Origin of the sequence: Streptomyces sp. NPDC088116 (genome assembly GCF_044741745.1) — a bacterium.
Lineage (GTDB): Bacteria > Actinomycetota > Actinomycetes > Streptomycetales > Streptomycetaceae > Streptomyces.
The window spans coordinates 460466-502527 of sequence record NZ_JBIUTF010000004.1 but is presented as its reverse complement, the minus strand read 5'-3'; the positions used below and the strand labels follow the sequence as shown (position 1 = coordinate 502527).

At 69.6% G+C, this 42062-nt stretch carries 35 protein-coding genes (1 of these 35 cut by a window edge); 18 read left to right on the top strand and 17 right to left on the bottom strand.

Going from position 1 to position 42062, the window contains the following annotated elements; genetic code table 11:
- Positions 1–152: 152 nt before the first annotated feature.
- Together ACIOJD_RS19130 and ACIOJD_RS19125 are read right to left on the bottom strand one after the other, a co-directional pair.
- Positions 153–1073 carry a S1 family peptidase gene (locus ACIOJD_RS19130; protein WP_401914843.1) on the bottom strand — a complete coding sequence of 307 codons (921 nt, stop codon included), beginning with the start codon at positions 1071–1073 and terminating at the stop codon, positions 153–155.
- A 620-nt stretch (positions 1074–1693) separates the two neighbouring features.
- On the bottom strand, positions 1694–2896 hold the full coding sequence (locus ACIOJD_RS19125) for a serine hydrolase domain-containing protein (protein ID WP_401914841.1): 1203 nt from the start codon (positions 2894–2896) through the stop codon (positions 1694–1696).
- A 224-nt stretch (positions 2897–3120) separates the two neighbouring features.
- On the opposite strand from ACIOJD_RS19125, the gene wrbA reads away from it, so the two are divergent.
- The 3 genes from wrbA to ACIOJD_RS19110 all read left to right on the top strand — a co-directional run bounded on the left by wrbA (position 3121) and on the right by ACIOJD_RS19110 (position 6216).
- Positions 3121–3738 (top strand): NAD(P)H:quinone oxidoreductase, encoded by a 618-nt coding sequence (gene wrbA / locus ACIOJD_RS19120; RefSeq protein WP_401914839.1) that lies wholly within the window; start codon positions 3121–3123, stop codon positions 3736–3738.
- Positions 3739–3951: 213 nt separating this feature from the next.
- The gene (locus ACIOJD_RS19115; RefSeq protein WP_401914837.1) at positions 3952–4269 is read left to right on the top strand and encodes a YkvA family protein; all 318 of its coding nucleotides are present in this window, start codon (positions 3952–3954) and stop codon (positions 4267–4269) included.
- Between the two features lie 180 nt (positions 4270–4449).
- Complete coding sequence (locus tag ACIOJD_RS19110; protein ID WP_401914835.1) at positions 4450–6216, top strand: glycoside hydrolase family 13 protein; 1767 nt, start codon at positions 4450–4452, stop codon at positions 6214–6216.
- Positions 6217–6323: 107 nt separating this feature from the next.
- Here the strand turns inward: ACIOJD_RS19110 and ACIOJD_RS19105 are convergent, their stop codons facing one another.
- The 5 genes from ACIOJD_RS19105 to ACIOJD_RS19085 form a co-directional block, all read right to left on the bottom strand.
- Positions 6324–6683, bottom strand: coding sequence for a DUF805 domain-containing protein (locus ACIOJD_RS19105; RefSeq protein WP_401914832.1), 360 nt, complete (start codon positions 6681–6683; stop codon positions 6324–6326).
- Between the two features lie 111 nt (positions 6684–6794).
- A complete protein-coding gene (locus tag ACIOJD_RS19100) occupies positions 6795–7325 on the bottom strand; it encodes a hypothetical protein (protein WP_401914829.1) in 531 nt (176 codons plus the stop codon).
- 47 nt (positions 7326–7372) lie between these two features.
- Positions 7373–8539: a helix-turn-helix domain-containing protein gene (locus tag ACIOJD_RS19095; RefSeq protein ID WP_401914826.1), complete on the bottom strand. Its 1167-nt coding sequence runs from the start codon at positions 8537–8539 to the stop codon at positions 7373–7375.
- Between the two features lie 821 nt (positions 8540–9360).
- Positions 9361–10845, bottom strand: coding sequence for an RICIN domain-containing protein (locus ACIOJD_RS19090; RefSeq protein WP_401914823.1), 1485 nt, complete (start codon positions 10843–10845; stop codon positions 9361–9363).
- A 1-nt stretch (position 10846) separates the two neighbouring features.
- Positions 10847–12697, bottom strand: coding sequence for a family 43 glycosylhydrolase (locus ACIOJD_RS19085; RefSeq protein WP_401914820.1), 1851 nt, complete (start codon positions 12695–12697; stop codon positions 10847–10849).
- A gap of 443 nt (positions 12698–13140) precedes the next feature.
- Here ACIOJD_RS19085 and ACIOJD_RS19080 point away from each other — a divergent pair, with 443 nt between their 5' ends.
- The 5 genes from ACIOJD_RS19080 (at position 13141) to ACIOJD_RS19060 (ending at position 18692) form a co-directional block, all read left to right on the top strand.
- On the top strand, positions 13141–14385 hold the full coding sequence (locus tag ACIOJD_RS19080) for a Clp protease N-terminal domain-containing protein (RefSeq protein ID WP_401914817.1): 1245 nt from the start codon (positions 13141–13143) through the stop codon (positions 14383–14385).
- Between the two features lie 128 nt (positions 14386–14513).
- Positions 14514–15983 carry a sensor histidine kinase gene (locus tag ACIOJD_RS19075; protein WP_401914814.1) on the top strand — a complete coding sequence of 490 codons (1470 nt, stop codon included), beginning with the start codon at positions 14514–14516 and terminating at the stop codon, positions 15981–15983.
- Positions 15984–16137: 154 nt separating this feature from the next.
- Complete coding sequence (locus ACIOJD_RS19070) at positions 16138–16788, top strand: response regulator (RefSeq protein WP_401914812.1); 651 nt, start codon at positions 16138–16140, stop codon at positions 16786–16788.
- A gap of 134 nt (positions 16789–16922) precedes the next feature.
- A complete protein-coding gene (locus ACIOJD_RS19065) occupies positions 16923–17450 on the top strand; it encodes a GNAT family N-acetyltransferase (RefSeq protein ID WP_401914810.1) in 528 nt (175 codons plus the stop codon).
- 69 nt (positions 17451–17519) lie between these two features.
- A complete protein-coding gene (locus ACIOJD_RS19060; protein ID WP_401914808.1) occupies positions 17520–18692 on the top strand; it encodes a damage-control phosphatase ARMT1 family protein in 1173 nt (390 codons plus the stop codon).
- Between the two features lie 300 nt (positions 18693–18992).
- On the opposite strand, the gene ACIOJD_RS19055 is transcribed toward ACIOJD_RS19060, so the two are convergent.
- From ACIOJD_RS19055 to ACIOJD_RS19040, 4 genes are all read right to left on the bottom strand, one after another.
- The gene (locus ACIOJD_RS19055; RefSeq protein ID WP_401914805.1) at positions 18993–20258 is read right to left on the bottom strand and encodes an MFS transporter; all 1266 of its coding nucleotides are present in this window, start codon (positions 20256–20258) and stop codon (positions 18993–18995) included.
- Positions 20255–21400 carry a PLP-dependent cysteine synthase family protein gene (locus ACIOJD_RS19050; protein ID WP_401914802.1) on the bottom strand — a complete coding sequence of 382 codons (1146 nt, stop codon included), beginning with the start codon at positions 21398–21400 and terminating at the stop codon, positions 20255–20257. The genes ACIOJD_RS19055 and ACIOJD_RS19050 overlap by 4 nt, the downstream gene beginning before the upstream one ends.
- A 626-nt stretch (positions 21401–22026) precedes the next feature.
- A complete protein-coding gene (locus ACIOJD_RS19045) occupies positions 22027–22170 on the bottom strand; it encodes a hypothetical protein (protein WP_401914801.1) in 144 nt (47 codons plus the stop codon).
- A gap of 43 nt (positions 22171–22213) precedes the next feature.
- A complete protein-coding gene (locus ACIOJD_RS19040; RefSeq protein WP_401914799.1) occupies positions 22214–23155 on the bottom strand; it encodes a helix-turn-helix domain-containing protein in 942 nt (313 codons plus the stop codon).
- Between the two features lie 175 nt (positions 23156–23330).
- On the opposite strand from ACIOJD_RS19040, the gene ACIOJD_RS19035 reads away from it, so the two are divergent.
- The 4 genes from ACIOJD_RS19035 to ACIOJD_RS19020 all read left to right on the top strand — a co-directional run bounded on the left by ACIOJD_RS19035 (position 23331) and on the right by ACIOJD_RS19020 (position 27610).
- Positions 23331–24371, top strand: coding sequence for an NAD(P)-dependent alcohol dehydrogenase (locus ACIOJD_RS19035; protein ID WP_401914797.1), 1041 nt, complete (start codon positions 23331–23333; stop codon positions 24369–24371).
- A 94-nt stretch (positions 24372–24465) separates the two neighbouring features.
- The gene (locus ACIOJD_RS19030) at positions 24466–24591 is read left to right on the top strand and encodes a hypothetical protein (protein ID WP_401914794.1); all 126 of its coding nucleotides are present in this window, start codon (positions 24466–24468) and stop codon (positions 24589–24591) included.
- 55 nt (positions 24592–24646) lie between these two features.
- Positions 24647–25540 carry a 3-hydroxybutyrate dehydrogenase gene (locus ACIOJD_RS19025; protein WP_401914792.1) on the top strand — a complete coding sequence of 298 codons (894 nt, stop codon included), beginning with the start codon at positions 24647–24649 and terminating at the stop codon, positions 25538–25540.
- Positions 25541–25678: 138 nt separating this feature from the next.
- On the top strand, positions 25679–27610 hold the full coding sequence (locus ACIOJD_RS19020; protein ID WP_401914790.1) for a helix-turn-helix domain-containing protein: 1932 nt from the start codon (positions 25679–25681) through the stop codon (positions 27608–27610).
- Positions 27611–27652: 42 nt separating this feature from the next.
- On the opposite strand, the gene ACIOJD_RS19015 is transcribed toward ACIOJD_RS19020, so the two are convergent.
- The 4 genes from ACIOJD_RS19015 to ACIOJD_RS19000 all read right to left on the bottom strand — a co-directional run bounded on the left by ACIOJD_RS19015 (position 27653) and on the right by ACIOJD_RS19000 (position 32333).
- On the bottom strand, positions 27653–29056 hold the full coding sequence (locus ACIOJD_RS19015; protein ID WP_401914787.1) for an MFS transporter: 1404 nt from the start codon (positions 29054–29056) through the stop codon (positions 27653–27655).
- A gap of 64 nt (positions 29057–29120) precedes the next feature.
- Positions 29121–29591: a transposase gene (locus ACIOJD_RS19010; protein ID WP_401914784.1), complete on the bottom strand. Its 471-nt coding sequence runs from the start codon at positions 29589–29591 to the stop codon at positions 29121–29123.
- A 398-nt stretch (positions 29592–29989) separates the two neighbouring features.
- Positions 29990–31639 carry a trypsin-like serine protease gene (locus ACIOJD_RS19005; protein ID WP_401914782.1) on the bottom strand — a complete coding sequence of 550 codons (1650 nt, stop codon included), beginning with the start codon at positions 31637–31639 and terminating at the stop codon, positions 29990–29992.
- A 223-nt stretch (positions 31640–31862) separates the two neighbouring features.
- Positions 31863–32333: a hypothetical protein gene (locus tag ACIOJD_RS19000; RefSeq protein ID WP_401914779.1), complete on the bottom strand. Its 471-nt coding sequence runs from the start codon at positions 32331–32333 to the stop codon at positions 31863–31865.
- A 456-nt stretch (positions 32334–32789) separates the two neighbouring features.
- Here ACIOJD_RS19000 and ACIOJD_RS18995 point away from each other — a divergent pair, with 456 nt between their 5' ends.
- The 6 genes from ACIOJD_RS18995 (at position 32790) to ACIOJD_RS18970 (ending at position 41273) form a co-directional block, all read left to right on the top strand.
- Positions 32790–36368, top strand: coding sequence for an ALF repeat-containing protein (locus ACIOJD_RS18995; protein WP_401914776.1), 3579 nt, complete (start codon positions 32790–32792; stop codon positions 36366–36368).
- 8 nt (positions 36369–36376) lie between these two features.
- Positions 36377–36700, top strand: coding sequence for a hypothetical protein (locus ACIOJD_RS18990; protein WP_401914774.1), 324 nt, complete (start codon positions 36377–36379; stop codon positions 36698–36700).
- Positions 36701–37058: 358 nt separating this feature from the next.
- On the top strand, positions 37059–37610 hold the full coding sequence (locus tag ACIOJD_RS18985) for a hypothetical protein (RefSeq protein WP_401914772.1): 552 nt from the start codon (positions 37059–37061) through the stop codon (positions 37608–37610).
- A gap of 286 nt (positions 37611–37896) precedes the next feature.
- Positions 37897–38151 (top strand): hypothetical protein, encoded by a 255-nt coding sequence (locus ACIOJD_RS18980; protein WP_401914769.1) that lies wholly within the window; start codon positions 37897–37899, stop codon positions 38149–38151.
- A 309-nt stretch (positions 38152–38460) separates the two neighbouring features.
- Positions 38461–39540, top strand: a complete 1080-nt coding sequence (rsgA, locus tag ACIOJD_RS18975; RefSeq protein ID WP_401914767.1) for a ribosome small subunit-dependent GTPase A — start codon at positions 38461–38463, stop codon at positions 39538–39540.
- A 155-nt stretch (positions 39541–39695) separates the two neighbouring features.
- Complete coding sequence (locus ACIOJD_RS18970; protein WP_401915540.1) at positions 39696–41273, top strand: DNA-3-methyladenine glycosylase 2 family protein; 1578 nt, start codon at positions 39696–39698, stop codon at positions 41271–41273.
- Positions 41274–41278: 5 nt separating this feature from the next.
- On the opposite strand, the gene ACIOJD_RS18965 is transcribed toward ACIOJD_RS18970, so the two are convergent.
- On the bottom strand, positions 41279–41644 hold the full coding sequence (locus tag ACIOJD_RS18965; protein WP_401914765.1) for a PPOX class F420-dependent oxidoreductase: 366 nt from the start codon (positions 41642–41644) through the stop codon (positions 41279–41281).
- Positions 41645–41720: 76 nt separating this feature from the next.
- Positions 41721–42062, bottom strand: partial view of a DUF456 domain-containing protein gene (locus ACIOJD_RS18960; protein ID WP_401914762.1) — the 3' portion only. Its footprint extends 141 nt past the window's final position; only the last 342 of its 483 coding nucleotides appear in the window; the start codon falls outside the window, past its right edge; it ends in the stop codon at positions 41721–41723.

Sequence of the window (42062 nt, the reverse complement as noted above, 5' to 3'; positions counted from 1 at the left end):
TGGTCCCTCCACACGCTCCCCCGCCCCGCCCCCGGCGGTTTGGGGGGGGGGGCCCCCCCGCCCCGCGGGGGCCCCCCCCCCCCCCCCCCCCCCCCCCCCCGACAAGTACCGCGAGAGTTTCGGAAGACGTGGAAGCAGTCGTGGAAGCAGTCCTAGAAGACGCTGACGCCATAGGCGTTGAGGGCCTCGACGACCGGCTGGAAGAACGTGGTGCCGCCGGAGGAGCAGTTGCCGCTGCCGCCCGAGGTGAGGCCGAGCGCGGTGCTGCCGGCGAAGAGCGCGCCGCCGCTGTCGCCGGGCTCGGCGCAGACGTTGGTCTGGATCAGGCCGGAGACGACGTCGCCGCCGCCGTAGTTGACGGTCGCGTTCAGGCCGGTGACCGTACCGCTGTGGAGACCGGTGGTCGAGCCGCTGCGCCGTACGCTCTGGCCGACCGTCGGGTTGGCCGCGGACGTGATGTCCTGGTAGGAGCCGTTGTAGAGGGAGACCCGGCCGTCGGCCGCGGCCGAGTTGGAGTGGCGGATCAGCCCGTAGTCGTTGCCCGGGAAGCTCGAACCGGCCGTGGAGCCGAGCACGGTGCTGTTCGAGGAGTTGGTGTACCAGGTGCTGCCGATGTTGGTGCAGTGCCCGGCCGTCACCGCGTAGTACGTGCTGCCGCTGCGGACGTTGAAGCCGAGGGAGCAGCGGCCGCCGCCGGTGTAGATGGCCTCGCCGCCCGCGATGAGCTTGTTGAACGTGCCTTCGGTGTGCTTGATCGTGATGCCCGCGGCGGTGTCGGCCACGGAGTTCTTGATCGTGGCGATCTCCGCGTCGGAGACCGTGCTGTCGACCGTGACGACGACCTTGCCGGAGGTCTTGTCCGCGTACCAGGCCGTGCCGGCGATGTCGGCGCCGCGGAGGGCGTCACCGGCCTCGGCCAGCTGGGCCGCCGAGACGGCGGGGGCGACCGGCGCCGGCTGGGCGACGGCGGCAGGGGCCGCAAGCGCGACGGCGGTCACCAGACCGGACGAGACGGCGAGAAGCCGCGCGTGTCTGGACACCGCGCCGAGGGGGGAAAAGCGCTTGAAGGTCACAACATCCTCCGTAGGTGGGGGAACAACACGGCCCGTTGGGTGAGCGGGCCGCTCGGATACGACGGTCCACGGCCATGTGGTGCTGGTCGTGGACCTGTCAATTCCTCGCCCTGAGATCGTCAACTCCGGTTGGTGCCGGTGCAAGGCCCACTTCTGGACCTGTGGCGCGGGTCGGCCGTCGAGGTCCGCGGTTCCGCTCGGCGACCGCCCCCCGCGGGGCGGTCGCCGAGTCCGCTGCCGGACCGACTGCGAATTGCTGCAAATCCCACGCGCGGGTAAAAGCGGCTGGTGAGCGTCCGTCAGTACCCGCATATAGCACCAGATGTGAACCTGGACGTCATCCGGCCACGCGAATGGCCGTCACAAACACACATGGTTCACCGTGGGTGGTGGGCGTATGACCGAGTGAATCCACGAGGGGTGGATATGGCGGCCGCGGAGGTGGTTTCGCGGGGTGACGGGCGTCCGTTTGGTGTCGTACCACCGAATTGCCCTCGTGATGATCATGGCTGAATTTAATCGGTCGTGGGTGTCGAGAGAGGCGGGAAGGGCGTGGATCGGTGTCATGCGGGCGCTCGGAACCGGTCGGTGGTGCGCTCTTTCGTGGGACAACCCGGCCGCTACAGCGCGCCGTAGAGGGCGTCGATCAGCGTCATCTTCCGTGGATCGTCGGCGATGTACGGCCCCATCCGGTTCATCACGTATCCCATGCTGACCCCGGCCTCCGGGTCGGCGAGCCCGAAGGAACCACCGAAGCCGTCGTGCCCGAGGGCCCTCGGATTGGGGCCGTACGAGCCGTTCGGCCCGCTCAGCCAGAGCCCCAGGGCGTTCTCCGTCTCGTGGGTGAAGCCCGGCCCCAGTACCAGATCCCGGCAGCTGCCCTGTCCCTCGCGGACCCGCTCGAACGTCTCCGGGGACAGGACGCGGTGGCCGTCGAGCCGTCCCCGGCCGGCGAGGATCCCGTACAGCGCGGCGACCGCGCGGGCCGTGCCGTAGCCGTTCGCGGCGGGGATCTCGGCGGACCGCCAGGCCGCCGAATTGGCGTCGGCCGCACTCACCGGGGGATTGCCCAGCGCGGCCACGACGACCGGACTCGACACGTCGAAGCCGGCGGCCCGTTCGCTGTCCGTCCCGACGGGGAGGTACACCAGCTCGGCGGCGCGCGCGGCCTCCTCCTCCGGCAGTCCGATGCTGAAATCGATCCCGAGCGGTCCCGTCACCTCCTGGCGCAGGAACGCCCCGGGGCGCAGGCCCGTGAGGCGCCTGACCACCTCGCCGACGAGGAAGCCGTGGGCCGTCGCGTGATAGCCGGACCGGGTGCCCGGCTGCCACCACGGCTCCGTCGCCGCCAGCCGGGAGACGGTCAACTCCCAGTCGTAGAGCTGTTCCAGGGTGTGCGGCTCACGTAATCCGGCGAGTCCGGAGCGGTGGGAGAGCAGGTGCCGTACGAGGACGGACTCCTTGCCGGCCGCGGCGAACTCCGGCCAGTACGTGGCGACCGGCGCGTCCGGGTCGAGCAGCCCGCGGTCGATCAGGATGTGCGCGCACAGCGAGGTCGGCCCCTTGGTCGTCGACCACACATTGACCAGGGTCTCCCGCTCCCACGGCCGCACGCGCGCGCCGTCGGCCCAGCCGCCCCACAGGTCGACGACGGGCTTCCCGTCGACCAGGACGGTGACGGCGGCGCCCAGTTCGCCGCGCTCGTGGAAGTTGTTCTCGAAGGCGGTGCGCACCGCGCCGAACCGTTCGTCGCAGGAGCCATGGATCAGCGGTGTGCGCCGCGACGCATTCTCCGGTGAACGCTCCCGTACATGCTCTGACATGGAGCCAGCCTCTCCGTAGCCCCGGCGGACCGGGTGGCGTGTGGCGATCTTCCTGTCAGGAAACGTACCGATTGGCTGGAATGACGGGAAGATCGCGTGCGAACGGGCATGGTTTACGGTTCAATCAAATTGGTTTACGGTTGAACAAGAAAGGGCGCGTCACCGATGGGCACGAGTGACTCGTGCGTGTCCGGCGCGCAAGCGATCCAAGGAGGACCCCCGCCATGACTGACCCCGTAAAGCTCGCCGTTGTGTACTACTCCTCCACCGGTACCAACACGGAGGTCGCCAGGACGCTGGCCGAGTCGGCCGAGAAGGCAGGTGCCGAGGTGCGGCTGCGGCGCGTGGCCGAGCTGGCCCCCGACGCGGCCATCGAGTCGAACCCCGCGTGGGCGGCGAACCACCGGGCCACCGCGGAGCTCGCGGTGGCGACGCCGGAGGACATCGAGTGGGCCGACGCCGTGATCTTCGGCAGCCCCACCCGGTTCGGCAATGTCGCCTCGCAGCTCAAGCAGTTCATCGACACCCTCGGCGGCCTGTGGGCGCAGGGCAAGCTGGCGGACAAGGTGTACAGCGGCTTCGCGTCCAGCGCGACCCGGCACGGCGGCCAGGAGTCCACGCTGCTCGCGCTGTACAACTCCTTCCACCACTTCGGCGGCATCGTGGTCGCCCCCGGTTACACGGACCCGGCGAAGTTCGCCGACGGCAACCCGTACGGCACCTCGCACGTCGACGCGCAGGGCGCCAACCCGGTGGGCGACGAGACCCGTACCGCCGCGCGTGTCCAGGCCGAGCGGGTGGTCGGTATCGCCAGGAAGCTCAAGGCCGGCGCGGCGCTCTGACGGCCTGCTCCGTGTGCGTGGCGCCGGCGGCGCTCCACCTGGCGTGGTAGCCGCCTCTCCTCCGTCCGGCCCGGATTCCGCCCTGGGATCCGGGCCGGACGGGGGACATCTCTGGTGCCGGGCCGGGTGTCTGGGGTAGTCGGGTAGCAGAAGCCCGCAGGCCCCGCTCGTCCAGGGCCCGGAGGCCGGAGAACCGGAGACCAGGAGAGCGCCGTGAGCAGCGAAGTGCAGATTCTCATCGCCGTAGCCGTCGTGGTGGGGGCACTCACCCTGAGTGTCGCGATCACCCTGGCCGTCCGGCTGGTACGGGCCCGGCGCGCCCTGAGCCGGGCGGGCGTACCGGTCCAGAACCGCTGGGTGTTCTGGGCGGCCATGGTCTATCTGGTACTCCCCACGGATCTGATGCCCGATCCGGTGTACCTCGACGACATCGGGGTTCTGCTGCTGGCCATCCGCTCGCTGCGCTCGGCCGAGGCGAAGGTGCCGTACGCGTCGGCCCGGCCCGGCCGCGCCAAGCGCGCTCTGCGCTGAGCACCGCCGGGGTGCTCGCGGCGTCCTGGTACGCGCTTCCGCCTGCAACGCCCGACCCCACCGCCCGGTCCGGACCTGGTACCTCTCACCTCCGGTGGGGTCAAGGGATGATCGCATCGCACAATGCCTGTGGCGTTCCCTCTACTTGGACTCCTTTTCATCCCGGCACGAGAGGTACCAGTGACACAGCACGCGTTCCCGGAAGGCAACGACGGCAGCGGAGGCGGCAGCGGTAGCGGTCCGAGCGGCTTCGGCGGCTCGGGCGGTCCCGACGGTGGTGGCGGCGACGATGGCGGTGGCCGCGACTGGTGGCGCGAATCCGTCGTCTACCAGATCTACGTCCCCAGCTTCGCCGACGCCGACGGCGACGGAATGGGCGACCTCCGGGGGATCACCGACCGGCTCGGCCATGTCGCGGCACTCGGCGCGGACGCCGTCTGGCTGACCCCGTTCTACCGCTCCCCGCTGGCCGACGGCGGCTACGACGTCTCCGACTACCGGGACGTCGACCCGCGCCACGGCACCCTGGACGACTTCCGCGCGCTGCTCGGCCGGGCCAGGGAGCTCGGTCTTCGTACCATCGTCGACATCGTGCCCAACCACTGCTCCGACCGGCATCCGTGGTTCACGCAGGCGCTGGCGTCGGCGCCCGGTTCGGCCGCGCGCGACCGGTTCATCTTCCGGGACGGCAGCGGCCCCGACGGCGCTGAGCCGCCCGCGGACTGGCAGTCCAAGTTCGGTGGCGCGGCCTGGACCCGGGTCCCCGACGGCCAGTGGTACATGCACATCTTCGCCGCCGAACAGCCCGACCTGAACTGGGAGAACTCCGACGTCGTCGCCGACTTCGAGCGCACCCTGCGCTTCTGGCTGGACCTGGGCGTCGACGGCTTCCGTATCGATGTGGCCCACGGACTGCGCAAGGACCTCACCCGGCCGCTGCGCGACACCCGGGGCGGCGACACCGCGCCTCTCAACTCCCCGCCCAGCGGCGAGAATCACCCCTTCTGGGACCGTGACGAGGTCCATGAGATCTACCGCACCTGGCGCAAGATCACCGACTCCTACGCGCCGCCCCGGATCATGGTCGCCGAGGCCGGTGTGAGCGCGGCCCGGCTGCCGCTCTACACCCGGCCCGACGAACTCCACCAGGCCTTCAACTTCTTCCATCTGCGCTGCCCGTGGGACGCGGCTTCCTTCCGGCAGGTCATCGACACCTCGCTGGCCGGCGCGGCGCCCACCGGCACCCTGCCGACCTGGGTGCTCTCCAACCACGATGTGGTGCGCCACCGCACGCGCTACGCGCTGCCCGACGGCACCGCCCTCCCCGCCTGGCTGCTGACCGACGGCCGCGAACCGGCGGCCGACGAGGAACGGGGGCGCCGCCGGGCCAGGGCCGCGGCACTGCTGACGCTCGCGCTGCCCGGTACGACGTACCTCTACCAGGGCGAGGAACTGGGCCTGCCCGAGGTCGCCGACCTGCCCGCGGACGCCCTGCGCGACCCGATGTGGGAGCGCACCGGACACGCCCAGAAGGGCCGCGACGGGTGCCGGGTGCCGCTGCCGTGGACCAGGACCGGTTCCTCGTACGGCTTCGGCCCCGGCGGCAGTTGGCTGCCCCAGCCCGAGGGCTGGGGCGAACGGTCGGTCGAGGCCCAGACGGGCCGGCCGGGGTCCTTCCTGGAGCTGTACCGTACGGCGCTGAGCCTGCGCCGGGGCTTCCTCGGCGACGAGAGCTTCACCTGGCTGCCGTCGGCCGAGGGCGAACTGGCCTTCCGCAAGGGCGCGGGCCTGGTGTGCCGGGTCAACCTTTCCGGCGCGCCGCTGCCGCTGACACTGCCCGAGGGGGCGGAACTGCTGCTGGCCGGCGACGAGTTGACGGGTGACGGGGCCGGCGGCTTTTCGCTGCCGCCGGACACGGCCGTCTGGCTGGACACCCGGCGCGTCTGAGCGCGAGCCTCGAAGCAACGTCCTGTCGGGCGTGGGGCATCGGGTGCGAGACGACGCGTGCCCGTCAGCGGTGTGCTGACGGGCACGCGAGGGAGAAGACCTAGGCGTTACGGGTACGCCTGCACGTGCTTGGGGTTCGGGCCGTGCGCGTTCGGGTTGTGCTCGCCCTCGGAGGCGAAGAAGACCAGCAGAATGATGCTGCCGACGAGGGGGACCAGCGCGATGAGCATCCACCAGCCGGACCTGCCGGTGTCGTGCAGCCGGCGCACGCCCACGGCGATGGAGGGAATCAGCACGGCGAGCGTGTAGAGGCCGCTGATGATGCCGCCCGCGCCCGCCAGGGCGTCGACGACCGCCAGGACCATCGCGATGATGAAGTTGAACAGGACGAACATCCAGTATTCCTTGCGGCGCGCCCGACCGCTGAACACCGCGTACTTCTTCAGGACGTCCGTGTACCAGTGCACTGTGTTTCCCCCAGAGATGGTGAAGCGAAGCTGACCTGTCCATGACGGTCCAGGTCAGAACGCAGAACATAAGGGGCTTGAACTGTGCAGGTCAAATCGGTTCCAAGGACATCATCTGGGAACGGTTTTCGAAAGGTCCGCGCCGATTCTCGACGAGCCACATCTGCCCGGCGGGGACCACGTGCGCAGCAGATACCGGACCCGGCAGGGTTCCAGCCCCGTGGTGTCCGCGACGGCGTTGACGGAACAGCCCGCCAGGTGGTGGAGGACGACCACCTGGTACTGGACGTACGAAGTGGTGCCGGCGGTCAGGGCCGGGGCGCGCCTCCCCACCCGGCGGACCAGCTTCTCCCAGGCCTCCGCGGTGGGGTTGGGGCGGCGCAGGACATGGGACCAGTGGGTGGCCAGTTCGCCGAACGCCTCGCGCAGGGCGGCCGCGGCGGCCGTGCTGCTCATATGGGCCCGCGCGTAGGCCAGATAGCGGTCGTGGTGCAGTGTGTAGAAGGCCTCGAAGGTCGCGGGGAGCGCCAGGTCCATGGCGCCGACGGCGCGGGCGGTGCCGGTGGGGACCGTAGTGGTGTGGAGGGTCATGGTGCCGGTGGTCGTGGTGGTGATCGTGGTGCCGGACGGTGCGACGGGCATGGCACCTCTTCCCCTCGGTGTGAGCGGCTGAGTGGTGGCGGACCTGGTCATCCGAAGGCGGCGGCCGGCAGGCTCGGTGGCGTACGCGAAGCTCCGGACACCGCCGGGGCGTCGGACACCGATGGGACTCCGGGAACCGCTGGGGCGTCGGAAACGGCCTCCTGCGCGGCGGACTTGGCGGCCTCCCACAGGGGCCGGATCGCCTCGGGCTGGCCGTGCAGGGCGCCCACGAGATGGTCGACCCTGTTCCAGTCCGGGAGGCGGGAGCCGTTGAGCATGCCCGTGATGTCCTCCACGGACAGACTGTCGTGGGCCCGTGCGCGGATCAGGTCCGGTTCGGGGAGGGCGGCGGCCAGGTGCAGTCCGCGAAGTGCCGCGTGCAGACTGGTGGGTTGGATGATGCGGTAGCCACGGGCCGCGTTCCACAAGGGGTGCAGTTCGTCGGGGTCGCCGTCGCAGGCCAGTACGAGATTCCGGGTCACCTTCCAGGACGGCAGGCGCTCGCCGCTCAGTACGCGGGACACGTACGAGGGGTCCACCGCGGCCGCCTCGCTGAGGGCCCGCAGTGTCTTGTTGCTGAGGCGGTGCAGATGCGACAGGGCGCGGGCCAGGCTGGCCGCCGGCCCCAGGGCGGGAGGCCCGTTGTCCCGGTCGGGGAATCCGCCCGCCGGACGGGACGGGGGAGCGGGGGCGGGCAGCGGATGGTGCTGGTGCGGGGCTCCCTTGCCGGCCGGAGTGGCCGGTAAGGGAGTGGTGGACGTCGTGGCGGCGGGCCGCGGCGCGCGGTGTTTTCGGCGGGTGGCTATATGGTCGGCGCTGATCGCACGGCTCACCGTGTCCTGGCTGATGTGCAGCGCGGCGGCGATATCGGCCCCTTTCATCTTGCGGTCCCGGGCGAGCTGGACCGTCGCGGCACGTACGTCCTTCCAGTCCTGTTCGCACTGCACCAGCAGATGGAGCGCCGCTTCCGGACGGCCTTCGTGAATCAACTGGGCCAGTTGGAGGGCATGCTGGGCGTAATCGTCCGCGACCAGGGCGGCGTAGGCGTCGTTGTCGACGGCCTTGTGCCGGCTGCCGCGGTGCTTACGGTATTTCGCGCCGCAGTTGTCACAGCAGTACAGGCGGGGCCGGCCCGATCCGGGCTTCTGCTGAACGGAGTTGGAGCAGCCGGGGCCCTTGCACTCATCAAGGCCGTCGTGGCCCTTCTGGGTCATGCGATCTGGTCCTTTTCGGGGATTGCTTCTGGGAATCCGGCACGGAAATGGCAAATTTCCGGCCTGCGGAACGGATTTCGCGGCCCCGACGTAGGCGGGGGCGAGATTCCGGTTCGCGTCGGGCCGGGCCACGGCGGACCGCGGCCCGGCCTCTGTCGGAGCGTCAGCGCAGGCGAAGCCGCCGGTGGCGCAGATACGAGCGGCGCATACCGAGGACCGCGGCACCTGTCACCGCGAGGGCGGCCTCGGCGGCTTCCGGGCGGAACACCAGGACAATGCCGAGAAAAGGTATGGCTATGAAGGGCGAGAGCTGGACGTTGACCTGATTGTCATGCAGCTCCCGGGTTTTAGCAGCCCTCGTGCGAGGGATGCTACGTTCTGAACGCCCCGGACTGGCGCCCTCGGGTGGCGGTTCGGATATGTGGTCAGGAGGCACTGAGCCCTCCTCGATCGTCGGTTCGTATGGACGAGCCGGCTCCGGATAATGGTTGGCCGCCGTACAGGAGCTGGCTCGTGCCGCGACGCTACCCGCTCACTCATGCGGAACTCCATCGCTACTGTCCGTTAATGGGACCATTGCGGTTGTCGAGCGTTCCCGAAAGATAATCCTGTTCCTTTCGTTTCGCACCGCGAGCGATAGTGGAAGTAAGCGAAGTCAATCGGTCAAATTCGTTCAACGCGCCCTGACTCGCCCTCCTCTCTGCGCCGGTGGCAAGCAGCGGGCGCATGACACGGCGCCCCGTCCGAGCCGTACTCGACCGGGGCGCCGCCCAGGTGTCGGCACTCATGCCACGCGGACCATGGCCCATGGCCCACAGGGGTCAGGCGGCGCGCTGCCACTGCTGATTGGTGGCGCCCGAGCAGGCGTAGGTGATGAGCCTCGCCGAGTCGGCCGTGGACGCGGCCGAGACGTCGAGGCATTCGCCGCTCGCGCGCGCGGTCAGTGTGACGTACCCGCCGCTGCTCGCCGTCACCTTCCACTGCTGCGCGGACGCCCCGCCGCACGCCTGCTGCTGGACATCGGCGGCGGTCTCGGTGAGGCAGAGCGAGCTCTGCCGGCCCATCAGCCACACGTAACCGTCGCCGGTGTTCTTGAACCAGAACCGCTGGTTGCCGCCGCCGTTGCAGATGTACTGAGAGAGCGCGGCGCCTTCGAGGATCGACTGACCCGGCACGTCCGCGCACTTGCCGCTGTGCCGCGCGGTCAGCGTCTCGTAGGGACCGCCCGACCCGGCGACCGTGCCCGTAGTGGTGTCGACGGTGACCTCCGGGTACCAGTTCATGGTCATGGAGGTGGAGGTCGGGAAGGCCAGCGGCAGCCACACGTAGCGCGAGTCGTTGACCGTCCTGCCGAAGGAGTTGCCCCACCGGTCGCCCATGTAGAGGTACGAGGTGCCCGACGTGCCCTGCACCGGCAGGACATAGGTGGTCTGGGAGTTGTACGTCGTCGAGTCGCCCACGTTGCGCATCGCGCTCCACGGCCCGGCGACCGAGGTGGCGGTGGCGTACTGCTGCTGGTTGGCGTTCCAGCCCGTGGCGCCGGAGGTCAGCATGAAGTACACGCCGTTCCGCTTGAAGAGCGCCGGAGCCTCGCGGTGGCCGCCCGGCCAGGGGTTGGCGACCAGGCCGGCGATGCCGGTGTAGTCGGCCGTGAGCCGGTAGATCTGAAGGTCGTAGTTCTCACGGGCCGCCGACACCATGTAGCCGGTGCCGTCCGTGTCCGTGAAGAGGGTGATGTCCCGGGACATATGGACGTCGAGCGGCCGGAAGCTGCCCTTCCAGGTGTAGTCGCCGTCGACCGTGGCGGACGTGGCCACGGCGGCGCGCGCCTGGCTGTAGTCCGTGGCGCTCTCCTTGTGCATCCACATCACGAACTGACGGGTCGTGGCGTTGTAGACGACCTTCGGCCGCTCGATATTGGCGTCGGCCAGCTCGGGGGCGGTGGCCTGGGTCAGGACGTGCTTGCGGAACTCCCAGTTCTTGAGGTCCGAGGAACGGTACGCGGAGACATACCGGAAGGAGTTGTCGGCGTTGCGGTTCTCGCCGAACCAGTAGTACCAGGCACCGACCTTGAGCACCCCGCCACCATGGGCGTGCACCAACCCGCCTGTGGTGTCGGTGAACTGGGTGCCGCTGGTGATGGTCACCGGGCCCGCGAGGAGGCGGCCGGGGACCTGCGTGGTGCCCCGGTCGGTCGCCTGCGCGGTGCTCGCGCTCGCCGGGAGCGGGAGCCAGGTGAGACCGAGCCCGACAGCCAGTGCGAGAGCGACGCCGAGGGCGAGCAGCAGTGTGCGTACACGTCTCATCTCAGACCTGCTCTCTCAGCACGGTGAAGTGGCGGGCGAATCCCGACAGCTGGGGCAGCTGCCTGATCGGTGTCCAGGTGCGCAGCCCGTCCAGGCTGTCGCTGTAGTAGTACTTCTTCTCCGCGTAGCCGTCGAAGTAGATCCGCCAGCCGCCGTTGTCCAGCCGTACGAGCGCCGGGCCCTCGCGCCAGCTGCCCCAGCCCGCCCAGTTGCCCGTACCGGTGAAGGTGTAGGGGCCCGCGAGGCGGTCGGCGACGGCGTGTTCCAGGTACTTGGTCGTCTCCTGCTTGGTGATCGCGTGGTACTTGCCGCCGTCCCGGACGACGAAGGTGTCGATGTAGTTGGCCCGGTCGAGACCCGCCACCGGCTGCGGGGCCGTCCACGCGGTCAGGGAGGCGTTGGCCGCGGTGAGCAGATGCGGGCGGAAGACCGAGGTGTTGGTCGTGTCGAGCGACACGACCACATGGACGCTGCCGTCCGCGTCCACGAACCACTCGGGCGCCCAGGTCCGGGCGAGCCCGCTCACCGGCAGGGTGTGCTGGGCGAAGAACTGCCAGCTCGTACGGTCCCTGCTGCGGGCGAACCCGATCGTGTTCCCGGTCCAGTTGGTCGTGTGGACGATGTAGTAGTAGCCGTCGGTGTGTTTGAACAGGCTCGGATCGCGGATCAGCCCGGAGGGCGGGGTGTACGCGGGCCCCTTCAGCAGGGTGTACGTCAGCGCGTCCGCCGACTGGTACACGTACATGTTGGATTCGCTGCTGTTGGTGAACGCCGTCATCGTGTACCGCGTCGTCGCCCGGACGTCGCGTACCGGTGAGTCGGCCACGGGGACCCCGAAGTCCGGGGTGCCGTCCTGCTTCCAGCCCAGTTTCTGGATACGGGTATGGCGGTTGGGGTCGTTCAGCGGGTCGCCGGTGATCTCCTTGTACTGCCGGGCGTGGTAGACGAGGACGTCGGTGTGCCCGTCCTCGGCGACGGTGAAGGAGTTGTGGCCGGGACCGTACTGCCCCGTCGCCTCATTGCTGCTGAAGACGGGCTCGGGGGACTTCGTCCAGGTCGCGGGGTCGAGCAGGTCGTCCCGGGCGTCGGCGGTCAGCAGACCCACGCAGTAGTGGTGGTCCGTGGCGCTCGCCGAGTATGACATGAAGATGCGGCCACCGCGCTTGATGACGGCCGGGCCCTCATTGACCTTGAAGCCCACGCACTCCCAGTCGAACTCCGGTGTGGTGAGCCGTACTTGAGGACCCGTCAGGGTCCACGGGTTCGCCATCTCGGAGAGAAAGACGCCGGTGTTGTTGTCGATGTCCGGCTCGTGCTGCGCCCAGGCGAGGTAGCGGGTGCCCCGGTGGGTGAAGGTGGTGGCGTCGAGGGAGAAGGTGTCCCAGGCGGTGGTGATCCGCCCTTTCTCCGTCCAGGTGCCCCGGAAGGGATCGGGGCTCTCGTTCTCCAGGACCCAGACGCGTATCTTCCACACGTCGTCGGCGCGGCCCGCCGCGAAGTAGATGTACCACTTCCCGTCGATGTGATGGATCTCCGGCGCCCAGATGTGCGCGCCCATGTCGCCGCTTGTGTGCTTCTTCCAGATCACCGACTCCTCGGCGTTCGCCAGGCCCCGCAGAGTGCGGGAGCGGCGCAGGATGATGCGGTCGTATTCGGGAGCGGTGGCCGTGAAGTAGTAACGGCCGTCGGTGTGACGGTGGATGTACGGATCGGCGCGCCGCTCGACCAGGGGATTGCGGTGACTGACGCCGGGTGGGGCGGCGTGGGCGAGGCCGGGCACGGCGCTGAGAGCACCCGCTGCCAGGGCTCCCTTCAACACCACTCTGCGGCTGGGGATTTCACTGCGGCTCATGCAGTCTCCCTTGTGGGGGGCGGAGGTCACTGTTCGATATGTCGAACGTCATCTGTGATTCCGAACGCCGAAACCGTAAGGGCGTGTTATGGAGAGGTCAACGGATCGGGAGGGACGAACATGGCCCCGGGGCGGCGGGTGCCCCAGGCGGTCCTGGCGGACCGGACCCGGGGCGCGTTCCACGGGCCGTGCGGCCGATCGGCCCGCCGATCATGGCCGATCGGCCCGGGGCGGCGGGTGCCCCAGGCGGTCCTGGCGGACCGGACCCGGGGCGCGTTCCACGGGCCGTGCGGCCGATCGGCCCGCCGATCATGGCCGATCGGACAGTGACTGTGGCCGGTCGGCCGACGTGCGGACGTGCGGCACCCACCTAACGTCGGTCGCAGACGGGTTCGGTAACCGTCCGCAGCCCCGCAGCCCGCGGTCCGACAAAAGGGGAACCCATGACGAGAGAGCGACCGACACCCACCGTGAACGCCGACGCCGAGATCGCGCCGAACATCGAGATCGAGTCCGACGCCATGGAGACGCTGGTGCAGATGCTGCGCCGCGCGGCCCGGCTGGAGATCCGGACGGTGGGAACCGAACACCTGCTCTTCGCGCTGGTACGCGGCGATACCGAGGCCGGTGCCGCGTTGGCTCCCGGGGGCTCCGGCGACGCGGGCGCGCTGAGCGGTGTGGTCGCCGCCCGCGAGGACGGCGTCTGGGTTCATCACGAGGACGCCGACGACGGCGCGGTGCCGGCCGTGGAGGACGAGATCGAGGTCACCGCCGCGTGGCGGGAGGCACAGTGGCTCGCCGCCGCGAATCACTCGCGTTCGCTGCCGGACGGCTGGGACGGTTGGCCGGAGCCGTCCGCGGCGCTGCGCAGCTGCCTGCTCCGGGCCCTGCGGCTGGCGCGCGAGGAGGGAACTCCCGGTGTGCGCTGCCGTCATGTGGCCCGGGTACTGCTGGACCTCCCCGGCAGCCGGGCGATGGAGGCCTTGAGGCTGCGGCGCGTGGACCTGACGGCCGCGGCCACGGCACTCGACGCGCAGGCGGTGGCCGAGGCCGGGACGCCCGGACCGGAGTCCCGGACGGTCGTACTTCTGCGCCGGGCCGGGCTGCTGGGTGAGCGGGGGACTTGGTGGGTCCGGGGCATGGCGTCGTGGATGTCCCGGGGATCCGGTGACGGGACGCCGGTCCTGCTCGCGCTCCGGAGCGAGGCCAACCGCCAGGCGATACGCTGCGGCCGGCGCGAGGTAGAGCCGGTCGATCTGCTGCTGGCGATCCAGGGGCTGGACCGGGCGCTGACCGTCGCCGGGCGGGCGCTGACCGAGGACATGGCACCCGCCAACACCGCCGCCGCGCTGATGCGTTCGCACGGGGTACGGCCGAGCGCGCTGATCGCCGCGGCCACCGAGGCCGAACCGGCGCCGGTGAGCGCCGACGTGCCGTACTCGCCGGAGGCGGAACGCGTGACAGCCGTGGCCCGCCTGCTGGCCGCCGAGCACGACTCACGTGCGGTCGGCACCGTACACCTGCTGGCCGCGCTGCTCGCCGACGGCGAAGAGACCGGAGGCGGCGAGGGGAACGGCACCGGCAAGGGCGCGTCCCCCAACGGCGGCCTGCCCCGACGGCTGCTCCGCGAAGAGGGCGCGGATCCGGCCGAGTTGCTCAGGCAGCTCGGCCTCCGGCTGGGCGGGTGACCCAGGGACCCGCTGTGGCCGGTGCGGCACAGCGAGGGTTACGGCCTGGCAGCACGGCGTCCGGTCCGGCCTGCCGGCCGCCGCATCATGGTTCTACGGGTAAGGCCAGGACAAGGACGGGAGCGGTTGTGTCGCAGGTGCTCGGACGTACGTGGCGGGCGGTGGTGCGCGAGACCCGGACGGGACGCGCCGCGCTGCGCGCGACCCCGCGCCGTACGGTGATCGCCGAGGCCACGGCCAGTCTGCTGGTGGCGGCCATCGGGTTGCTGCCGCTGCTGGCGGTGCACCCCGACCGGCCGCTACCGGCGGTACTGGAGGGATGCTGGGCGGCGCTGCTGGTCCCCGTACGGCGCCGTTGGCCGGTCCTGGCCGTCCTGGGCACCGCTCCGCTGCTCGTCGGCCACAACGTGTGGACGTTGGTGGCGATACCCCTGATCGTGCTGTCCGCGACCCGGGACATCACGCCGTCGCGACGAGCATGGCGGGCCGTCCTGGTGACCGGTGCGCTCGCCCTGTCCCTGGCGGCACTCGCCGGTGTGCGCGAAGCCCCTACGCTGCTCCTGGAACTGGCCGGCCGCGTGGTGTCCGTGCTCCTTCTGCTCGTACTCCCGGCGCTCTCCGGGACGTTGCTCGGCCGTCGGCGGCCCTTGGTCAGGCTGCTGCGCGAGCGCAACGCCTATCTGGAACAGGCCCGTTCACTGACCGCCGCCGCCGCGCGGATGGAGGAGCGTGCGCGGATCGCCGGAGAGATGCACGACCTGCTCGGCCATCGGCTGAGCCTGATCTCGGTGCACGCGGGGGCGCTGGAAATCACCGCCGCGCGGCAGGCGCCGCCGCTGGCCGGACAGGCCGAACTCCTGCGCACCACCGCCGGTTCGGCGATGAACGAGCTGCGCGAGATCCTCGACGTGCTGCGGAGCGAGGAGCTCACGACGCAGTCCCCCGAAGGGAACCGGGGCACTCGCGAGGACATAGCGGAGCTGGTGGCGGAGTCGCGGAAGGCGGGTGTCACGGTCGAGCTGACCTGGGCAGGGCCGGACACGCCCGACGCGGGCCCGCGCACCCGGCAGGCCGTGCACCGCGTGGTGCGCGAGGCGCTGACCAACGTACTGAAACACGCGGCGGGGGCGCCCACCCTGGTCGAGGTCCGCCACGCGGACGGCCGGATCGAGGTCTCCGTCACCAACGAAGCGCCCCGCGTGACAGGCCACCCCCTGGCCGGGAACCAGAGCGGGCTGGCCGGGCTGGACGAGCGCGTCAGGCTGCTCGGCGGGTCCTTCGTCGCGGGCCTGGTGCCGAAGGGCGGATTCCGGGTCGCCGCCAGGCTGCCGTCCGTCCCGGCCGGGACGGTGGCGTTCCCCGAGCAGGCCGATCCCACTTCTCCGCCGGCCGCCCTCCTGCCGGTCGGCTCTCCCCGTAGTGGCGCTCCGTCGCCGGACGCCGTACACGCCGAGGTCTACGCGCCCCTGTCCGCCGAGGCGTTGACCTGGCCGCGTCTGCTGGGCGCGGGCTGCGTGGCGGCACTTGTGGTGCTGCCCACCGTGATCTTCCTGGTCGTGTTTCTGGCGATAGCGGTTCTGAGACCGACCGGCAATTGAGGGGCGGCGTCGCGGGGGTGGGTACGCGCATCTGCCGCGTTGTCGTCCCTCACCCACGCTCCGCGTCGACTCGGTCCTCCGCCTCGCACCTGTCACGCACCCACCCCCGCTCCTTCTCCCACCCCCCAATTTCCGGTCGGTCTAGGATGAGCCGATGATCCGAGTTCTCATCGCCGATGACGAGACCCTGATGCGTGCCGGGATCCGCCTGATTCTGGAGAACGCGGACGACATCGAGGTCGTGGCCGAGGCGGCGGACGGCCATGAGGCGGTCGCGGCGTGCCGTGGCCAGGACATCGATGTGGCTCTGCTCGACATCCAGATGCCGGGCAAGGACGGAATCGCCGCCGCCGAGGACATCGCCCATGCCTCCCCCCGTACGCACGTGGTGATGCTGACGGCCTTCGGCGAGGAGCAGAGCGTCACGCGCGCGCTGCGGGTGGGCGCGACCGGCTTCCTGCTCAAGGACACCGGTCCGGTCGAGCTGATCCGGTCGGTACGGGTGGCCGCGGGCGGCGACCCGGTGCTGGCCCCTCGGATCACCCGAGGACTTCTGGAACGGCACGTGCTGTCCGGGCCCGACACCGACGCGGCTCAGCGCCGGACCGAGCACCTGACCACCGCCGAGCGGGATGTGCTGCGGCTGCTCGGTACCGGCCTGTCCAACACGGAGATCGCGGACCGGCTGCATCTCAGCGCGAGCACCGTCAAGGCGCACATCAGCCGCATCCTCACGCGCACCGGCCGTACCAACCGCGTACAGCTCGCGGTCCTGGCACACGACGCCGGACTGCTGGCCGACTGATACGCGTGCCGCGCGGGGTGCCGCCGTCGGAATGTTCCTCGCGGCGGCGCGGGGACCTGGGTGCACTACCGTGTGGAGGAGCCGTTGCCCGTCTCTCCCGGGGCAGCTGGGACGAACTCCAATGGATGTCGAACATGACTTCACGCGTGACGGATGCGGGCGGCGGCAGGGTGTGCGACGGCGCCGTGTCGATCAGGCGCGCGACCGCGCGGGACGCCAAGCGGCTCACCAGGCTCGTCCAGCGCTCCGGGGCGTACGAGGGCCCGTACGCGCCGATGGTCGCCGGGTACCGTGTGGGCCCCGACTACATCGAGACGCATCGGGTCTTCGTGGCCACTGACGGAGATGCCGGCGCCGCCGGTGGCGCCGACGTCCACACCGGCGCCCGGCTGCTCGGCTTCTACTCACTCGTGCTCACGCCACCGGAACTGGACCTGATGTTCGTCGCCGACGACGCACAGGGGCGCGGTATCGGCCGTCGGCTCGTCGCGCACATGATGGGCCAGGCGCGTGATGCCGGGCTCGACGGTGTGCGGGTCGTCTCGCACCCGCCGGCCGAGGGCTTCTATCTCAGTATGGGCGGGCGGCGGACGGGTACCGAGGCCGCGAATCCGCCGGCCGTGATGTGGGACCGTCCCGAACTGATCATCCCTGTCGCCTGACCGCCGACGCGGTGGCGAGCCCATACGTGGTCGACGCGCGGTCGAACAACCGAGGAGGACGTCAAGGCGATGCCCGGAACCGACGACGCACCCGTGATCCTGAGCAACGAGCCGGGCTCGTTCGCCCGGGGAGTACTGGCCAACCGCCATCCGGCGCTCATCCAGCGGGTACGCGACGCCTTCCCGTACGGCCCCGCCCAGCACCGGGCCCTCGACGCACTCCTCGAGGAGATCACGGACGGGGTGATCCAGCCGCCGGCCCCGGACGCCCACGATCGGGACCGGTGGCAGGTCTGGGGGCACGAGCACTTCGGCCGGTCCTGGTTCGACGTACCGTTCCTGTGGGCCGAGAGCTTCTTCTACCGCAGACTCCTCGAAGCCGTCGGGTACTTCTCGGCCGGACCCTGGCAGGGCATCGACCCGTTCGCCCCCTTCAAGGGGGCCGAACTGAGCGGCACGGTGGTGGACGACGAACTCGCCGCCCTCGACGGCCTCACCGGACAGCCCGCCGACGACCGGGCGGACGCTCTGCTGGGTGCCTCGCTGTGGGGCAACCGAGCCGACCTCGGCTTCCGTATCTCCTGCGACGCCACGACCACCGACGGCGTCGATCCCCATCTTGTCGCGGACGACACGGCCCGGCTGTGGTCCCTGCTGCCCACCGGCGCGGGCGCCTCGGTGCACCTGGTGGCGGACAACGCGGGCCGGGAGCTCATCCCCGACCTCGTCCTGCTGGACCACCTCCTGAGCACCGGCCGGGCCGACCGGGCCGTCCTGCACGTCAAGCCGTATCCGTACTACGTCTCCGACGCGACCATGACGGACGTTGTCGACGGCCTGCGCCGGCTCCGCCACGCCTCCGGGTACGCGGCCGGGGCCGGCGAGCGCCTCTGGTCCGCTCTCGCGGCGGGGCGGCTCGTGGTGGACGCCCACGACTTCTTCCGCGCGCCTCTCCCGTACAGCGCGATGCCCGACGATCTGCGGCAGAACCTCGCGGACGCCACGGTGACCGTCGTGAAGGGCGACCTGAACTACCGGCGGCTCGTCGGCGACCGGGCCTGGGCGCCGACAACCTCGTTCGCCGACCGCACCGCCTACTTCCCCGGGCCCGTGGCCGCACTGCGCACCCTCAAGTCGGACGTGATCGTCGGCCTCGCCCCCGGCACACTGACCGGCCTCGAAGCCAGCGCGACACCCTGGCGTACGAGCGGCACGCACGCGCTTGTCCAGGTACGGGCCTGAGAGAGGCGCAGGGCGCGGGGCCGTCCCGGTCTCGGCCTGTCCGTCCCGAGCAGGGAGGACGGGCGACGGCGTGAACCGGCCCGAGTCCCACCGGACTTGATCCATGAGGGCTCTTCGCCGCGCGCCGGAGCACCCGTCAACTCACGGGCGTTCAACGTGTGAACGCTCCGATCATGGTTCCCCTGTTCCCTTGGGCGCTTCAGCCGGTTTGTATGAAGGGCAACAGTGACCCCTCGGCCGCGGCAGCGACGAGATGATGTGGGAACTGGTGGCGGCCGGCCTCCGCCCGGACCACAAGCTCTACGAGCACTGGGTCGAGACCTGAGCGGCCCGCGGTCCGGTGAGGCGTCCTGTCCGCGCCAGGCCGGCGATGGACGCCGCGCAGGTGAGCCCCACGGTGGTCAGGGCGGACCAGACCAGCCAGAGGGCGTGGTGGCGCAGCGCGAAGTCCCACAGTGCCCCGGTGGCGAGATTGCCCACGGTGATGCCCAGACCCGAGACGGTGTTGTACAACCCGTAGTGGGTGGCGACGAGCCGGTCGCCGCAGAGGGCGACGACGGTATCCATCTCGAACGGGTAGACCACCGCGCCGCCCGCGGCGAGCAGGACCACCGCCATGATCAGAGAGGCCACCGTCGTCGCAGGCGCGTCGGATGGGGTGAGCGCGAGGGGTACGAAGGCCAGCCCCATTGTCGCAAGTCCCCGTACGAGGGCTTTGTGCGGAGTCCAGCGTTGCTTGGCCCAGTTCGTCAGGCGCAGTTGCCCGGTGACGGCGACGGCCGCCGAGATGACGAACAGGCCGCTGGTGACCCTGGTCCCGTCGGCTCCCAGGGTGCCGTCGGCGGCGAGCGGCAGCGCGAGGTAGACCTGGAAGGTCAGTACGTATGACCCCGTCATGGCGGTGGCGAAGAGCAGGAAGGGCCGGTTGGCCACGACCGTGCGCCACTGCGCCGGCACCCCGTCCGCCGGGCCGCCGGTGGCCGCGCAGTCGCCGTGCCGTGTTGGCAGAGAACGCCACTGCAACACGGTGAGTACGGCGAAGACGGTGGCGGCGGTCGCGCACACGAGGCGGAAGTCGGCGGCCAGGAGCGCGAGGCCGACAAGTGGTCCGAGGAGCATGCCCGCCTGGTAGTAGACGTTGAAGGCGGCGAAGGCGTCCACCCGTCGTTCGCCGGCTTCGGCGGCGAGGTAGGCGCGTACGGCGGGGTTGAACAAGGCTCCGGCGAACCCGGTCGCGGCGGAGGCGGCGATGAGGGCGGGGAGGCTGTCGACCCAGCCGAGCAGACCGAATCCGACCGTGCGCAGCAGGCAGCCGGCCATGATCGGGGCCTTGTAGCCGTATCGGTCGGCGAGGGTGCCGCCGACGAGGAACATGCCCTGCTGGGAGAAGGTCCGCACGCCCAGGACCAGCCCGACGGACCAGGCCGCCAGTTCGAGGTCCCCGGAGAGGTGGGCGGCGAGATAGGGCATGAGCATGTAGAAGGCGAGGTTGATGGCGAACTGGTTGGCCATCAACAGGCGTACGGCGGGCGGGAAGGAGCGGGTGTGCCGCCACAGGGATGTCATCGGGTCACCCCTGCCGTCTGCTGCTCGCGCGTGGCGCCGAGGGGATCGACGACCGTGGTGCACCGTGTCCAGCTGGTGACCGTGTTCTCGTGGGGATGTGCGATTTCTTCCGGCTTCGACGCGGGCTCGTGGTCGAGCAGGCCGTGCTCCTGGCAGTACGCGTCGTTGAAGACGGTCTCGACGTACCGCTGCGGCCCGTCGGGGAAGACGGCGACGATTCTCGACTCTGGCGGCAGCCGGTCGGCCAGCCAGCGGGCGACCAGGGCGACCGCGCCGACACTCCACCCTCCGGTGGCGTACCGGCACCGTGCGAGCGAGCGGGCCGCCCACACCGACTCGGCGGCGGGGACCCAGTGCACCTCGTCGAAGAGGTCGTACGCGACGTTGCCGGGGTAGATGCTGCTGCCGAGGCCCCGCATCAGCCGTGCCCCGGCGGGCTGTCCGAAGATCGTCGACCGGGTGGTGTCGACCCCGACCACACGCAGGCCGGGGAAGTAACCGCGCAGTACTGATCCGATGCCGGCGGAGTGGCCTCCTGTTCCGACGCTGACCACCAGGGCGTCGATGCGGCCGAGTTGCGCGACGAGTTCGTGGGCCAGTGGCCCGTACGCGGCCACGTTGTCGGGATTGTGGTACTGGTCCGGGCACCAGGAGTCCGGGTGTACGGAGAGGAGTTCCTCGACCCGCAGGCGGCGGGCTTCTTGCCAGCCGCCTGCGGGGTGCGGGGTGCGGACCGTCTGGACGTCGGCTCCGTAGGCGGTGAGCAGCCCGGTCATCAGCGGTTCCATACCGGGGTCCGTGACGACGGTGACGGGGTGACCGAAGGCCACCCCGGCCAGGGCGAGCCCGAGCCCGAGGGTGCCGGAGGTGGACTCCACGATCCGTGCGCCGGGAAGCAACTGGCCTCGCTGCCGCGCGGCCTGGACCATGTGCAGGGCGGTGCGGTCCTTGATCCCGCCCGGGTTGTGGCCCTCCAGCTTGGCCCAGAATCCGCTTCCGTTCGTGGTGAACGGTTGCCCGACCCACAACACGGGTGTGTCGCCGACGAGTCCGGCGGGGGATTGCGCGGGGCGCTTGGTTCCGGCGAGAAGTTGAGCCGGTGAGGCGAAGAGGGGTGCGGCGGGTGCTGCGAAGTGATGCATGGCGTGCTTCTCCCTCGGCCGGTACCGCGATGCGGCCTCCGGTCGGTCACGTGAGAGTGGAAAGAGAAAGAGCTGACCGCGTGAGCCGTGATACGACCTTGGCGCCCGAAGGCGCTTCGATCACCGGCTCGGATGCCGGTCAGGTCCGCCACACGCCAAGTAGGGCTCGCGTGCCGCCATGAGTGGAGCTGCCGGATTTCCCGCCCGGAGGGGGCCCGGCCCGAACGGTGAGGGCGGTGAGGGTGTCGGTCCCGATGAACCCTGCAGGTCCGGACGCCTGGTCCGCCACTCCGATGTTCCGTGGTGCCTGGATGGAGGGCTCGTCCACTCCGAGGCACTGGGCTGCCTCACCCTCGTGGCCGCCTGCCGCTTCCACCGCAGGCCCGCCGGCCGGCTTCGCCGCCTGCGCGCAGGCGGATGGAGCGGTCAGGACGGCATCGGCGCGGCTCGCCCCCGTCGGAGCGGCGCCGTGTGCGCAGCCGAACAGATGGATCAGCGCCGCCAGGGCGACGCAGAGCGCCGCCCGGCTCCACGGCGCGGGGCGGCTGCCACGGGGCACCGACAGAGCCGTCACAAGCGCAAAGAGTAAGCGTACGAGTGCGTAAAGTGCTCGTCGCCCCGCTCGGTCAGCCGCCGTCGACCGACTTCCGCCGACGGGCGAACCACCACGCACCCGCGCCGCGTGCGAGCGGCACTGCGGCACCGACGCCGGTCAGCGGCACCGGAGAAGAGCTGTCGTCCTCCTGCGCGGCGTTCGTCCGATCAGACATCTCCGTGCCGGTCGAGACCGACGCGGTGCCGGACCCTCCGGCATCAGGGCCGGGCCGGCCGGTCGGCCTCCGCGGGCGCACCCGCGCGCAGCGCACCCGCCCGCATCGCGTCCGTGCCCCAGCTGGCCAGCAGCCGCAGCGCCTCGGCCGAGGACGATCCCGGTTCGGCGTGGTAGATGATCAGGGACTGTTCCTTGTCGTCCGGCAGTGTCATGGCTTCGTACGAGAGCGTCAGCGCACCCACCAACGGGTGCTGGAGCCGCTTCACGCCATGGCTCTTCTCCTTCACGTCGTGCGTGGCCCACAGCCGCCGGAATTCCTCACTCCTCACGGACAGCTCCCCCACCAGCGCCGACAGCTCCGGGTCGTCCGGGTGGCAGCCCGTGTAGAGCCGCAGATAGCTGACGATGTCCGACGCCTTGGAGTCCCACTCCACGAACAGGTCGCGGTAGGCGGGGGAGAGGAACACCAGCCGCGCCCAGTTCCGCTCCCGTACCGGCAGCTCTCCCCAGTCCCCGAAAACCGCCGAGGCCATACGGTTCCAGGCGAGGACATCGGAGCGGCGGCCGGTGACGTAGGCGGGTACACCCTCCACCGCCTCCAGCAGCTGGCGCAGCCCGGCCCGTACCTGCTGCGGCCGGGAGGTCGCCTGCTTCTTCTTGTGCCTCTTGGGGCTGGCGAGGTGTGTGAGGTGGGCGTGCTCCGCGTCCGTGAGCCGCAGGGCCCGGGAGATCGCGTCAAGGACCTCCCCCGACACATTGCGCCCGTTGCCCTGCTCAAGGCGCGTGTAGTACGCGACCGACACCCCCGCGAGCTGCGCCAGCTCCTCACGGCGCAGCCCCGGCACCCGCCGGTGCCGTCCGAAGTCGGGCAGCCCCACATCCCCGGGCTTGAGCCGGGCCCGCCTGGTGCGCAGGAACTCGACCAGCTCGGCTCGCCGGTCCAGCGGCTCCGCCGCCCCGGAAGGGGTTACCCGATCATCCATGCCTCCAGTATTCCTGGTCGTACGCACCGGAGGCTGATCCCGCTGGTGGTAGGACCACCGGACGTACGCAAGACGGTGACCTGGGTAATCGTCCCCGCGCCAGGCACGCTGGTGAACACGCCCAGGACGACACGGTTCCGGACGCGCGAAGCCTTTTCGAGGAGACCCCCCAAGCATGACCACCGTTGCCGCATACGCCGCTCCCGCCGCCAAGGCCCCGCTGGAGCGCACCACGATCGAACGCCGCCCGGTGGGCGAATTCGACATCCTGATCGACATCAAGTTCGCCGGGATCTGCCACTCCGACATCCACCAGGCCCGCGACGGCTGGGGCGAGGGCATCTACCCCATGGTCCCCGGCCACGAGATCACCGGAATCGTCTCCGAGACCGGTCCGGGTGTCACCAAGTTCGCCGTCGGTGACCGCGTGGGCGTCGGCTGCATGGTCGACTCCTGTCGCGAGTGCGAGAACTGCAAGGCGGGACTGGAGCAGTACTGCCTCGGGGGCCACGTCGGTACGTACAACGCCCTCGACAAGAACGGCGAGCCCACCTACGGCGGCTACTCCACCCACCTCGTCGTCGACGAGAACTACACCGTCCGCATCCCGGACGGTCTCGCCCTCGACATTGCCGCGCCCCTGCTGTGCGCGGGCATCACCACGTACTCCCCGCTGCGGCACTGGAACGCCGGCCCCGGCAAGAAGGTCGCGGTCCTCGGCATGGGCGGCCTCGGTCACGTGGGTGTCCGGATCGCGCACGCGCTCGGTGCCGAGGTGACCGTGCTCAGCCAGTCGCTGCGCAAGAAGGACGACGGTCTGAAGCTGGGCGCCGACCACTACTACGCGACCAACGACCCGAAGACCTTCGAGGAGCTGAACGGCACCTTCGACATCATCCTCTCCACGGTCTCCGCGCCGCTCGACCTCGACGCGTTCCTGTCCCTCCTCAGGACGGACGGCGCGCTGGTGAACGTGGGCGCCCCCGAGGAGCCCGTCTCGGTCAACCTGTTCTCGGTGATCGGCGGACGCAAGACCCTGGCCGGCTCCGGCATCGGAGGAATCCAGGAGACCCAGGAGATGCTCGACTTCTGCGCCCTGCACGGCTTCGGTGCCGAGATCGAGCTGATCGAGGCGAGCCAGATCAACGAGGCCTACGAGCGCGTCCTGAACAGCGACGTGCGCTACCGCTTCGTGATCGACACCGCCACGATCTGAGCCGCGCGGTGCCCCGGGCCGGAACGCCCGAGCCGGGCACCGTGAACCGTCGGGGCGCTGGAGCGGAGCCAGGACGGCGTTGACGATGAAGTCGGTGGCCGGTCCCGTGTCCCGCGACGAGAAACAGCACGGCGAGGAAGCGGAGTTCGTCCTCGCTCGGCTGATGTTCGCCGTCGCGGGCCGGGATCAGGCATGGTTCGAACCCACCACCCCACAGTGAAGTGTGGGCGCCAACCATATCGGTGGGACTCCGAGCGCTGCTTAGGGTGCGGAATATGACCGCGCCCACCACACCAGGTCCTGCCCCGCGTACGCCAGGCCTCCGCCCCGCGGACAGCCCGGCCGCCAAGGGCCCCGCCACCCCCGACATCGCCCCTGCTCCCAGTGGGATCGCTTCTGTCGCTCTCGATCTCGAGGGCCGCATCGCGCTGGTCACCGGCGCCGCGAGCGGCATCGGCCGCGCCTGCGCGCTGCGGCTCGCCGCGGCCGGCGCCAGGGTCAGAGCGGTGGACCGGGACGGCGAGGGGCTGGCATCCCTGGCCGGAGAAGCCGAAGCCGCCGGGTCGGCGGGGACCTTCGACGCGCGGGTCCTCGACCTGACCGAACTCGACGCGGCGGAGAAGGCGGCCGAAGGCGCGGACATCCTGGTCAACAACGCCGGGCTGCAACTGGTCCGCCCCATCGAGGACTTTCCGCCCGACGTGTTCCACACCGTCCTCACCGTCATGCTGGAGGCGCCCTTCCGGCTGATCCGGGGCGCGCTTCCGCACATGTACGCAGAGGGATGGGGCCGGATCGTCAACATCTCCTCCGTACATGGGCTGCGCGCCTCCCCCTACAAGTCGGCATATGTAGCCGCCAAACATGGTCTCGAAGGACTCTCCAAAACCGCGGCCCTCGAAGGCGCCTCGCACGGGGTCACCTCCAACTGCGTCAACCCCGGCTATGTGCGTACGCCACTGGTCGAGAAGCAGATCGCGGACCAGGCACAGACGCACCGAATCCCCGAGGAAAGAGTCGTTGCGGACGTCCTGCTCCAGGACTCCGCCCTGAAGCGTCTCCTCGAACCGGACGAGGTCGCCGAGGCGGTCGCCTATCTCTGCACCCCACAGGCGTCCTTCATCACGGGCACGTCGCTCAGCCTCGACGGGGGCTGGACCGCGCATTAGGTCCGGTCCGGCGGATCCTTCCGGGCCCGCGATGCCTGGGACGCACGCTCGCCGGATCACCGGAGCCGAGCTGTCCACGGCGCTTCCGTTGTCCACAGGGCTGGCGTGGCCGGCCGAATGACAGATAATGCTGTGTCCATGTCCCAACCGCAGCCCAACTCCCACGCCGCCCACCACGACCAGGTCTCCTACCTGGAACTCCTCGCGCGCGGTGCGGCGGCGGAGGCGTACGACCGGCCCGTGCTGCTGGCCCGCGCGGACGGCGGGGGACCGGAGGTGCTGGCCGCACTGGAGCACGCCAAGCGGCTCGCCCTGAAGGTGCGGGCCGAGCTGGCGGAGCGACGGCGCCGCGAGGCCGAGCTGACGGCGCTCTTCGAAACCGCGCACGATCTCGCGGGACTGCGCGATCTCGACGCCGTGCTCCGGGCGATCGTGCAGCGCGTGCGCTCGCTGCTCGGTACCGAGGTCGCCTATCTGTGCCTGAACGACCCGGCCGCGGGTGACACGTACATGAGAGTCACCGAGGGGTCGGTGGCGGCCCGCTTCCAGCAGCTGAGGCTCGGGATGGGGGAGGGGCTCGGCGGACTCGTCGCCCAGACCGCGCGGCCGTATGTCACCGAAAGCTACTTCGACGACCCGCGTTTCCAGCACACCCGGGCCATCGACTCCGGCGTACGCGACGAAGGGCTGGTCGCCATCCTCGGTGTGCCGCTGATGCTCGGCAGCCAGGTCATCGGGGTGCTCTTCGCCGCGGACCGCCACGCCCGGGTCTTCGAACGTGAACAGATCTCACTGCTGGGCTCGTTCGCCGCCCACGCGGCGGTCGCCATCGACACCGCGAATCTGCTCGGGGAGACCCGCTCGGCGCTCGCGGAACTGGAGAAGGCCAACGAGATCATCAAGGAACACAGCGCGGCCATCGAGCGCGCCTCGGACGTGCACGACCGGCTGACCGAACTGGTCCTGGGCGGTGGTGGTGTCCATGACGTGGCGAGCGCGCTCTCCGAAGTACTGGACGGCACGGTGGAGTTCGCCGGTCCGGATTCCCCTTCCGTGACCGCGCTGGACCTGACCGGCACCGAAGGCCGTGCCACGCGCCACGGCGAGGTCTGGGGAGCCGCGGTCTGGGCCGGCGGCGAACTGCTCGGCGCGCTCGTCCTGCGTGGCCATCCCGGTCCCGACTCCGTCGACCAGCGCACCCTGGAGCGGGCCGCCATGGTGACCTCCTTGCTGTTGCTGGCCCGTCGCTCCGCGGGAGAGGCCGAGCAGCGGGTACGCGGCGAGTTGTTGGACGACCTCCTCGACGCCCCCGACCGTGATCCCGTCCTGCTGCGCGAGCGGGCGTTCCGGCTCCACGCGGACCTCGACGCGCCGCATGTGGTGCTGGCCGCCCGGATCGACGGCCCCGCCCCCGGCACGCCCGGCGCCACCGAACGGGAGACGGCCGACCCACGCAGGCTGTGGTCCGCCGCGTCCCATCTCGCCGCCACCGGACACGGACTGGCCGCCACGCGCGACGGAGGTACCGTCCTGCTACTGCCGCTCGCCCCCGACGACACCGCCGCCGACCTCGCCCGCCGTACGGCCAGGCAACTCGGCGGGGCCCTGCGCGAGCCCGTCACCGTAGGCGCCTCCGCGGCTGTTGACTCACCCGCCACGCGTCCGGGCGCGACAGCCGAGGCGTACACGGAGGCCCGGCGCTGCCTCGACGCGCTCCGGCTGCTCGGCCGGTCGGGCGACGGCGCCGCCGCCCAGGACCTCGGTTTCCTCGGACTGCTGCTCGCCGACGCCCGGGACATCGAGGGTTTCGTGCACCGCACCATCGGTGAAGTCATCGCCTACGACCTGCGTCGCGGCACCGATCTGGTCCGCACCATGAGTGCCTACTTCGCGTCCGGGACGAGCCCGGCCCGTACGAAGGACGAACTGCACGTCCACGTCAACACGGTCGCCCAGCGCCTGGAACGCGTCGCCCGGCTGCTCGGCACGGACTGGCAGTCACCGGCGCGCGCTCTGGAGATTCAACTGGCCCTGCGGCTGTACGCCATGTCCGAAGCCGTGGTCCGCTGAACGGCGAACGGTGATCGCCCAGTTCACCGTCCACCGGACGCATCAGGCGCTGGGGGTACGGGAGTCGGCGTCGGCCTGTCGCGGCGGGGGCACCCCCGACCAACCGGGATCCGGGTCGACATCCGTCAGATCGCTGTGCCGGGTCTCCCGCGCACACGCGATGGCCACGACTGTGATCAGCGCGGCGGCGATGACATACAGGGCGATCGGCGTCGAGCTGTCGTAGTCGGCGAGCAGCGCCGTCGCGATCAGCGGCGCCGGCGCACCTGCCGCGACCGAGGAGAACTGCGCGCCGATCGACGCACCCGAGTAGCGCATCCGGGTCGCGAACATCTCCGAGAAGAAGGCCGCCTGCGGCGCGTACATCGCACCGTGCAGCACCAGGCCGACCGTGACGGCAAGGATCAGATTGCCGAAGCCCCCGCTGTCGATCAGGGCGAAGAACGGGAACATCCAGGCCCCGACCCCGACCGCGCCGATCACATACACGGGCCTGCGGCCGATACGGTCCGACAGCGCGCCCCATGCGGGGATGACCGCGAAGTGGACGGCGGAGGCGATGAGTACGGCGTTGAGCGCGGTCTGTTTGCTCAGCCCCGCCGAGTTCGTCGCGTACACCAGGATGAACGCGGTGATCACGTAGTAGCTGATGTTCTCCGCCATACGCGCACCCATCGCCACCAGTACGTCCCGCCAGTGGTGTCGCAGTACGGCGACCAGCGGCATCTTCTCGGCCCCGGCCCCGCCGACCGCGGCCTTGCGCTCCGCGGCCTGGGCCAACGCGGCCTTGAAGACCGGGGATTCATCGACGGAGAGCCGGATCCACAGGCCGACGATCACCAGAACGCCGGAGAGCAGGAACGGTATGCGCCATCCCCACGAGACGAACTGGTCGTCCGAAAGCAGCGCGGTCAGCGCCGAGAGCACCCCGGTGGCGAGCAGTTGCCCGGCCGGAGCCCCGGTCTGCGGCCAAGAGGCCCAGAATCCACGCCGCTTGGCGTCCCCGTGTTCCGACACCAGCAGCACGGCCCCGCCCCACTCACCACCGAGTGCGAACCCCTGGATCAGCCGCAGCACGGTCAACAGCACGGGAGCGGCCGTACCGATGGTGGCGTGAGTGGGCAGCAGCCCGATGGCGAACGTCGCCCCACCCATCATCAACAGACTGAGAACCAGCAGCTTCTTACGCCCGAGCCGGTCCCCGTAGTGGCCGAACACCAACGCCCCGAGCGGCCGCGCGGCGAAACCCACGGCATAGGTGAGGAAAGACAGCAACGTCCCGACGAGCGGATCGGCGTCGGGGAAGAACAGCTTGTTGAACACCAGAGCCGCTGCGGATCCGTACAGGAAGAAGTCGTACCACTCGATGGTCGTGCCGATGAGGCTGGCGGCGACGATGCGTTTGAGCGAGCTGGGTGTTGGCGGAGCGGATGCCGAGGCAGCCATGGTCACCACTTCCGGGCGAGTATCTGGGACGATTCCGTGTCGCAACACCGTAGAAACACGCAGGTCAGGAGCACATGTGGTGGGGCACCATAGTTCGCGGGCGAGGTGTGCGCGCGGGACCCATGTGAGCGGCCGCATGCCTGCGCCACCGCCGGGCGTACCGTCGAGGGGGCGCGCTGGCGTTCTTGCCCGGGGTGACCTGCCGGTACCAGCCCGGATACTGGCGAACTTCGTACTGATCCAGGCCACATTCGTTCTTCGTGGCCTGGAAAGAGGTGACGCCCTTCTTGACGAACCCGGTGTCGTCGATGATCAGGACACCGTCTTCGTCGCCGAGACTCCCGGCCACGTATGCCTGCACATCGTTGCGGAGTTCTTCGGCGCCCCAGCACGCGCGGTTCAGCACGCGCTGAAGCCCGTCCGACATGCTGTGACCTGCGAACTCAGCGAGCACCTGCGAACTCAGCGAGCCGCCAGCCGTTTTGCGGCCCACCGGAGACAGCAGGCCGCGCGGATATGTGCCCGCATCCGCCACCGAAGGTCCGCCCGGCTGAACCGCTGTCCCACGAGCAACAGCAGCTCTTCCAGTTCGGCAGCCCACCCGGCCACCAGCTCCATCTCCTGCACAACGCGAACAACACCCCGCCGCGCCGATGGTCACGAACTGCCGCAACCTGACACATCATCGACCCGCTGTACTCGAAAAGCGGCCCCTGACCAGCGACAACAGCGAACTACCGCTGGAGTGCTGAGTAGCGCTCGACGCCGGCCGACTTCCCCTGCCTGAGGCTGCTACACGCTCCTCCGCCGGTGGTGGCAGAACTGGCTGGTCAAGGAGTTCCATGACCAGTTGCGACGGCTCCGTATCGCGGAGGGCGACAGGCGGAACCGACCGCAGGTGTCACCGGTTTGCAGTCGGTGAAGGCCAACCTGTCAGCTGGTGCTGCCGGTGATGGCGGCCATGGTGGGTGTTCCGGGGTAGCCGGTGGGTTCGTCGGCGGCGTCCCATGTTCCGTCGGTGTGCCGCAGGGCGTGTTTGATCCTTCCGTCCGTGGTGACGATGACGGTCTGGAATTCGCCGTTCACCGCGGCGGCGTCCACACTGACGGCGGGTTGGTGGGGGCCCAGTTTTCCGCTGAGGTTTCCGAAGGCGCTCCAGCTTCCGTTGCTTGCTCGGATCGCGTGCTTGATGTCACCGGTGGGGCTGGAGAGCGCGATCTGAAGGTCGCCTCCGATGCCGGCGAAGGCCATTCCATTGATCGAGTCGAGTCCGGTGGGCAGGTTGCTGACGCGGCCCCAGGACTCGCTCCACGTGCCGTCCGTGTGCCGGATGGCGTGGTAGGCCTTGTTGTCGGCGACGACGCCGACTTGGGTCTCACCGCCTGATGTCTGTGCGGTAGTGACCTGGGTGGCGTTGCCCAGTGTGCCGAGTTTGGCGGTGACGTCTCCCCACTTGCCCCACTTCTCGTCGGGGTCCTGGATGGTGTGGTAGATCCGGCCGCCCGCCAGGCCGATCAGAGCCAGACCCTTGCCGGTGGAGGTCACTGCCACTCGCGTCAGCCCGGCCTTGGCGCCGATTTCCGGGGTGATGTCGCGGAATGCTTCCCAGCCGCCGGTGGCTCGTCGGTTGGCCTGGTACAGGTGTCCGTCGCCGCCCAGGGCGAACACATAGTTCTTGCCCGAGATCGCGGCGTCGGCGGCGAACTTCACGTCCTCGATGGTGCCGGCGACTTTTTGCACGTCGCCGAAGCCTGTCCAGTCGCCGTTGCTGTCCCGCATCGCGTGGTAGAGACCGCTGCTCGTCTTGGTCACCAGCTGCAGCTTCCAGGCGTTCAGCGTGGAGGCGGTGGACTCCCTGATCCACGTCCGGATGTCATCGACACGGCTGGCCACCGCTCCGGTGCGTGCCTCGTCGGATCCGAGACAACCGCCCTGCCACGAGGTACTGGCGACGGCGACAAGCTCCAGGCGGCCGTCCTTCTCCCGGAAGGCGGGCGCGCCGGTGTCGCCTTTGCAGACCGGGGTGCCGTCGATGCTGACGGCGGTGTCCTGGACCGGGCCGGTGGTGAAGGCCGCGGTGTGGAGACGGTTGGGGATCCAGGTGTCCTTGGTACGGCCGTAGCCGGCACCTTTGAGTACCTCCCCCTCAGCGGGGCCGGTGGTCGAGGGGCGCAGGGGCGCGATGCCGTAGACCGGAGTGGCGAGCTTGGCCAGCACCAGGTCCCGGTCCTGACGGGGTACCAGGTCGATGATCTGCCGCACCTCACCGGCGGTGCTGGTGAGGTCGGTTCGTCCGATGGTGGCGGTCGATTTGCGCGCGGGCGCACCGGCAGGGAGGGAAGAAGCCTGGGCAGGGTCATCGACGAAGCAGCTTGCTGCGCTGAGAAGCCACTGGTTGTTGATGAGGGTGCCGGAGCAGGCGCGTACGCCTCCGACGTCGATCTTCGCCGTGAATCCGTAGGTGCCGTCTGTGGCGGTATCACCTGCCACGGCCTGTGCGGACGGGCCGCTGAGAACACCGGCGGCGACAACTGCCGCGAGAAGCGCGGCGGTCCGCGCCGGACGCGGACGTCTGCTGATCATGGAGTGGGTTCCTTCATGCGGTAGTGAAAGGGCCGTGGGCGGGCAGCGCGGTTCCGGCTCCGGCTCGCAGAGGCTGGGCTGCGGGCTGGATCGGGGTGGCGGGGTGCAGGGCATGTTCTGCCGAACACTTCGGTGAGCGCCCTGTCTTGGTATGCGGCCCTGTCTTGGTATGCGCTGCCGGGCGGAGTCGAGAGGGCCAGGGCTGGCTTGGGCCAGGAGTTGGCTACCCGGTGACGCGGATTTCGACGAGGACGGACTGGGCGCCGCCGGGGGTGCCTTCACCAACACTCTTGAAATCGTCCTTGGGTACTACGACGGTTTCAGTCCTGCCCCCGGCGGTGAGGTCCGCACTGATGGGGTGGTCCGTCGTCTCCAGGCCGAAGACCCGCGGGAGTTCGAGTGTGACGTAGCCCGTTCTGGCAGTGGCCTGGAAGCAGTAGATCTCATCCCTGTTGGCGGCGGGGTCCTTGACGGTCAGGACCCTGATCTGACTGGCTGACCGGTCACAGTCCACCAGAAGGATGCGGCCGTCCCCCTTCTTCAGCTTGATGCCCCTGGTTGCCTCGATGCTCGTGGCGCCGGGGTACGAGTAGTCCTCGACTGCCGTGGGCGGCGCTTCGTCATCCGCGATCCGCGTAGAAGAATCGGCGGCAAAAGCGAGCGGAATGCCGACGAGCACTGCAAGAGTACTCATTCCGAGAATGGCAAATTTACGGGTACGAGAAGCCACCGAAATTTCCTTTCAGGCATGGCGCCTGCGCATCCAAAGGCCCCCACCCCTGTGTAATCAACGTGTAAAGATGCTGACGGAACATATCTCGACCGTGACGCACCGTCAATGTGATCAAGGTCACCGAATCGCTTCGAAATGTCCGGCATGGCCTCTTACTTCATGAAGTGTGGTCATGCTTGGCGGCGATCAATGCCCTTCTGAATCGGCCAACTTGGCTGCTTTTGTCAGCCGGGCGGTCGGGTGGGTGGTTGATTGCTGGGTGAAAGTCATTGGTTTACGCACCCTCAGGGGTCGAGGCACAAAATGTGATGCTCCTGTAAAGGATCAACCGTTATGCTCTCGTCGCCGATAAATGGCACGCCAAGTTGTTAGTCGATGAGATGAGTGTCTGTGAACCGAAGAAAAATTGGTGGCGCCGTGGAGAGGGTCTTACGTGCGATACGCGCGCTGGGCCTGATCGTGCTGCCCCTGGCGCTGATTGTGGGCCTGCTGGGCTCCACCCCCGCCGCGGCGGATGAACTCCGCCCGGACACCGGGCAGATCGCTGCCCTGGCCGAGGCGACCCCGACCGATCGTGGCCGGGTCGTCGACTACTGGATGGCAGGCGGCCCTGGCGTCAAAGCGGCTGCTGAGGCAGCACTGATCGGCAGCGACGCCGACGCGCAGGCCTTCCTCGCGTCCGTGGACGACTTGGCTTTCCAGGACGAACGAGTGAGCGCCGCGCAGCTTGCCAGTGTTGGCGGCACGGAGTTGCTGACTGCTGCCCGTACGGCTCTCGCGGGAACTCAGGAGGACCTGGAGAGCTTTCTCAGCTGGGGCTGGGAAGAGCCGATGGAGCAGGACCAGCGGGTTCAAGTCGCCCGGATCATCAGCACGGGTGGGCCCATCGTGCGGGACGCCGGGCGGGCCGCGCTGAACGGTACGACGGACGATGTCAAGAAGTTCCTCCGAGAGGGGCAGTACACCCAGCGTGAGCAGGACGAGCGGGTGCAGCTCGTCCAGATCATCAGCGTGGGTGGCACCAATGTGAGGGCGGCCGGACGTATCGCGCTGAACGGCAGTGCCGAGGACATCCGGGAGTTCCTGGAGGTCGGCCAGTTCGTCGCGCGTGACAAGGACCAGGAGCACGCCACTGTCGCCCAGCTCGCGGAGCAGGCGAAGGAAGCGGGCAGACAGGCTGCCAAGGAGACCGAGTCCGCCAAGGCTGAGTCCGCCAAGGCGATTGAGGCCGCGCAGCTCGCCAAGGAAGCGGCGCTGAAGGCCGCGTCCGAGGCCGAGGCCGCCAAGGATGACACCGACAAGGCCGCACGCGCCGCCGGTCGGGCGGCCAAGGCCGCGTCCCAGGGCGCCGCTGCCGCGCAGAAGGCGGTCGACGCGTCCCGCGCCGCGAACAACTCGGCGCGCGTCGCCGCGAATGCCGCCTCCCAGGCGGCTGCCGCTGCGGCCGGCGCTTCCCAGGCAGCGTCCCGTGCCCGCAGTGCGGCCGCTGATGCGGCGGTGGACGCGAACAACGCGGACGCCGCGCGCAAGGCTGCCGAGAACGCCCGCAACGCCGCCAAGGGTGCCAACCTCGCTGCTGACGCCGCCGACCAGGCGTCCAAGGCAGCTACCGCCGCCGGAGACGCCGCCCGCTCCGCCGTAGGCGCGGGCGCCAACGCGAACCTCGCCGCCAACGCCGCGATCGAGGCGAGCAACTACGCGGGCCAGTCCAGCGAGGCAGCCGCCGAGGCGCGTGCCGCCGCCGCGGCCACCAAACGTCACGCCGCCGAAGCCAACCGCGCCGCATCTGCCGCCGAAGCCCTGGCCCGCAAGGCAGCCACAGCTGCGGGCGAGGCACGCGACTTCGCCCGGTCGGCCGCGACGCACGCCAACAACGCGGCCAAGGCCGCCGATGATGCGGCAGAGCACGCGGGCGATGCAGCCACGGCAGCCGACAAGTCAAGCGATCACGCCGATGCCGCCACCGGGGCCGCGAAAACAGCGGCAGACTCCGTGCTCAAGGCCCAGCGGATCTACACGCTCGCGCGCGAGGTGGAGGCCGAAGAACTGCTGGGCCGGACCAATGCCGGAATCGAGCGGGCCAGGGACCAGAAGGCGGCCGACGCCGCCAGGACCGCCGGGCTGGCCAAGCTGCAGCAGGCGGTCAAGGACCGGGAGGCCGAACGGGACCGCCTGGTGACCGAGGCCGCCAAGCCCGGAGCCGATCTCAAGGCCGTCGCCGATGAGGGCCGCAAGCTGGCCGTGTTGGTGATGAAGAACGGCACGGCATGGGGCCGCGCCGCGGCCGAAGCTGCCCTGGCCGGCCCCGACGAGGTCGTCATCGACTACCTGCGCAACGGCTGGAAGACCGCCAAGGAGCAGGACGACCGCTCGTATGTCGAGCGCCTCGCCGAGGAGAGCGAGGCCAAAGAGGTCCGTGATGCGGCCGAGGCCGCGCTCGACGGCGATGCCGCCGCCATCACCGACTTCATCGACGACGGTCAGTACCAAGTCGCGTCGCAGGGCCTGCGCGTCGCTATCGCGCAGACCCTCTCCGACGCCGGACCGATCCTCACCGACGCGGGCAAGAAGGCCCTGGCCACCGGCGACCCCAAGAAGTACAGCGAGTTCCTGGGCACGACGCAGTACACCGCGCGAACGCAGGACGAACGGGTCAGAGCGGCTCAGCTGATCTCCACCGGTGGCCCCGAGGTGAAGTCGGCGGCCCGGATCGCCCTGGAAGGCGCCCCGCAGACGCTGCACGCTTTCATTGTCTCCGGCCAGTACAAAGCGCAGAGAAAGGACAACCTCACAGCCACCCACGTGGCGCAGGTCCAGAAGCTGATTGCGGACGCGGCCAAGGTCGCGGCCACCGCGCAGCAGAATGCCGCGACCGCCCAGAAGGTCGCAGCACTCGCCCGTAAAGCGGCCGCCGAGGCCAACGACTGGGCGAACAAGGCCAGTGCTTCGGCAACCGAGGCACAGGGGCACGCTGCCAAGGCGGCTCAGTACGCCAAGGACGCCGAAGCATCCGCGGCCAGCGCCGCTGCGTCCGCCAAAACAGCTCGCAACGCCGCGAACAGCGCCAACGTCGCCGCGGACGACGCGGCGAGGTCGGCCGCCGACGCCACGCTCTCCTCGGAAATGGCCCAGGCTTCGGCATCCAGCGCCTGGTACTCCGCCGATCAGGCGCGGCAGTCGGCGATCGCCGCGGGCGAGGACGCGGAAGCCGCGCTCAAGGCGGCCACCGAAGCCTTCACCATCACCGTCAAGAAGCTGAAGGAAGAGGAAGAGGCCCGCCGCAAGGCCGCGGTCGCGGCCAAGGAGAAGGCGCAGAACGACCCCGGGGCACGCGCCCGGGAGGTGTACCGCTGCGGCCAGGCATACATCCCCTGCGACCCGCAAGGCTTCGCCCGCTGGTGTACGCACAACGACATCTACTGCGACATCCTCGCCCAAGGGGACGAGTTCAAAGACGCCATGGACCAACTGTGGGACGGCGCCAAGGAACTCGCGGGCCTCGGCCAGCTCGAGGAGTGCATGGAAACAAAGGACTTCGAGCACTGCTCCGGTCTGGCAGCGGACGTCCTCATCAGTGCCAAACTGAAGGCGCTGGACAAGGCGTTCGACGCCCTGAAGCTGCTGAAGCGCGGATGCAAGATCGCTAGCAGGTCGGACGGACGGCCCCTGGCCGCCCGCGCCGACATCCCTTGCGGGGCGCACAATGTTCCCGGATTCCCACGGGCCGCCGAGAAGATCACGAACGGCCCAGGTGACTGTAAGACGTGTGCCGAGAGGATCCGCGCCAGTCTCAACGGAGGTGAGACCGTCAGATTCGGGCCCGCGGGCAATTTCTTCGGCAACTACCGTGGTCAGGAAACCATGAAGTGGACCCACCACTACGTCGTGGTTTTCAACGGACGGGTCTACGACGCCTTCACCCCGAGAGGCGGCGAGACTATCGCCGAATACAAGGCCAAGTGGGACTACGGAGACATGATCAACTTCGGTTTCTGAGGAGACCCGTGAAAGACAAAGATTTCATCGAGCAAGTCCGTGCCAGACCAGGACTCTTCGGCCTACATGGCTCCTACTATCCGACTGTCACGTTCCTTGTCGGGTTCGACCTGGGCCGCTCTGGCGGAATGCTTCGAGGGTTCACCGAGTGGCTGGTCATTAGGAAGGGCGAGGAGACCAGTCTCAACTGGATTGCACTTGTCCTTGAGGAGGCGTTCCCTGGTGCGGAGATCCGGCACTGGGGGTCACTGGACAAGAAGCAGGAGCAGCAGGCCGTCGACTGCCTGTTCTCGCTTCTGCTCGAATTCCTGGGCGAACAGGACGATGCCTAGCGCAAAGTGGTGAGGACGGCAGAGAGGGAAGGGGGCACCACCGGTGATTCGGTGGTGCCCTCCCGCTAGCGGCTTTCTTGGAGGGGAAGTCCGTCCTCGCACGGGCCATGAGGTAGGGCCCGGTACCGAAAAGAAGTAATTTAGGGCCCGGTGCTGGTATGGGTGCGGCCAGTCGTCGGGTGCGGCGGTCCAGGAGGCGAGGTCCATCTCGGTGATGGTCAGTCCGACGTAGGCGGTGACGTTCCAGCCCGCCAGGAAGGCGCGTTCCCAGTTGGATCCAAGTGCCGAATACAGTCACAAGCATGCGCGATCTCCGACTCGGTGGCGGCGCCTGAAGAGCTGCCGTACCTTCTGGCGTATGGGAGAGCGGCGCGACGTCAGCAACGACATCAGCGGGGAGATCGCCGGTTCGGCAGTTCAAGCCCACACGATCAATGGTGGTGTGCACGTACACGGGGCGTTGTCCCGGCAGAGCGTGCCAGGTGCGAGCCCTGACCCTAACTTGACCGGCTTTGCTCGGGAGTTCGCACGGGCCTATCTCGACGTCGAAGAGGAGCGGGCCGCCGAGCGAGCCGCAGAAGCGCAGCGAGTGGCGGAACTTGCGCGAGCAGCCGCCGCCGCGCGAGCGGCAGAGGCATTACGGAGGGAGCAGGAGGAGGCCAGGAGGAGGCAAGAGGCGCAGCGGAGGAAGGCGGCGGCAGAGGAGAAGCGGCAGCGGGAGCGCGACACGCTTCTGGGGGCGGCCATCCTTGTTGTGCTGGGTATCGTGCTCGCCTACAACCTGCTTAGCTGGATCTTCGGGGATCGATTGGTTGCGACTGTGGTCGTGGCCGTGGGCACGGCCCTTTTGTTGCTGCTGTGGGTGCGGAATGCGTGGCGAAGGGAACAGGGCGACACCCCGGGCCGGTAGCGGCACAGCAGATCTCTGCTGACTTGTCCGGGGTCTTCGGGCAGTGCAGCTGGCCCTGCGTGAGTGGACGGCGAAGTACAGACCGTTATGAGCTGGATCGACCATCAGACCGTACGACGTTGACCAGCAAAAACCGGACCGCCGAGCATCATCAGAACCCACCCGTCATGATCTCGCGAGCCCTTGTAACGCGTAGGTCTGGGGTCGAATCTCGAAGGCGTATCCAAGCTTCGCCGTGTCACTACTGGAGACCACGCGGTGGCGGATGCCGTGGCTCGAGGTTCGGATGGACTTCCGGCTGGCCGATATGCCCGAGGCGGGGTCGTTCTTTCTGACTTCTTCCTCGTGGGATCTGGCCGAATCGCTCACTGGCCTGGCCGGTGTACTCGATGGCGTGGGTGGTGCGGCTCTGTGTCAGCTCCGTCTTGAGCTGGTGGAGTTCGCGACATTGTCCGGTACGCAGGTCAGTTACCGGAGGCCGGTGGTCGAGGTCGAGGGGCGGGCGGTTGCCGGGCCGCGTGGGTTCGCTCTTGCCGCGTGACTCCTCGCTTCGGTGAGTCCGGGGTAAATGCCTCGCGGTGGTGTGCGGGGTCCGGTTAGGGTGGGCGTCGTCCCGAGCGACGGCCGTAACGTGCCGCTGTGGGGCTGGTGTTGGAGCGTTGAGAAGCAGGAGGTGAGGACGTTGATGACGGTCACTGCGCTGGGTGTCGCCCAGGTTCAGAGGTTCATCGTTCCCATCCCTGTGGTCTCCGGCTGACCTTCCTGTTTCACTTCCGCGCCTGTGCGCGCGTGCCGGGGCCACCCTTTGAAGGGTTTCCCCTTGTCTTTCTCTTCTTTTCGGGCTCCAGCCTTGTCGCATCCTCTCGCCGGGTACGGCTGGGACGCTGGCTGGGAGGCCGAGTTCGCCCCGTACGCCGCCCAGGGCCTGTTGCCCGGCCGTGTCGTGCGGGTGGATCGCGGGCTGTGCGATGTCGTCACCCCGGACGGCACCGTGCGGGCCGACACGGAGTTCGTCGTGCCGCGTGATCCGATGAAGGTGGTGTGTACGGGGGACTGGGTCGCCGTCGACCCGGAAGGCAGCGAGCCGCGGTATGTGCGGACGCTGCTGCCGCGTCGTACCGCCTTCGTACGTTCGACCTCCTCGAAGCGTTCCGAGGGGCAGATCCTGGCGGCCAATGTCGACCACGCGGTCATCGCGGTCCCGCTTGCGGCCGAACTCGACCTGGGCCGGATCGAACGCTTCCTGGCCCTGGGGTGGGAGAGTGGTGCACTGCCGCTCATCGTGCTCACCAAGGCCGATCTCGTGAGTGATCCCGTCGTGCTCGGTCATCTTGTCGAGGACGTCGGGAGCGCCGCGCCCGGTGTGCAGGTGCTCGCCGTCAGTTCGGAGACGGGGGAGGGCATCGAGGTCCTGTCCGCCGTTCTGTCGGGTGGTACGAGCGTGCTGCTGGGCGTTTCCGGGGCGGGGAAGTCGACCCTCGCCAACGCGCTGTTCGGGGACGAGGCCATGGAAGTGCAGGCCATTCGTGACATCGACGGAAAGGGGCGGCACACCACCACGACCCGCAATCTGCTCGCGCTTCCCGGTGGTGGCGTACTCATCGACACCCCCGGGCTGCGGGGTGTCGGGCTGTGGGACGCGGAGGCCGGCGTCGGGCAGGTCTTCTCGGAGATCGAGGGATTCGCCGAGGAGTGCCGCTTCCACGACTGTGCCCACGAGTCGGAGCCGGGGTGTGCGGTGCTCGCCGCGGTGGAGTACGGATCGCTGCCCGTGCGCCGGTTGGAGAGCTATCGCAAGCTGTTGCGGGAGAACCGGCGCATCGTCGCCAAGACCGACGCCCGGCTGCGCAGCGAGATCCGGCGTGACTGGAAGCGCAAGGGCGCCGAGGGGCGTGCGGCCCTGGAGGCCAAGCGGGGGCGTGTGCGGTAGGGGCGGGCCCGGAAAAATGGCTCTCTGAGGCGCCGACAGCCGGTGGGCCGGGTACGGCCCACCGGTACCGGCCAACCCGTACCCGTACCCGTACGAAGATCGTGTCCGAAATCCGCGAGTGCGACGGTCCGCGCTGCCGCACACTGGGACTCGTGATGGACGAGGAGACCAGATACGAAGCGGTCACCAGCCGCGACGCGCGGTTCGACGGTGCGTTCTTCTTCGCCGTCGAGACCACCGGCATCTACTGCCGGCCGAGCTGCCCCGCGGTGACCCCGAAGCGGAAGAACGTACGGTTCTATCCGACCGCGGCCGCCGCCCAGGGCCAGGGCTTCCGGGCCTGCCGCCGGTGCAGGCCGGACGCCGTCCCCGGGTCGGCGGAGTGGAACGTACGCGCCGATGTCGTCGGCCGTGCGATGCGGATGATCAGCGACGGGATCGTGGACCGGGAGGGGGTCCCCGGGCTGGCCGGGCGCCTCGGTTACAGCACCCGGCAAGTACAGCGCCAGCTCAACGCCGAGCTGGGCGCTGGGCCCGTCGCGCTCGCCCGCGCCCAGCGGGCGCACACGGCCCGGGTGCTGCTCCAGACGACCGGACTGCCGGTCACGGAGATCGCGTTCGCGGCGGGGTTCGCGAGCGTGCGCCAGTTCAACGACACGATCCGGCAGATCTACGCCCGTACCCCCAGCGAGCTGCGGACCGAGTCCGGCACGGGGATGCGAGCGGGCAGGGGAGCGGGTACGGGTACGGGTACGGCGACGAGGACGGGTGTGCGTACGGCGGTGGGTACGGCCGGTTCGGCGGGGGCGGTCGGTACGACGGATACGGCGAGTTCGGTGGGTACGGTGCGAGCGGCGCGCTCCCCGCGCGACCGTGCCTCCGGCGGATCCGCCGGACGCGATACCGGCACCGGACCTGGCGGCGCCACCGACGTGCCCGCCTCCGCCGGGATTCCGCTGCGCCTCGCCTACCGAGGGCCGTACGCCGCACGCGAGGTCTTCGACCTCCTCGCCCGCGAGGTGATCCCGCACGTCGAGGAGGTCACCGGTGAACCGGGCGACCGCACCTACCGCCGCACGCTGCGTCTGCCTCACGGCCCTGGCACCGTAGCCGTCGAAGAGACCCTCCAGGCCGGTGCCGCACGGGCCAGAAGCGGCTGGCTGGAGGCCCGGATCCACCTCACCGACCTGCGCGATCTCACCACCGTCGTCCAGCGGCTGCGCCGCCTCTTCGACCTCGACGCCGACCCGTACGCCGTGGACGAACGCCTCGGCTCCGATCCGCGCCTCGCCCCGCTCGTCCGCGCCCGCCCCGGTCTGCGCTCGCCCGGCGCCGCGGATCCGGAGGAGTACGCGCTGCGCGCGCTCGTCGGATACGCGGCGGCCGGCTCGCTCGTCGAGAGGTACGGGCAGCCGCTGGAGCAGCCCACCGGCGAACTCACCCGGCTGTTCCCGGAGCCGGCGGCGCTGCGCGACGACCCTGTCGTGGGCCCGCTCGCGTCCGCGCTCGCCGACGGGACCGTACGGCTCGATCCCGGAGCCGACCGCGACGAGGCCGAACACGCGCTCCTGGCCGTGCCCGGCGTGACACCCCGGACCGCCGCGCTGATCCGGATGCGGGCCCTCGGCGATCCCGATGTGGCGCCCGAGGGCGAGGAGGACGAGGAGACGTGGCGGCCCTGGCGGTCCTACGCGGTACGGCACCTACGGGCCCGACGCCTCCCGTATGCCTGACACCCTCAGTCGAGGCCCCAACTGTGGATCTTGCGGGGGTGGATACGGATCAGCTCCTCGCTGAAGTGCGGCCCCAGGTCGTGCGGCCCCGTCAGCAGTTCCGCCTCACCCCGGATGTCCACGCCCCGCACCGTCCACGGCTCGGTGCTCACCACGTCGTCGACGACCAGCGCCACCCGCGGATTCGTCTGGAGATTGCGCCACTTCTTCGTCGTCCCCAGAGCGAAACCACCGATCAGGATGGTCCCGTCGTCCTGAGGGAAGAAGCCGACGGGATTCGCCTGCGGCTGGCCCTTGGGATCGACCGTCGCCATCCGTCCCAGCCGCTGTGATCTCAGATATACGCGCTCGGCCTCGCTGAATTCGGTCATGATCCCAGCGTCACACGGCTACGCCGTACACCGCATCGGAAGCGGTGCCGGCCCTGGGCCCGATCCCGTCGATCCCTCAGCCCCAGATCACGGCGCCCAGCCAGGCGCCCACCACCAGCAGGCACGCGAACAGTTCCACCAGCAGCGGGCAGCCCGCCGTGCGCATGACCGTACGGGCCGATGCCCGGCCGTCGCGGTGGCTGCCGAGCCGTACCCGCTCCGCGCCGTAGATCCCGCCGACGAACCCCAGGATCCCGCCCACCACCGGCACCACGAAGAAGCCCACGATCCCGGCGATCCCGCCCACCAGCAGGGTGCGGCGCGGAGTCCCGGTCGCGCGTGTGCGCCGGGGCGGCAGCAGGGGCCTGAGCGCCTGGTTCAGGAGCAGCAGCGCCGTCGCGCCGATCAGGACGGCCCA

Excerpts from the sequence above, each read along its gene's own strand:
- ACIOJD_RS19100 (WP_401914829.1), bottom strand. The coding sequence starts at position 7,325 with ATGCCCGTCGCACCGTCCGGCACCACGATCACCACCACGACCACCGGC.
- ACIOJD_RS19035 (WP_401914797.1), top strand. The coding sequence starts at position 23,331 with ATGACCACCGTTGCCGCATACGCCGCTCCCGCCGCCAAGGCCCCGCTG.
- ACIOJD_RS18985 (WP_401914772.1), top strand. The coding sequence starts at position 37,059 with ATGGGAGAGCGGCGCGACGTCAGCAACGACATCAGCGGGGAGATCGCC.
- ACIOJD_RS19065 (WP_401914810.1), top strand. The coding sequence starts at position 16,923 with ATGACTTCACGCGTGACGGATGCGGGCGGCGGCAGGGTGTGCGACGGC.
- ACIOJD_RS18965 (WP_401914765.1), bottom strand. The coding sequence starts at position 41,644 with ATGACCGAATTCAGCGAGGCCGAGCGCGTATATCTGAGATCACAGCGG.
- ACIOJD_RS19005 (WP_401914782.1), bottom strand. The coding sequence starts at position 31,639 with ATGATCAGCAGACGTCCGCGTCCGGCGCGGACCGCCGCGCTTCTCGCG.
- ACIOJD_RS19125 (WP_401914841.1), bottom strand. The coding sequence starts at position 2,896 with ATGTCAGAGCATGTACGGGAGCGTTCACCGGAGAATGCGTCGCGGCGC.
- ACIOJD_RS19060 (WP_401914808.1), top strand. The coding sequence starts at position 17,520 with ATGCCCGGAACCGACGACGCACCCGTGATCCTGAGCAACGAGCCGGGC.
- ACIOJD_RS18980 (WP_401914769.1), top strand. The coding sequence starts at position 37,897 with ATGGACTTCCGGCTGGCCGATATGCCCGAGGCGGGGTCGTTCTTTCTG.
- ACIOJD_RS19095 (WP_401914826.1), bottom strand. The coding sequence starts at position 8,539 with ATGACCCAGAAGGGCCACGACGGCCTTGATGAGTGCAAGGGCCCCGGC.
- ACIOJD_RS19045 (WP_401914801.1), bottom strand. The coding sequence starts at position 22,170 with ATGTCTGATCGGACGAACGCCGCGCAGGAGGACGACAGCTCTTCTCCG.
- ACIOJD_RS19050 (WP_401914802.1), bottom strand. The coding sequence starts at position 21,400 with ATGCATCACTTCGCAGCACCCGCCGCACCCCTCTTCGCCTCACCGGCT.
- ACIOJD_RS19000 (WP_401914779.1), bottom strand. The coding sequence starts at position 32,333 with ATGAGTACTCTTGCAGTGCTCGTCGGCATTCCGCTCGCTTTTGCCGCC.
- wrbA (WP_401914839.1), top strand. The coding sequence starts at position 3,121 with ATGACTGACCCCGTAAAGCTCGCCGTTGTGTACTACTCCTCCACCGGT.
- ACIOJD_RS18970 (WP_401915540.1), top strand. The coding sequence starts at position 39,696 with ATGGACGAGGAGACCAGATACGAAGCGGTCACCAGCCGCGACGCGCGG.
- ACIOJD_RS19040 (WP_401914799.1), bottom strand. The coding sequence starts at position 23,155 with ATGGATGATCGGGTAACCCCTTCCGGGGCGGCGGAGCCGCTGGACCGG.
- ACIOJD_RS19020 (WP_401914790.1), top strand. The coding sequence starts at position 25,679 with ATGTCCCAACCGCAGCCCAACTCCCACGCCGCCCACCACGACCAGGTC.
- ACIOJD_RS19055 (WP_401914805.1), bottom strand. The coding sequence starts at position 20,258 with ATGACATCCCTGTGGCGGCACACCCGCTCCTTCCCGCCCGCCGTACGC.
- ACIOJD_RS19015 (WP_401914787.1), bottom strand. The coding sequence starts at position 29,056 with ATGGCTGCCTCGGCATCCGCTCCGCCAACACCCAGCTCGCTCAAACGC.
- ACIOJD_RS19025 (WP_401914792.1), top strand. The coding sequence starts at position 24,647 with ATGACCGCGCCCACCACACCAGGTCCTGCCCCGCGTACGCCAGGCCTC.
- ACIOJD_RS19085 (WP_401914820.1), bottom strand. The coding sequence starts at position 12,697 with ATGAGCCGCAGTGAAATCCCCAGCCGCAGAGTGGTGTTGAAGGGAGCC.
- ACIOJD_RS19070 (WP_401914812.1), top strand. The coding sequence starts at position 16,138 with ATGATCCGAGTTCTCATCGCCGATGACGAGACCCTGATGCGTGCCGGG.
- ACIOJD_RS19080 (WP_401914817.1), top strand. The coding sequence starts at position 13,141 with ATGACGAGAGAGCGACCGACACCCACCGTGAACGCCGACGCCGAGATC.
- ACIOJD_RS19090 (WP_401914823.1), bottom strand. The coding sequence starts at position 10,845 with ATGAGACGTGTACGCACACTGCTGCTCGCCCTCGGCGTCGCTCTCGCA.